The organism is Pseudomonas putida, assembly GCF_028682455.1.
GTDB lineage: Bacteria > Pseudomonadota > Gammaproteobacteria > Pseudomonadales > Pseudomonadaceae > Aquipseudomonas > Aquipseudomonas putida_AA.
This window is the reverse complement of the sequence record NZ_JANHLD010000001.1, coordinates 1877401-1933176: the sequence shown is the minus strand read 5'-3', so window position 1 is coordinate 1933176 and position 55776 is coordinate 1877401. Positions and strand designations below refer to the sequence as shown.

Annotated in this window: 55 protein-coding genes and 1 pseudogene (2 of these 56 cut by a window edge); 34 read left to right on the top strand and 22 right to left on the bottom strand. The window is 61.4% G+C overall.

From position 1 onward, the window contains the following. A protein-coding gene (locus tag NPS58_RS09365) for a WYL domain-containing protein (protein ID WP_042919484.1) crosses the window boundary here: on the bottom strand, positions 1-717 show its 5' portion. 192 nt of this gene lie to the left of the window's left edge; 717 of the gene's 909 nt are visible here — the first part of the coding sequence; it begins with the start codon at positions 715-717; the stop codon falls past the left edge of the window. A gap of 279 nt (positions 718-996) precedes the next feature. Here NPS58_RS09365 and NPS58_RS09360 point away from each other — a divergent pair, with 279 nt between their 5' ends. The 4 genes from NPS58_RS09360 (at position 997) to NPS58_RS09345 (ending at position 5854) form a co-directional block, all read left to right on the top strand. Next, positions 997-1887: a LysR family transcriptional regulator gene (locus NPS58_RS09360; RefSeq protein ID WP_255849427.1), complete on the top strand. Its 891-nt coding sequence runs from the start codon at positions 997-999 to the stop codon at positions 1885-1887. A 134-nt stretch (positions 1888-2021) separates the two neighbouring features. After that, positions 2022-2339 carry a helix-turn-helix domain-containing protein gene (locus NPS58_RS09355; RefSeq protein ID WP_023464296.1) on the top strand — a complete coding sequence of 106 codons (318 nt, stop codon included), beginning with the start codon at positions 2022-2024 and terminating at the stop codon, positions 2337-2339. Continuing rightward, positions 2332-3363: an AAA family ATPase gene (locus NPS58_RS09350; protein ID WP_042919486.1), complete on the top strand. Its 1032-nt coding sequence runs from the start codon at positions 2332-2334 to the stop codon at positions 3361-3363. The genes NPS58_RS09355 and NPS58_RS09350 overlap by 8 nt, the downstream gene beginning before the upstream one ends. Next, positions 3341-5854, top strand: a complete 2514-nt coding sequence (locus NPS58_RS09345) for a S8 family peptidase (protein ID WP_034004688.1) — start codon at positions 3341-3343, stop codon at positions 5852-5854. Before NPS58_RS09350 ends, NPS58_RS09345 begins: the two co-directional genes overlap by 23 nt. A gap of 98 nt (positions 5855-5952) precedes the next feature. On the opposite strand, the gene NPS58_RS09340 is transcribed toward NPS58_RS09345, so the two are convergent. Continuing rightward, the gene (locus NPS58_RS09340; RefSeq protein ID WP_003158903.1) at positions 5953-6258 is read right to left on the bottom strand and encodes a helix-turn-helix domain-containing protein; all 306 of its coding nucleotides are present in this window, start codon (positions 6256-6258) and stop codon (positions 5953-5955) included. 254 nt (positions 6259-6512) lie between these two features. On the opposite strand from NPS58_RS09340, the pseudogene NPS58_RS09335 reads away from it, so the two are divergent. Further along, a pseudogene (locus tag NPS58_RS09335) lies at positions 6513-6678 on the top strand (IS481 family transposase); the annotation flags it as partial. 5 nt (positions 6679-6683) lie between these two features. Here NPS58_RS09335 and NPS58_RS09330 read toward each other — a convergent pair. From NPS58_RS09330 to NPS58_RS09315, 4 genes are all read right to left on the bottom strand, one after another. Then, positions 6684-7304 (bottom strand): LysE family translocator, encoded by a 621-nt coding sequence (locus NPS58_RS09330; protein ID WP_034055845.1) that lies wholly within the window; start codon positions 7302-7304, stop codon positions 6684-6686. Positions 7305-7373: 69 nt separating this feature from the next. Beyond that, on the bottom strand, positions 7374-7898 hold the full coding sequence (locus NPS58_RS09325) for a hypothetical protein (RefSeq protein ID WP_228022254.1): 525 nt from the start codon (positions 7896-7898) through the stop codon (positions 7374-7376). A 13-nt stretch (positions 7899-7911) separates the two neighbouring features. Continuing rightward, positions 7912-8334 carry a DUF2000 domain-containing protein gene (locus NPS58_RS09320; RefSeq protein WP_034055847.1) on the bottom strand — a complete coding sequence of 141 codons (423 nt, stop codon included), beginning with the start codon at positions 8332-8334 and terminating at the stop codon, positions 7912-7914. A gap of 32 nt (positions 8335-8366) precedes the next feature. After that, positions 8367-8729: a Dabb family protein gene (locus tag NPS58_RS09315; protein ID WP_034055849.1), complete on the bottom strand. Its 363-nt coding sequence runs from the start codon at positions 8727-8729 to the stop codon at positions 8367-8369. 224 nt (positions 8730-8953) lie between these two features. Between NPS58_RS09315 and NPS58_RS09310 the strand changes: the two genes are divergently transcribed. Continuing rightward, a complete protein-coding gene (locus tag NPS58_RS09310) occupies positions 8954-9439 on the top strand; it encodes an Lrp/AsnC family transcriptional regulator (protein WP_034055851.1) in 486 nt (161 codons plus the stop codon). A gap of 147 nt (positions 9440-9586) precedes the next feature. On the opposite strand, the gene NPS58_RS09305 is transcribed toward NPS58_RS09310, so the two are convergent. Continuing rightward, entirely contained in the window at positions 9587-10657 is a 1071-nt protein-coding gene (locus NPS58_RS09305) for a hypothetical protein (RefSeq protein ID WP_068585684.1), read from the bottom strand. 113 nt (positions 10658-10770) lie between these two features. Here NPS58_RS09305 and NPS58_RS09300 point away from each other — a divergent pair, with 113 nt between their 5' ends. The 4 genes from NPS58_RS09300 to NPS58_RS09285 all read left to right on the top strand — a co-directional run bounded on the left by NPS58_RS09300 (position 10771) and on the right by NPS58_RS09285 (position 14815). Next, complete coding sequence (locus NPS58_RS09300; RefSeq protein ID WP_068585687.1) at positions 10771-11076, top strand: hypothetical protein; 306 nt, start codon at positions 10771-10773, stop codon at positions 11074-11076. 265 nt (positions 11077-11341) lie between these two features. After that, positions 11342-12886: an IS21 family transposase gene (gene istA, locus NPS58_RS09295; protein ID WP_052169361.1), complete on the top strand. Its 1545-nt coding sequence runs from the start codon at positions 11342-11344 to the stop codon at positions 12884-12886. Beyond that, on the top strand, positions 12883-13623 hold the full coding sequence (gene istB / locus NPS58_RS09290) for an IS21-like element helper ATPase IstB (protein ID WP_034055855.1): 741 nt from the start codon (positions 12883-12885) through the stop codon (positions 13621-13623). Before istA ends, istB begins: the two co-directional genes overlap by 4 nt. Before the next feature lie 163 nt (positions 13624-13786). Continuing rightward, positions 13787-14815, top strand: coding sequence for an IS30-like element ISShes10 family transposase (locus tag NPS58_RS09285; protein ID WP_011711660.1), 1029 nt, complete (start codon positions 13787-13789; stop codon positions 14813-14815). Here the strand turns inward: NPS58_RS09285 and NPS58_RS09280 are convergent. Further along, positions 14733-16079, bottom strand: a complete 1347-nt coding sequence (locus NPS58_RS09280) for an ISL3 family transposase (RefSeq protein WP_425313039.1) — start codon at positions 16077-16079, stop codon at positions 14733-14735. The genes NPS58_RS09285 and NPS58_RS09280 overlap by 83 nt on opposite strands. A 131-nt stretch (positions 16080-16210) precedes the next feature. Here NPS58_RS09280 and dsrO point away from each other — a divergent pair, with 131 nt between their 5' ends. From dsrO to NPS58_RS09240, 8 genes are all read left to right on the top strand, one after another. Then, positions 16211-16981 (top strand): sulfate reduction electron transfer complex DsrMKJOP subunit DsrO, encoded by a 771-nt coding sequence (dsrO, locus tag NPS58_RS09275; RefSeq protein WP_034054928.1) that lies wholly within the window; start codon positions 16211-16213, stop codon positions 16979-16981. 10 nt (positions 16982-16991) lie between these two features. Further along, positions 16992-18029 carry an NrfD/PsrC family molybdoenzyme membrane anchor subunit gene (gene nrfD / locus NPS58_RS09270; RefSeq protein WP_034054929.1) on the top strand — a complete coding sequence of 346 codons (1038 nt, stop codon included), beginning with the start codon at positions 16992-16994 and terminating at the stop codon, positions 18027-18029. A 15-nt stretch (positions 18030-18044) separates the two neighbouring features. After that, complete coding sequence (locus tag NPS58_RS09265; protein WP_034054931.1) at positions 18045-21158, top strand: tetrathionate reductase subunit A; 3114 nt, start codon at positions 18045-18047, stop codon at positions 21156-21158. A 169-nt stretch (positions 21159-21327) separates the two neighbouring features. Continuing rightward, complete coding sequence (locus NPS58_RS09260; protein WP_034054933.1) at positions 21328-21654, top strand: ArsR/SmtB family transcription factor; 327 nt, start codon at positions 21328-21330, stop codon at positions 21652-21654. Beyond that, positions 21651-22085 (top strand): YeeE/YedE family protein, encoded by a 435-nt coding sequence (locus NPS58_RS09255; protein WP_034054934.1) that lies wholly within the window; start codon positions 21651-21653, stop codon positions 22083-22085. The genes NPS58_RS09260 and NPS58_RS09255 overlap by 4 nt, the downstream gene beginning before the upstream one ends. A 1-nt stretch (position 22086) precedes the next feature. Then, complete coding sequence (locus NPS58_RS09250; protein WP_034054935.1) at positions 22087-22503, top strand: YeeE/YedE family protein; 417 nt, start codon at positions 22087-22089, stop codon at positions 22501-22503. A gap of 16 nt (positions 22504-22519) precedes the next feature. Then, entirely contained in the window at positions 22520-22708 is a 189-nt protein-coding gene (locus NPS58_RS09245; RefSeq protein WP_034054936.1) for a YgaP family membrane protein, read from the top strand. Between the two features lie 27 nt (positions 22709-22735). After that, positions 22736-23173, top strand: coding sequence for an OsmC family protein (locus NPS58_RS09240; protein ID WP_034054937.1), 438 nt, complete (start codon positions 22736-22738; stop codon positions 23171-23173). A gap of 73 nt (positions 23174-23246) precedes the next feature. Here NPS58_RS09240 and NPS58_RS09235 read toward each other — a convergent pair whose 3' ends face one another. After that, complete coding sequence (locus tag NPS58_RS09235; RefSeq protein ID WP_034054938.1) at positions 23247-24575, bottom strand: ferredoxin reductase family protein; 1329 nt, start codon at positions 24573-24575, stop codon at positions 23247-23249. 261 nt (positions 24576-24836) lie between these two features. On the opposite strand from NPS58_RS09235, the gene NPS58_RS09230 reads away from it, so the two are divergent. From NPS58_RS09230 to NPS58_RS09220, 3 genes are all read left to right on the top strand, one after another. Beyond that, entirely contained in the window at positions 24837-25478 is a 642-nt protein-coding gene (locus NPS58_RS09230; protein WP_003158902.1) for a substrate-binding domain-containing protein, read from the top strand. Positions 25479-26047: 569 nt separating this feature from the next. Then, positions 26048-26953 carry a hypothetical protein gene (locus NPS58_RS09225; protein WP_274115152.1) on the top strand — a complete coding sequence of 302 codons (906 nt, stop codon included), beginning with the start codon at positions 26048-26050 and terminating at the stop codon, positions 26951-26953. Between the two features lie 185 nt (positions 26954-27138). After that, positions 27139-28839, top strand: a complete 1701-nt coding sequence (locus NPS58_RS09220) for a SulP family inorganic anion transporter (RefSeq protein ID WP_274115151.1) — start codon at positions 27139-27141, stop codon at positions 28837-28839. Positions 28840-28872: 33 nt separating this feature from the next. Here the strand turns inward: NPS58_RS09220 and NPS58_RS09215 are convergent, their stop codons facing one another. Together NPS58_RS09215 and NPS58_RS09210 are read right to left on the bottom strand one after the other, a co-directional pair. Then, on the bottom strand, positions 28873-29508 hold the full coding sequence (locus tag NPS58_RS09215; RefSeq protein ID WP_274115150.1) for a LysE family translocator: 636 nt from the start codon (positions 29506-29508) through the stop codon (positions 28873-28875). A 71-nt stretch (positions 29509-29579) separates the two neighbouring features. Next, positions 29580-30653 (bottom strand): glycerophosphodiester phosphodiesterase, encoded by a 1074-nt coding sequence (locus NPS58_RS09210; protein ID WP_425313038.1) that lies wholly within the window; start codon positions 30651-30653, stop codon positions 29580-29582. A 110-nt stretch (positions 30654-30763) separates the two neighbouring features. Here NPS58_RS09210 and NPS58_RS09205 point away from each other — a divergent pair, with 110 nt between their 5' ends. Both NPS58_RS09205 and NPS58_RS09200 read left to right on the top strand, forming a co-directional pair. Next, positions 30764-31786 carry a DUF4917 family protein gene (locus tag NPS58_RS09205; protein ID WP_274115149.1) on the top strand — a complete coding sequence of 341 codons (1023 nt, stop codon included), beginning with the start codon at positions 30764-30766 and terminating at the stop codon, positions 31784-31786. A 114-nt stretch (positions 31787-31900) separates the two neighbouring features. Further along, the gene (locus NPS58_RS09200) at positions 31901-32791 is read left to right on the top strand and encodes a DMT family transporter (RefSeq protein WP_274115148.1); all 891 of its coding nucleotides are present in this window, start codon (positions 31901-31903) and stop codon (positions 32789-32791) included. 53 nt (positions 32792-32844) lie between these two features. Here NPS58_RS09200 and NPS58_RS09195 read toward each other — a convergent pair whose 3' ends face one another. From NPS58_RS09195 to NPS58_RS09180, 4 genes are all read right to left on the bottom strand, one after another. Next, a complete protein-coding gene (locus NPS58_RS09195; RefSeq protein ID WP_274115147.1) occupies positions 32845-34062 on the bottom strand; it encodes a class I SAM-dependent methyltransferase in 1218 nt (405 codons plus the stop codon). A 106-nt stretch (positions 34063-34168) separates the two neighbouring features. After that, positions 34169-34786: a TPM domain-containing protein gene (locus NPS58_RS09190; protein WP_274115146.1), complete on the bottom strand. Its 618-nt coding sequence runs from the start codon at positions 34784-34786 to the stop codon at positions 34169-34171. Positions 34787-34813: 27 nt separating this feature from the next. After that, complete coding sequence (locus tag NPS58_RS09185; RefSeq protein ID WP_274115145.1) at positions 34814-35557, bottom strand: TPM domain-containing protein; 744 nt, start codon at positions 35555-35557, stop codon at positions 34814-34816. Further along, complete coding sequence (locus NPS58_RS09180; protein WP_274115144.1) at positions 35557-36159, bottom strand: LemA family protein; 603 nt, start codon at positions 36157-36159, stop codon at positions 35557-35559. The genes NPS58_RS09185 and NPS58_RS09180 overlap by 1 nt, the downstream gene beginning before the upstream one ends. 184 nt (positions 36160-36343) lie before the next feature. Between NPS58_RS09180 and bglX the strand changes: the two genes are divergently transcribed. The 6 genes from bglX (at position 36344) to NPS58_RS09150 (ending at position 44539) form a co-directional block, all read left to right on the top strand. Then, on the top strand, positions 36344-38635 hold the full coding sequence (bglX, locus tag NPS58_RS09175) for a beta-glucosidase BglX (RefSeq protein ID WP_274115143.1): 2292 nt from the start codon (positions 36344-36346) through the stop codon (positions 38633-38635). A 60-nt stretch (positions 38636-38695) separates the two neighbouring features. Beyond that, positions 38696-40447, top strand: coding sequence for an ATP-binding protein (locus tag NPS58_RS09170; protein ID WP_274115142.1), 1752 nt, complete (start codon positions 38696-38698; stop codon positions 40445-40447). After that, entirely contained in the window at positions 40447-41781 is a 1335-nt protein-coding gene (locus NPS58_RS09165) for a sigma-54-dependent transcriptional regulator (RefSeq protein ID WP_274115141.1), read from the top strand. Before NPS58_RS09170 ends, NPS58_RS09165 begins: the two co-directional genes overlap by 1 nt. A 173-nt stretch (positions 41782-41954) precedes the next feature. Then, positions 41955-43274: an MFS transporter gene (locus NPS58_RS09160; protein WP_274115140.1), complete on the top strand. Its 1320-nt coding sequence runs from the start codon at positions 41955-41957 to the stop codon at positions 43272-43274. Between the two features lie 213 nt (positions 43275-43487). Next, positions 43488-43814, top strand: a complete 327-nt coding sequence (locus NPS58_RS09155; protein WP_274115139.1) for a hypothetical protein — start codon at positions 43488-43490, stop codon at positions 43812-43814. A gap of 113 nt (positions 43815-43927) precedes the next feature. Then, positions 43928-44539 (top strand): flavin reductase family protein, encoded by a 612-nt coding sequence (locus NPS58_RS09150; protein WP_274115138.1) that lies wholly within the window; start codon positions 43928-43930, stop codon positions 44537-44539. Here NPS58_RS09150 and NPS58_RS09145 read toward each other — a convergent pair whose 3' ends face one another. After that, on the bottom strand, positions 44540-44770 hold the full coding sequence (locus NPS58_RS09145) for a hypothetical protein (protein WP_274115137.1): 231 nt from the start codon (positions 44768-44770) through the stop codon (positions 44540-44542). It lies immediately after the preceding gene. Between the two features lie 38 nt (positions 44771-44808). Further along, positions 44809-45117, bottom strand: a complete 309-nt coding sequence (locus NPS58_RS09140; RefSeq protein WP_274115136.1) for an antibiotic biosynthesis monooxygenase family protein — start codon at positions 45115-45117, stop codon at positions 44809-44811. A 202-nt stretch (positions 45118-45319) separates the two neighbouring features. Here NPS58_RS09140 and NPS58_RS09135 point away from each other — a divergent pair, with 202 nt between their 5' ends. Continuing rightward, the gene (locus NPS58_RS09135; RefSeq protein WP_274115135.1) at positions 45320-46249 is read left to right on the top strand and encodes an AraC family transcriptional regulator; all 930 of its coding nucleotides are present in this window, start codon (positions 45320-45322) and stop codon (positions 46247-46249) included. A 3-nt stretch (positions 46250-46252) separates the two neighbouring features. Here NPS58_RS09135 and NPS58_RS09130 read toward each other — a convergent pair whose 3' ends face one another. Both NPS58_RS09130 and NPS58_RS09125 read right to left on the bottom strand, forming a co-directional pair. Continuing rightward, positions 46253-47692 carry an aldehyde dehydrogenase family protein gene (locus NPS58_RS09130; protein ID WP_274115134.1) on the bottom strand — a complete coding sequence of 480 codons (1440 nt, stop codon included), beginning with the start codon at positions 47690-47692 and terminating at the stop codon, positions 46253-46255. Beyond that, positions 47689-49326, bottom strand: coding sequence for a 5-guanidino-2-oxopentanoate decarboxylase (locus NPS58_RS09125; RefSeq protein ID WP_274115133.1), 1638 nt, complete (start codon positions 49324-49326; stop codon positions 47689-47691). The genes NPS58_RS09130 and NPS58_RS09125 overlap by 4 nt, the downstream gene beginning before the upstream one ends. A 114-nt stretch (positions 49327-49440) precedes the next feature. On the opposite strand from NPS58_RS09125, the gene NPS58_RS09120 reads away from it, so the two are divergent. Continuing rightward, entirely contained in the window at positions 49441-50340 is a 900-nt protein-coding gene (locus tag NPS58_RS09120) for a LysR substrate-binding domain-containing protein (protein ID WP_274115132.1), read from the top strand. A gap of 4 nt (positions 50341-50344) precedes the next feature. Here NPS58_RS09120 and NPS58_RS09115 read toward each other — a convergent pair whose 3' ends face one another. Both NPS58_RS09115 and NPS58_RS09110 read right to left on the bottom strand, forming a co-directional pair. Continuing rightward, the gene (locus tag NPS58_RS09115; protein ID WP_274115131.1) at positions 50345-50962 is read right to left on the bottom strand and encodes an NAD(P)-dependent oxidoreductase; all 618 of its coding nucleotides are present in this window, start codon (positions 50960-50962) and stop codon (positions 50345-50347) included. A gap of 30 nt (positions 50963-50992) precedes the next feature. After that, positions 50993-51877, bottom strand: coding sequence for an MBL fold metallo-hydrolase (locus NPS58_RS09110; RefSeq protein ID WP_425313037.1), 885 nt, complete (start codon positions 51875-51877; stop codon positions 50993-50995). 103 nt (positions 51878-51980) lie between these two features. Between NPS58_RS09110 and NPS58_RS09105 the strand changes: the two genes are divergently transcribed. Both NPS58_RS09105 and NPS58_RS09100 read left to right on the top strand, forming a co-directional pair. Then, entirely contained in the window at positions 51981-52889 is a 909-nt protein-coding gene (locus NPS58_RS09105; protein ID WP_274115130.1) for a LysR family transcriptional regulator, read from the top strand. A 343-nt stretch (positions 52890-53232) separates the two neighbouring features. Further along, positions 53233-54687, top strand: a complete 1455-nt coding sequence (locus NPS58_RS09100) for an MDR family MFS transporter (RefSeq protein ID WP_274115129.1) — start codon at positions 53233-53235, stop codon at positions 54685-54687. 54 nt (positions 54688-54741) lie between these two features. Here the strand turns inward: NPS58_RS09100 and NPS58_RS09095 are convergent, their stop codons facing one another. Next, a complete protein-coding gene (locus NPS58_RS09095) occupies positions 54742-55374 on the bottom strand; it encodes a TetR family transcriptional regulator (RefSeq protein WP_274115128.1) in 633 nt (210 codons plus the stop codon). Positions 55375-55631: 257 nt separating this feature from the next. Between NPS58_RS09095 and NPS58_RS09090 the strand changes: the two genes are divergently transcribed. Further along, positions 55632-55776, top strand: partial view of an efflux RND transporter periplasmic adaptor subunit gene (locus NPS58_RS09090; protein WP_274115127.1) — the beginning only. It continues 1007 nt past the right edge of the window; 145 of the gene's 1152 nt are visible here — the first part of the coding sequence; it begins with the start codon at positions 55632-55634; its stop codon lies beyond the right edge, outside the window.

Sequence of the window (55776 nt, the reverse complement as noted above, 5' to 3'; positions counted from 1 at the left end):
GTGCAGCGCACCACCCTGCATGCCGTAGTCCATTTCGGTGATTTCTGGCCGAGGCTGGTCGGGATGAGGGACCAGCTCCAGCTCGACAATCCGGGTCCACTGGATGTCTTGATCGCTCATCTCGTGGGACTCTACGGGCTGCCCCTTGCGCACCACAGGGCGCTTGATCCGGGTGAGGACGAAATCGCGGAACTCCTGCGATTTGCGGTCGAAGGCGCGCACGTGCCAGCGCAGGCCGTTGTCGATCAGCGCGAACGGGACGATCTCCCGCGCGGTGCGACCGCTGGAGATGGAGTGGTACTCGATGCCGAGCGGGCACTCGTAATGAATGGCCCGAGTGACGCTCGCCAAGATTGCCAGGTCAGGGTGAGTGAGCCGGGACGGGCTCTCGCTGGCCACCCACGCCTTGATGTGCATCGGTTCACCGTCGCCAAACCCCTGGGTCAGCCACGACAACACCCGCTCGGGTGGGAAATCGAAGATCGGCTGGAAGCTCGAACCCAGGACGTAGAACTTGCCTTTGCCGTCGTAGTCGATATTGCCCGGAGCCAAGTCCTTGTACAGCGCCAGATCCCTGGACGCGGCAGCGGACTGGGTACCAAAACGCGCGACCAAGTCCTGGCGGCGCATCTCCCCAATGAAGCGCAGACGCAATTCCACGAACGCGAGGCGGTCACGCTGTGGCTGGGTGAGATCGGCAAGCTGTTGGTGGGGCATCCTGACTGGCTCGTTCGGGTTAGCGAATGCTCGTGTAAATTTCTGCAGAAAGTATATGGTCTGTGTGGAGAGACGTCTATAAATCCAAGTTGATTCACTAGTTAGCTGCATTATGATAACCATTTTTGAGGCGCAAATGAGTGATCCGGCGTGGACTGGCAGGCGCTTCAGTCCAGCGCAGCGCGCCAGGAGTGACGTGGACTGGACGTGCATCCAGCAGGTCACTGCGGACGAGAGCTGGTGCGAATAGATCGCTGATACGGAACAGGAGCACGACCCATGGAACTGCGACACCTTCGCTGCTTTGTGGCTCTCGCAGAAGAGCTGCACTTCACACGGGCCGCAGAGCGCCTGCATATCGAACAGCCACCCTTGTCCCGCGCCATCAAAGAGCTTGAGGATGATCTGGGTGTGGTGCTCTTCGAGCGCAACCGCCGAGGCACGGTACTGACCGAGGCGGGAGCAACGTTCCTGCAAGGTGTGCGCAGAGTGTTCGCCGTCCTCAAACAGGCTCAGGAGAACGTACAGGCGGTCGCTGCGGGCCTGAGCGGAAGCCTTCGCATTGCCGTATCCGACGGTGCAATCGATCCCAGGCTGTCGGCCCTCCTGGCCCGCTGCCGCGAGGAAGAGCCGGAGATCGAGATTCGCCTGTCGGAAGTGCCGTTAGCCGATCAGTTGCGTGGTTTGCGCTCAGGCGACTTCTCGATCGGGTTTGCGCACACGGCGGAGGTCGGCGACGGCATCGTTACCGAGCCACTCTGGCACGATCCGCTGGTGGTTGCCGTGCCCGCCCGGCATCCTTTGCTTTCACACAAGGCTGTTCCGCTGCATCAGCTTGCGATCTACCCACTGGTCTTATGCGATCCGCAGGTATGCGAAGGCTACTATCGTGAACTGGCGCGGCTGCTGCGGCCTTTGGAGCGTCCACCCGACGTCGCCGAGCACGTGTCGTCATTGGACATGATGCTCACCCTGGTCGGTGCCGGCTACGGGGTAGGCTTCATCACCGAAACCAGGATCGCGGCGAGCCTGCGCCCCGACGTGGTGATCCGCCCTCTGGCCATGGATTCCGCAGTCATCACGACCTACTTGCTACGGCCCGCCGGCGAGGACTCGCCGGTGTCGGTGGAGCGATTCATCGCGCGCCTGCGCGCGCACTCGGACGATTGATCCGCAGCGGCCAGGACTGGCTGCCTGAAGCCTGCCAGTGCGGTATCCGGAGGAGAAGTCTCGTCAATAATGTTCACTGGTGGTAAAATTCCAGGGTACTTACGCTCGTCGCAACCCGTGAGAAAGCAAGCGCCATGAATGTTGGACAAGCCATTCGACTGTGCCGAACGCAACGGGGCGTCTCTCAAAGCACCATTGCGAACCGAGCCAATTGCTCCGTGTCGTACTTGTCGATGCTTGAGAACAATAAGCGCGACCCGACACTTTCGACGGTTACAAGAATTGCCGAGGCATTGCATGTGCCTGTCGGCCTGCTGTTCGTTCTGGCTGCCGACCAAAGCGAACTGGGTGCGATAGACGAGCACGTCGCCGATCAGTTAATGCAGTCTGCGCTGGCATCACTGGGAGCATCGGCCAACATGACAGCGCAGGTGGGAGGCCACTATGGCTAATGCCGAACAACTCAAGGCGTTGGTGAAATCCCATATCGAGCGGGATGACCAGCATTTCTATTCTGTTGCCATGCAGGTCGCGGCCCGTGAAGCGAAGGTAGGTCACGGCAAGCTTGCCGAAGAACTCCGCGACATGATCGACGCGGCAAAAGCCCGTGTCTCGCCGAGTGGCCCCGAGGGCAAACTGGTGCCGTTGGCCCGTCCTCGCGGTGAGCTGGCAAACTTGCTGACGGTTTCCTATCCGAAGAATCGTCTGTCGGACATGGTGCTCGATGCGGAGATGGCCGAACAACTTGGTCGCATCATGAAAGAGCAGAGGCATCATTTGCGCATCCGCGAGCATGGCCTGTCGCCGAGACGCAAACTGCTGCTGGTCGGGCCTCCGGGCACCGGCAAGACGATGACCGCCTCTGTGTTGGCCGGTGAACTTGGCATTCCGCTGTTCTCCGTTCGACTGGATGCACTGATCACCAAGTTCATGGGGGAGACCGCCGCCAAGCTGCGTCAAATATTCGATGCCATCAATGATGTGCGAGGCGTCTACTTCTTTGACGAATTCGACGCCATCGGCTCACAAAGAGGGCTGGCCAATGACGTGGGTGAGATTCGGCGGGTACTGAACAGTTTTCTGCAAATGATCGAGAGCGACCAATCTCATAGCTTGATCGTTGCAGCAACGAACCATGTTGAGATCCTTGACTACGCGCTTTTTCGCCGATTTGATGACGTGATCGAGTATCGGCTCCCGAGCGCGCCGCAGGCCACCAAGCTGATCCAGTCGCGGCTTGGGAAGTTCGCGCCCAAGCCCTTTCCGCTCAAGGCCATCACAGCCAAGGCAGAAGGCTTGAGCTACGCGGAGATCAGACGTGCCGTAGATGAATCCATCAAGGAAGCCGTGATGCACGACGAGGAGCGCGTAAAAGCAGATGTGCTGACACGTGCTTTCGATGAGCGCCGCAAATTGAACCTCAGAATGAACAACAAGAAGGTCGCACCGAGCAATGCCGGATCAACTACAAGCTAAGCGCCCACATTTCATTCTTCGAGACACATCTCAAGCCGTCGAGTTCAAAGCGCACTCTGCTGGCGGTGGATCGACACGCAGCGTGCCGACGTTGCCCCGGCAGCAGCACGGTGCATCCCTTCGCGACCAGGTTGAAAACTTGAAGCCCGCTGCAGCAGAGGCGGTGCAAGGTCAGCGAGACCTGCAACTGGAAAGCGGGTTGGGCTTGCAAATCCAGTTTTCCAGCCAACCTGATGTCGAGTTGGCATTCGAGAGCTTGGCGAACGAAACCAGGAACATTGAACTTCTCAGTGTTCGCCGCGAAGGCAACCAGACCTTCGCCAATGTCTTCGTTCCTGATGGAAAGCTGGCGCACTTCGAGAAATACATATCCGACTATCTGGAGGAGAAGAAGGACAGTCGCGGTCAAGCGCGCGATCACCGGAAGCTGTTGGATGCCATCGAATCCATCCGAACTGCAGAAATCAGGGCTCTGTGGACTGACGCTCCCGAACTGCTGCCTGACGATCTTGCGACCGCCTTCTGGTGGGAGGTATGGCTTCCGGTTCGAGGGGCGGGGCAGCGGCAAGTCGTTGTAGAGGACTTCAAGAAGCTTGCTCGATTGGCGGAATGTGTCGTCAGTGACAAGCAGGTCAATTTTCCCGAACGCACGGTGTTGTTGATGTATGGGTCGCAGCAGCAGTTCTCGCGGTCGGTGATGACGCTGAACTGTGTCGCTGAACTTCGCTACGCCAAGGAGACGGCCGAGTTCTTCGACGGCATGGGCATCAGTGAACAACGGGAGTGGGCGGACGACTTGCTGCGTCGCGCCCAGTTGAGGCCATCAGGCGACACCGCTCCGCGAGTCTGCTTATTGGATTCCGGCGTGACGCGCGCGCATCCGCTCTTGGAGCCGTTGATGGATGCGAGCGATTTGCATACCGTGGAGCCGGCCTGGGGCGTGGATGATGAGGCCAATCATGGCACTGGCTTGGCGGGCTTGGCTGCCTATGGCGATCTCACAGACGCCCTGGCGTCTGCGGATTCGATCAACGTCCCTCATCGGCTGGAGTCAGTCAAGCTGATACCGGCGGAAGGTGCGAATGAAGGCGATGCGCGCCACCATGCTTACCTTTTCATGGAAGGCGTTGCGCGGCCTGAAATCTCCGCTCCGAATCGGTCGCGCGTGTTCGCTTCGGCGGTGACAGCCTCGGACTACCGTGATCGTGGTCGTCCTTCCTCGTGGTCTGCTGCCGTCGATAGCCTTGCTGCGGATACCGATGGGGTCGGTGAAAGCCCGCGTCTGTTCGTGCTGTCCGCCGGCAACACGCGCGACCCCAATGCATGGGCGGGGTATCCAGATAGCCTTTCCACCAATCTCGTGCATGACCCTGGCCAGGCATGGAACGCGATCACGGTGGGCGCTTTTACCGACAAGATCGACACGGAAGGTCATCCTTCCTTGAAGCCCGTTGCCGAAGCCGGCGGCCTCAGCCCTTTCACGACAACAACCAGGACGTGGGATCGCGCATGGCCCTTGAAACCCGAAGTGGTGCTGGAAGGAGGCAATGCAGCCAAGGATGAGCTGGGGGCGGTAGGCATGGCCAGCCTGAACTTGTTGACGACCCATAACCAGCCGTTGGATCGCTTGTTCACTACCAGCAATGCCACCAGTGCCGCATCGGCATTGTGCGCGGGAATGGCGGCGCAGATCATGGCGGCCTATCCGCACCTCCGACCTGAAACCGTGCGTGCGTTGCTGGTACATTCGGCGCAATGGAGCGAGGCCATGCGGGGGATGTTCTTGCCCGCAGCGCCCAACAAGGACGACTACGTTCACCTGATTCGCCATTGCGGCTGGGGAACCCCGGACTTGAACCGCGCGCTCTGGAGTGCGGGAGACTCGCTGACCCTACTGGTTGAAGACGTGGTGCATCCTTATGCAAAGGTTCAGGGCAAGGGCATCGTGACGCGCGACATGAATCTGCACTCCTTGCCTTGGCCGAAGGATGAGTTGGAGGCGTTGCAGGACACGCCCGTCGAGATGCGCATCACGCTCTCCTACTTCATCGAACCCAATCCATCAGCGCGTGGTGTTGCATCAAAGTATCACTACCCTTCGCATCGCCTGCGATTTGATGTGCAGCGTCCGCTTGATGCATCCACCGAGAATTTTGTCGCACGGGTGAATGCGGCAGCGCAGCGCGAGGATGAGGGTGACCCTGTGAACCCCTCAGATCCCAATTGGCTGTTGGGCGAACGGCAGCGGCATCGTGGTTCGCTGCATCAGGATGTCTGGAAAGGTACGGCGGCTGACTTGGCCAGCCGTGGCTTCATTGCTGTGTATCCTTCGGCTGGGTGGTGGCGGACACGGCCTGCGCTGGAACGTTATGGCCTGCCGGCGCGATATAGCTTGGTGGTATCCATTCAGACCCAGCAGACGGACGTTGATCTTTACGCTGCTATTTCCCAGAAAATCCCTGTGGCTAATGTTGTGGTTGTCGATACGTAAGAGGCATTCCAGTGTTCCGCTGTCGGGCTAAGCACCCGCCCGGCGCCGTTGGCTGCGACAGCTTGCGCTGCCAATATCCGAAAAGACACTTACGACCGCTATGCCGAATCTTGCGGCTCACTGCCCGCGCTGAGGTTCTTTTCAGTCGCGGCCATCAATTCGCTGGCGCTTATCCCGAGTGCGGCAGCGATTTTCAGTATCAAAGGCAGCGTCGGCACATGCTCCCCGCGTTCGATCTTGCCCATGTGCGAACGCGATATTCCCGCCTGATACGCAAAATCGTCTTGAGCGACCCCCTGCGCGACGCGAGCGGCACGCACGGCCCGCCCGAAAGCTAATGCTGGTTCGGATTCATATGTGGGTGTGCCAGGTGGACGACCTGGCTGAATAGTAAGCTTCTGCATCAACAGAAGCGTCAAACAATCCTCTTAAATTAACCACGTTAAACATATAGACGTTAAACTTCTCTCTTTACTTGCGTAATTGCATCCACTTGACCACCTAATTGCATTCGACTTGGGCAGTCAATTGCAATGCTCCTGATCACCAAATTGCGTTGACGCCGCCCCTGGCGGTTGCAGGAGTTGAGTGCAGCCGCGAGGCGTAGTCCCAACTTGTAGTGGTGCATCATCCCCGAGTCGCCAATAGGAGGATGCCCATGGGAAGTATTCTTCACGGTTGTTCCCGCACGACCCCGCGTGTCCGAGCCGAGTTCCATGGCGTCGATAGAGAGTACCCGAGTCCTTGCCACCCACTACTGACTGAATCCAAAGACGGTGGACAAGTGGAGGAGGCGGATCACAACGGCCGACACTCCGATGGGAACCAATCAGCGAATCAACATTGATGCCGCTGCAGCCACCATGATTGTCGCCGCGCCGCGGAATAACTGCTGTTGAGCACGTTGACCCGACAGCAAGTGCCGGATACGCATGGCAGCGAAAATGAACAACGCTCCGACACTCAGCAACACCAGAATGGTCAGCGGTACCAGCACCAGTGCCCAGGTCTGTAACGAGACCGTCTCCAAATTAATCGCCAGCGGCAGAAGTGCCAGATAAAAAGCGATGGTCTTCGGGTTGCCTAGGGTAATGGTCAGTCCGGATATTGCCGCCGACAGTAGTTCCTTCCTCTTCGCGGGCTTGCCCACTTCTATAGCTTGGTGGTTGGCGAACCAGAACTGCCAAGCCAGATAGCAGAGATACAGTGCTGCTCCCCAGCGAACCAGTTGAAACAGCGCGTTGAAGTGTTCAGCGATCATTGCTAGACCAAAGACTGCGAACGACAGATAGGTCAAGTCACCTAGGATCAATCCAAGCAGCAGGCAAAAGCCCGATAATGTGCCACCGCTAACGCTCCGCGCTACCAGCGCTGCCATACCGGGGCCGGGAATTGCGGCGGCAATACCCAGCGCCACTGAATAGGTAAGTACTTGTGTCAAATCGAGCATGTCACGCTCCTCAAGTAATTTATTGGTGTATGGAGACTCACGACTCCGCACGCAAGACTACCCACGACTTCAACGGGAGGCGGTGGCCCATCGCCTGACGACTTCAAACGTATCGCCGGTAGAGTGCAACTCCGTAGGGCCCATGACGCCGACAATATGTTGCTGACCGTGGGCACGAAACAACTCGCCGTAACGAAGTATCAGTGGCGTGTTATTGAATATCGAATCCTGTTCGTTACGCGGGCAGGGTGTCGCCGCACCAGTAGTACCCGTGGTTTCGTAGTAGACCCAGGATTTCTGCAGTGGCGCGGCGGCTATGTCATGACCCGCTTCGCGCAAATCGTTCTTTGTAGTGAATGGCAGCTTGCGGAATACATCCCAGTCGAGCGAATCTATGGCGCTGGAGGATAGAGAAAGCAGTTTATCTCGATAAAAGGGAGAGCCTGCCTTTACATACCTGAGTGTGTGCTTGAGGCGTTCGAGTTGGATGCCATTCAGCTCTTCTGCTGCAATATCACCACGCTCAAACAAGACATGTTGCTGATAAACGGTGCGAGCCAACTCCAGAAGCTCAGGTTTGAATAAAGCGTACACGACAACCTCCTTGTCATTTGAGCAGCGGAAGATTCCCTGTCAACTTGCTAATTTTTTTCTGCGGTCCGATTAGCCCAATGGCAACTAGTTCGATGCCCGAGCTGTCGGTGCCAGAGATACGGGCCTCATACTCCTGATAAGTTTTGCAGGATTGCGCCAAGGCACTGAATGGCATGGTGTGGATTTCCTCATCCGTCAGCGCCCTCTCTTGGAGAGACTGCAAATGCTCGTTGCTGGTGAGCAGAATCGGCAACGGCGCGTAGATGACGCCTGGGTAATTCACATTGTCACGGCTTTGCATATCCGGCCCGACCAAGCCACTCACCGAACGCCCTAGACTGACGCCGATGACGCTGGCCGCATTGGCGGCATGTCCGACCCCCAATGCGCTGTCGACTACGATTACACACTTGTGAATAGTTGCATCGAAATTCATTGAATTCTCCACGCTCATTAAAAAGTCTTTAACTATTCAAACTGCGTCAGACTTGAGTCGGCCCAGTCATTGATAAGTCCGAAAAATTTAGTAGTGTCACTTTCAATGTCAAGATCGACCACTTGCCAGCTGGCAATTTTCTGCCACTTCGATACACCTTGCTGGTGATTGGGGTGAATCAGAAATGCAGACAGCGCATCCTGATTATCAAATAAACCCATCACCGCAAAGTCCACAGCTCTATTGCGCGGGCTGATATTTCTTCCGCAAGCCCAGCCCAGTATTTCTCTGATATGAAGTGGATGCTGGCGTGTCGACGCCTCAGCATCGATCACTTCATCGTCACACCATTGAAAGGGCTCGTGAAACTTGAAGAAGACAAGATGCAGGATCATTTTTCATCCTTGAATTGACCATGGAAATGGCGACCAATCTAGTTGCCTGGTATAGGCTCAGAATATTGAGTCGCAAAATAATGGCGCCGAGATTAATGCAACTTTTTATGTTCAGAAGTTGGAAAAATGCTACGCCCTTTGATTGGGAAAAAAATTTCTATTTCAATTGCCTGCAAAATCGAAAAGGGTAGAATCTTCCCATTTCTCATGGACGGGTGGAATTTATGACCGAGCAAGCGCTAAATCTGACGGATGTCAGAATCCTTACTGCCCTGCAGCAGGACGGCAGGATCACCAACCAGACCCTGGCCGACCACATTGGTATGTCTGCTTCGCCCTGCTGGCGTAGGGTCAGGCAGTTGGAGGAACATCGCTTCATCCAGGGTTACAGGGCGGTGCTTGACCGGCGCAAGATCGGGCTGGGAGTCATGGTGTTCATACGGATTAACATCGATCGCCACAGTGAAGCCGAGGCAAGGAAATTCGAGCAGGAGGTCATGCAGCTGGAGGATGTTGTGGCGTGCTACAGCATCGGCGGCGACGCCGACTTCCTCCTGCAGGTAGTGGCGCGTGATCTCGATTCGTTTGCTGACTTCGCCATGACCGTTATTCGGCAGTTACCGGGCATCAAGGAAATGCAGAGTATGTTCGTGCTCAAAGAGATCAAACCCTTCTTATCGTTCCCGGTCAAACGCCCCCACACGGGTTAATGTTGACTAGGTAGTGATGAACGCCTGTGCGTTTTAGCTTCGACGACGGAACGGCTCGACTCGCTCGCAATGTAGTCCCATACGCGTAGCCGTCCAAGCTGCGTACTGCCCTTGGACTCATGGCACTATCAATAGCACGCAAGCAGGTCACCCAGGCGAGGTTGATGGGACAGCAGTTGTCTCCCGCCGCGGAATCAAGAGTTCAGGCGGCGGGAAGGGCTCTGGCTGGACGGAGTTAATGCTGCTCCACCCCCATTGTCGCCAGCGCTCATCTTGTTCGAGCCGATGCATTATTTCCGCCGGCACATCGGTTCCCACGGGCATGTACTGGGGCGCCAGGGCATGCACCACATCGAAGCCCGTCATGCCAGCCAGTAACCGGCGCATGATGTGCACCCGCTGCAGCCAGGTCAGGCTGCGACGCCTGCCGTCGGTGGTTTGGTACACAATCAGATTGAGCGCTGCCGAGCATTCAAGCATGTCCTTTCCGCTCATGCAGAACCGCCGATGGGATGGCGAACCCAGCGGCAAAATGCGTTGTGCAAATAGCTTGAGCAGCGGCTCTGCCAGCTCCCTGTTTTGCCACTCGATACCCATGATTAACAGCACTGTATAAATGCTGTTTGCCAGGCGCTCTGCACTCTTATGGCCGCCCTGCGCGATGGCTTCTCGCAGCAGCCAGGTCAATGCCGCCAGAGCATCCAGGCTGGCAATGCGCTCCAGCTTTCTCATCAGCACGACGGTGACTCTGGCCCGCTGCCAGTAAACCTCGATACCACCGACGGGCTCGAACAGCACCGCCTGCACATCCGGCTTCAAGCGCTGCAGAAACGCCTCGCTTAGCGTGGTGCGGGATGGCTGATGTTTCAGGATGGCCCAAAGGGGATGCTGCAGCTCCTGCAATGAGCCTGGTACTTGGGCATCAATACGGGCTGCCAGCTTGGCCTGCGGGGTATGCCGGCCAGCCGCATAGCGCTGCCATTTGCAGCGGTTACTGGTGATCCCGTCCTGCTTGCGAAATGACTCCGGCTCGAAGTGCTGCTCGAGCTTATAGGCCGTAGCCAACCCGGTGCGGTGCCGCAGTCCTTCATACCAATACCGCACGCGCAAAACGTCAGCTTGATCGCGCTTGGCGGGCGGAGCTGCTCGGCGGTTTTTGTTTCGCATGCTCGCGCGAAAACTCACGAGCAGCGCATTGATGCGTTGAAATTCAGTCACTTAGCTTCATCCGGCGCGCACAAATACAGTAAAAGTTGGTTGAAAGGTTACGGCTCGTGCCGCCCCAGCGATTTCTCTACCATGATCCGTAACTACGCGAAACGGCGAGCGTCATGAACGAACAGAACCCTATCCAGCGTCTGGCTAATGAATTGGAGCATGGCTTGACGGCGCGCTATGGGGTGATGCTGGGCAGCAATGCCCTGTGGCGGGAATTGGGTTTTCGCTCGCCGGCCGCATTTCGCGTGGCGCTGTCGAGAGGGATGATCGATGTGCCGTTTTTTATACTGCCCAATCGACGTGGCAGGTTCGCGCTGGCGAAAGACATTGCCGCCTGGATTGCCTGTCAGCGCCACGCTGTGCAGAGCAACGAACCTGATGGTGCGTGCGATCAACCAATGCCATCGAGCGACGTCTGAGCACGTGCCCGACCACTGGATAACCTGAACAGCGAGGAGAAACACCATGAGCCCTGACTGATTCGTAGCGTTACAGGCCATGGAAATGCAAAAGGCCTGGGGATTGCGCCCCCAGGCCTTTCGAGAAACGTCAGGTTGAACCCCAGACGTTCTCATTCTGTGTTTCCCGGTGTCGGGCGTCAACCCGGCTGCCTGCCCATTCATCCATGAATTTGCATTGATCGTGACGGGCGAGGCGTAACCGCGCCTGTCGCGGGGAGAACCTATGAGATTGACCATTGATCAACTCCGGCAGGCCGTGCGCCATGCCTGCAACCCCTCGCTATCGCATCGGGCGGTGGCTCGTCTGGTGGGGATTTCACCCAATACCGTTCGCGGCCTGAGAGATCGGCTGAGCCAGCGGGGTGAGGATTGGGAACAGCTGCGCGACTTAGAAGATTCTGCCTTGCAGGCCCGTTTCAGCGCTGGCACAGAGGGCGGTAGTCGCCGAGCCACACCCAATTGGGCGAATATTCATGAACAACTGCAGCAACGGGACGTTACGCTGGATCTGCTCTGGCAAGAGTTCCGAGTGGGCGAGCCGGATAGCGTGTCCTATGCGCAGTTCACTCGCCTCTACCGGGCCTGGCGCAACCAGCAGAAAATCAGCATGCGGCAAATCCATAAACCCGGCGACAAGCTGTTTGTGGATTTCTGCGGACGCACCATGCCCATCGTCAATCAAGACACCGGGGAGGTCTCCAAAGCGCAAGTTTTCGTCGGCACCCTGGGGGCCTCGGGCTACCTGTTCGCCACGGCCGTGGCCAGCCAAACCGTAGCCGACTGGCTGCACTGCCATCGTCTTGCTCTGGAGCATCTCGCTGGTGTGCCGCGCTATGTAGTGCCGGATAACCTGAAGGCGGCGGTACTCCGAAGTGGCAAAGAGCACATTCAGCTGAACCCTGCCTACCAGGAGTTCGCCGAGCATTATGGATTCAGCATTCATCCCGCTCGGCCCCGGCGCCCGCAGGACAAGTCCTTGGCTGAGATTGGCGTGCAGATCGTGCAACGCTGGGTGTTGGCGCGCCTGCGCAACCACACCTTCTTTTCGCTGGAAGAGCTGAATGAGCGCCTCGACTATTGGATGGCGCGTCTGAATGAGCGCACGACCAGAACCTACCCGAAAAACCGACTGGTTCGCTTTCAGGAGCTGGATGCCCCGGAACTCCAGAGCCTCCCGGCAGAGCCTTATGCCTATAGCCAGTGGCGCTACCAAATCCGGGTGGCCAGCGATTACCACCTGGAGCACAGCGGTCACCACTACTCGGTACCGTTTCAATACATCCACCTGCTGGTGGATATCCGGGTCAACAGTGATCGCTTGATGGTGTTTCATCAGCGGCGCCAGATTGCCAGTCATACCCTGGCTCAAGGAGTTGGCGTTACCACGGTGCCGGAGCACCTGCCGCCCCAGCACCGTCATCAGCGGGACACCCAGCCAGAAGCCTTGCTGGCTTGGGCCGAGTCCATCGGTCCAGCCACGTATGACTATGCACGGCGCAACCTGGAAGAGCGCCCGGACTTTGCCAATGGCTTGAAGGCTGTGATTGCCTTGCAGCGTGATACCCGCAAGGAACAACTGCATGACCGCCTAGAGTCCGCCTGCGCTTACGCGCTGGAGCTGAACTGCCTGGGCTACGGCCGCCTGAGGTCAATCCTGCGCAGCGGCGCAGATCGCACCCGACCAGCAGCAGCGGATAGTCCCGTGATTGAGCACGCCAACCTGCGCGGTGCGGCCTATTACATTACCCAACCTGGAGAAACTGCATGACTGCCGCCAATACCACTCAACGGCTGGTCGAATTGGGATTGCGTGGCATGGCCATGGCCTACGAGCGTCAGCGTGATCAGCCGGCCATCCAGACCCAAGCCTTCGATGTGCGGCTCGGCGATCTGCTGGATTTCGAAGCCGCGGAGCGCGACACCCGTAAGATTGGGCGCTACCTCAAGGCGGCCAAGTTGCGCTTCAGCCAGGCAGCCCTTGAGGATGTTGAATATAGAAGTGATCGTGGGCTGGATCACAGCCAGGTCATGGCGTTGGCGGAAGGCGAGTGGATTCGGCGTAAGCAGAATCTGATCCTTACGGGAGCCACCGGTACTGGCAAGAGCTGGCTCGCCTGCGCCTTCGGCAACCAGGCCTGTCGCCAAGGCTTTACTACCTACTACTGCACCTCCACACGGCTATTTGAAGACATCGCCCGTTCGCATGCCGATGGCTCTCTGCCCAAGTTGCGACGACAGCTGATCAAGACTCAATTGCTGATCATCGATGACCTGGGCATTGGCGGAATCGAGAAGCACCTCGGGCCTGCATTGCTGGAAATTATCGATCAGCAATCAATGAACGGTGCACTGCTGTTGACCAGCCAGTTCCCGACGGAGAAATGGTACGACCTGTTTGGTGACCCAACCATCGCTGATGCCATTCTGGATCGCATCGTTCATCGCGCGCACATGCTGCCACTGAGTGGCGAGTCGATGCGTAAGCGCAAAGGGAAGAAACTCTGACGTCATCCGCCACTTGCAACCCTAAGGGGCTCTTCGCATTTAAGGGTGTAGCTGATTTCTAAACCCTCCTGACTTCAGCAAGCACCTGGCTATGTAATTGGTTAAATTTGGCGGCCGCAAAACTGAGTGCAACACCTGACCTTTCCGGTACGGTGCTGCCACTATGTCCTATCACGAACTCAGTATCCCCGAACGTGCGACCCTTCAACTCGGCCTTGCCCAAGGTTTCAGCCAGCGGCGAATTGCCCGGATGCTCGGCCGCTCCCCCTCGACCATCAGCCGGGAGCTGCGCCGCAACCGGGCCCCTGGCACCCGCTACCAGGCCTGTGCTGCCCAGCAGCAGATGCAGGTCCGCCGCCAGGTCTGCAGGCCTCAGTGCAAGCTGCTGCCGGGCAGTGAGCGCTTCGAGCTGGTCGTCCATATGCTGCGTGAGGGTTTGTCTCCCGAGCAGATTGCCGGCAAGCTGCGCAGCATGAACATACCCAGCCTCAGAGAGGCCTACGTCTGCCGCGAGACGATCTATAACGCGATCTACGCCCTGCCGGTCGGTGGCCTGCGCAAGGAGCTGATCATCTGCCTGCGCCAGGGCAAGACGAGTCGCAGGCCGCGCTCTGGCGGCGTCGATCGGCGCGGCCAGATCCCTGAAATGCTCAGCATCCACGTGCGCCCGCCGGAGGTCGAAGACCGGCTGATGCCAGGCCATTGGGAGGGCGACCTGATCAAGGGCAAGGCCAATGCCTCGGCGGTGGGCACCTTGGTGGAGCGTACCAGCGGCTACCTGATGCTGATCAAGATGGCCGACGCGACGGCGACCTCGGCGCTGGAGGGCTTCAGTGCGGCGCTCAATGGCATGCCGCTGGCGGTGCGCAAGAGCATGACCTACGACCAGGGCCGGGAGATGGCGCGGCACGCCGAGATCACCCAGCGGACCGGGGTGGCGATCTACTTCTGCGACCCGCACAGCCCCTGGCAACGCGGCAGCAATGAGAACATCAATGGACTGATCCGCCAGTACCTGCCCAAGGGCACGGACTTGTCGGTGCATAGTCAGGAAGCCCTGGACGCCATCGCTTTGCAACTGAATATGCGACCGCGCAAACGCTTCGACTTCAAATGCCCGATCGAGGTGATGGGCGAAGTGATGCAAGAAGCCGTGGTGATGCGGCATGATGCTCCCGCTTCAATTCAATAACCGTGTTGCACTCAGATCCTGCAACCGCCTTTCTAAAGCCCAAGGCGGTACCTCGTAAGTGCTCAAGTCGCCCGTTGATAGCTTCTGTTGGACCGTTGCTGGTTCCTGGCCGGTCGAAGTAGGCAAGGATGCTCTCAGCGTATTTTTTCAGCGTTTCCCCCAAGCCTTTCACCTCGATGAGCGCTTTGGGCAAGTCGCTGGCTGTAATGATATTTATGACCTCTTCCATGAGTTTTTTACCACGTTTTCGATCCGGCTCGTTGTAGGCGCTGACCACCCGTTGGTACATGCTCCAGGTGCAATCCACTTCGAGGTGGTGCTCATCTGCAAACAGCTGGAACAGTTGCTTTTTGTTGGCGTCAGACAGGTAGCTGATCCGAGTCAGTAGCGTTCGACGGCTTTTGTAGAGCGGGTCATTTTTACGCCCTCTGCGGCCCAGGATGTCGTGTTGCACACGCCGGCGGCATTCATCCAGCATGTTGCTTGCCCAGCGCACGACATGGAAAGGATCCAGCACGGTTTGGGCTTGAGGCAGGGCTTCTTGCGCTGCAGATTTAAACCCCGTAAAACCGTCCATGGCAATGCTTTCGATCTGGTCACGCCACGATTTGGGGCGACTCTGTAGCCATTGCTTAAAGGCTTGTTTGGAGCGGCCTTCCAGCACATCGAGCAAGCGGGCCGGCCCGTTTTTGTTACGCACGGGCGTAAGGTCAACCACGATGGTGACGTACTTGTCACCACAGCGTGTATGTCGCCAAACATGCTCATCCACGCCCAGCACGGTCACACCGTCAAAACGTGTCGAGTCATTAAAAAGCAGGCGCCGTCCTTCGTTGATAATGGCATTATTAGCGGTGTGCCATGCAACATCAAGCTGGCTCGCAACACGAGATACCGACAGATGATCCAGCACGATGGCAGCTAATGCCCAGCGTATCGCCCCATATGAAAGCTTTGAACGTGGAGGTGCTGCACTGTTTGTATCTTCATGCCAGAAACAGCCGCAAGCACAACGCCAGCGACGGATACGCAGCAGCAATCTGGTTGGTCGTTGTCCGTAAGGTGTGTGAGCAAGATGCCTATCGACAGTACCGCGTGAAACACCAGCAGCCCCGCACTTGGGGCATGGCTCGGGTGCTTTGGTTAAACGACATTCGATGACGGCGCGCTCTGCACAAAGATGTTGTCCAGTGGCAGTCAGGCCGAGGTTATTCAGTTGGCAAAAGCTGGAAAGATCAGGGCTAGAAAAGGTAAGATTGTTCACGTCGGGGGCTTAGTTTTTGTTGGTGTGAGAGCTTACATTTTCTAAGATCCTCGACTCCTTTTCCAGCCGGTCAGATTTTTTCTACACCCTTAAATGCGAAGAGCCCCTTTACTTGCTAACCGAGGGACGCCATGAGCAAGTCACCCTGTGATCAACCTCCATCCGCAGGCCGGCGCGGCCTGCTCAAGGATCTGCTGGGCCTGAGTGCCGCCGTGAGCCTGCTGCCCCTGGCCAGCACCGCCCAGGCCGGCATTGGCGACCAGCCGCCCCGGCGGCCGGGCATTGAGGGCAAGCGCTACGGCATGCTGGTGGACCTGCGCAAGTGCATCGGCTGCCAGGCCTGCACGGTGAGTTGTTCAGTGGAGAACCTGCCGCCGATCGGCCAGTTCCGCACCACAGTACTGCAGTACGAAGTCACCGAAACCCCCGACGCCCCCTCGGCACTGATCAACCTGCCGCGCTTGTGCAACCACTGCGATGAGCCGCCGTGCGTGCCGGTCTGTCCGGTGCAGGCCACCTTCCAGCGCACCGACGGCATCGTGCTGGTGGACAACGAGCGCTGCGTGGGCTGTGGCTACTGCGTGCAGGCTTGTCCTTACGACGCGCGCTTCATCAATCACGAAACCCAGACCGCCGACAAGTGCACCTTCTGCGAGCATCGCCTGGAGGTCGGCCTGCTGCCGGCCTGCGTGGAAAGCTGCGTGGGCGGGGCGCGCGTGATCGGCGACCTGAATGATCCGCAAAGCGAGATTTCCCGCCGGCTGGAAACCCACAAGGACGAGATTCGTGTCCTCAAGCCGGGGATGAACACCGACCCGCACGTGTACTACATCGGCCTGCCCGAGGCCTTCGTCAACGAAGTGGACGGCCAGGCGGGTATCCGTCTGATCGCCAAGCATTAAGGACGTTGCCATGCAGATCGTTGAGCTGCTGACCCCCGAGTACGAGGCTGCCTGGCTGCCCTGGGCGGTGCAATATTTCTTCTTCATCGGCATCGCCGCCACCACGGCGCTCACCGCCGCCGTCCTGGCATTCGGCAAGCCCGGCTCGCCCTCGGCGCGCCTGATGCCGGCGGCCGTGGTGGTGCTGCTGGTCACCGCCATCGCCGCGCCAGTGTCGCTACTGGCCGACCTGCACCAGCCGGGGCGCTTCTGGCACTTCTATGCGCATTTCACGCCCTGGTCGTGGATGTCCATTGGCGCCTACCTGCTGCCGCCGTTCGTGATGCTGGCCCTGGGTTTTTGCCTGCTGTGGTGGCTGCGCTGGGAACGCCCGCTGCGTCTTGTCGGCCTGGCCATGGCGCTGCTGGCGGTGGGCATCCTGGTCTATACCGGCGCCGAAGTGATGGTGGTGCGCGCCCGCCCGCTGTGGAACACGCTGCTGCTGCCGTGGAACTTCGCCGTCACCGGCTGGCTGGCCACGCTGGGCGCCATGCTTTTGGTCGGCCGCTGGCTGCCGGGCGGTCTGGCCGCCATGCCGCTGGAACTGCTGCGTCGCCTCGGCCTCAGTGCGCTGGCGCTGGTGGTGCTGGGCGCGCTGGTCTGGGTGGTGACCGGCAGTCTGGGCCTGGATCCGTCGTTCCCCGTGGCGCTGCGCCTGTTCGAGGACTTCCCGGTATGGCGCCTGAGCCTGCTCGGCGCGGTACTGAGCGGCTTGCTGTTGCTGGCCATGCTGGCCCGCCCCGCTGCGCGACTGGGCGGCGCCGGCTACTCGCTGCTGGTGGCGCTGGCCATGCTGGCTTCGGCCTGGGTGTTCCGCTGGGTGGTGTTCATGAGCGTGCAGGGCGTGCCCAAGTACGGTGCCGGCCTGTACCTGTACAGCATGCCGCTGGGCGGTGACGGACTGCTGGGCATTGCCGGCATGTTCGGCCTGTGTCTGGCGCTGCTGGTTGCCGTGGTATTCGTGCTGGAACGCTTTCCCTCTTTTAACCCGGCCCGGGCCGGTCACTGATCAGGAGTCGATGACATGACCGACAAGTCCAAGCAACAAGAACTGCAGGATGCCGGCCGGCGCAAAGTGATCACCCAGGGCGCCGCCGTCGCCGGTGGTCTGGCGGTGTTCGCCGCAGGCTACAGTGAAACCGTCAGCCGGGCGGTGACCGGGCTGGTGCACGGCACCGCCGGCACGCCCACCGCCGACGCGGTGCGCGGCAATTCCCTGACCCCGGAATTTCGCATTGACCCGCTAACTGGCGCGCTGTCCACCCAGCCGGGGCAGACAGTTAGCCCGTCGGTGTGCCTGGGCTGCTGGACCCAGTGCGGCATTCGCGTACGGGTGGACAACGAGGCCAACCGCATCATTCGTGTGGCCGGCAACCCTTATCACCCGCTGGCCACCACCCAGCCGGCGGACATGCAGACGCCGGTGCGCGATGTGTACGCAGCGCTGGGCGGCGATGCCGGCATCGAAGGCCGCGCCACCGCCTGCGGGCGCGGCTCGGCGATGTTCGAGCAGCTGACCAGCCCCTACCGCGTGCTGCAACCGCTAAAACGGGTGGGCAAGCGCGGCGAGGGCAAGTGGCAAACCATTTCCTTCGATCAGTTGGTCGAGGAAGTCTGCGAGGGTGGCGATCTGTTTGGTGAAGGTCATGTGGACGGCTTGCGCGCGATCTATGACCGCGAGACCCTGATCGATCCGGCCAACCCGGAGTACGGCCCGCTGAGCAACCAGTTGCTGTTCACCGATGCCGGCAACGAAGGCCGCACGCCGTTCGTGCGCCGCTTTACTCAGCAGTCGTTTGGCAGCGTCAACTTTGCCAACCACGGCTCGTACTGCGGCCAGACCTACCGGGTGGGCACCGCTGCCGCGCTCGGCGACCTGGCCGGCACGCCCCACGGCAAGCCGGACTGGGACAACGCCCGTTTCGGCCTGTTCATCGGCACTGCGCCGGCCCAGGCGGGTAACCCTTTCCAGCGCCAGGGCCGGCAACTGGCCGAGGCGCGTACCCGCACCGACAAGCCGGTGTTCGAGTACGTGGTGGTTTCGCCGACACTGCCGGCCACCTCCAACGTGCTCAGCGATGGCAGCGAGTGGCTGGCGGTCAAGCCGGCCGGCGACCTGGCGCTGGTGATGGGCATGATCCGCTGGATCCTCGACAACCGTCGCTACGACGCCGGCATGCTCGCCCAGCCGGGCCAGGCGGCCATGCGGGCGGCGGGCGAAGTGTCCTGGAGCAACGCCACCCATTTGCTGGTCAATGATCCGGAGCATCCGCGCTTCGGCAGTTTCCTGCGCGGCGCCGACCTGGGCTGGAGCGATGTCGATGCCTACGTTGTGCAGCGCGCCGACGGCGAGTTGGCCGCGCACACCCAGGCCGAACCGGCGGAGCTGTTCGTCGAACGCACGGTGACGCTGGACGGTCAGCCGGTGCGGGTCAGCAGCTCGCTGAGCCGCCTGCACGCTGAAGCCCGGCGCATGAGCCTGGAGGAATACGCTCGCGAATCCGGCGTGCCGGTGGAGAAGATCATCGGGCTGGCCGAACGCTTTACCGGCTACGGCAAGCAGGCGGTGGCCAACTCCCACGGCGGCACCATGAGTGGTTCCGGCTTCTACACCGCCTATGCCATCGGCATGCTCAACACGCTGATCGGCAACCTCAACGTCAAGGGCGGCCTGGTGGTGGACGCCGGCCAGTTCCCGCCGTTCGGCCCGGGGCCGCGCTACAACATCGGCGGTTTCGCCGGCAAGGTGGACCCCAAGGGTGTGGCCCTGTCGCGCCACCGTTTCCCCTATGAAAAGAGCAGCGAATACCGCCGCAAGAAAGAGGCCGGCCAGTCCCCGTACCCCGCCAAAGCGCCCTGGTATCCGGCAGTCGGCGGGCTGAGCTCGGAAATGATCGCCGCCGCCCTGGATGGCTACCCGTACCGCGCCAAGGTGTGGATCAACCACATGGGTAATCAGGTGTACGGCATCGCCGGCTGGCGGCACGTCATCGAGGAGCGCCTGCGCGATCCGAAACTGATGCCGCTGAGCATCGCGGTGAACCCGTTCATCAACGAAACCAGCGCGCTGGCCGACTACATCGTGCCGGACACCTTGACCTACGAAAGCTGGGGTGTCTCCGCGCCCTGGAACGGCGTGGTGGCCAAGGCCTCCAGCGTGCGCTGGCCGGTGGTCGAGCCGCGCGTGGCGAAGACCGCCGAAGGTCAGCCGATCAGTCTGGAAAGTTTCCTGATCGCCACCGCCAAGCGCCTCGGCATGCCGGGCTTTGGCGCCGGCGCGATTCGTGACGTCCAGGGCAACCGCCACGACCTGAACAGCGCCGCCGACTTCTACCTGCGTGGCTTTGCCAACATCGCCTACGCCGGCGGCCAGCCGGTGCCGGAAGCCAGCGATGACGACCTGGCGCTCACCGGCGTGATACGTCACGCCGAGCAGTTGCAGCACGGTCTCAAGCCCGAGGAGTGGCGGCGTGTGGCGCTGTTGATGAGCCGTGGCGGACGCTTTGCGCGCGTCGAGGATGCCTGGAACGAGGATGGCCAGCTGCGCCAGGGTTACGCAAATCCGCAGCAGATCTGGTACGAGGACCTGGCCAGGATGCGTCACTCGCTGACCGGCGAGCGTTACAGCGGTTGCCCGACCTGGTATCCGGTGCGCATGGCCGACGGTCGTCCGATGCGCGAGTTGTACGGCGAGGCGCAGTGGCCGCTGCTGATGATCTCCTTCAAGTCGCACCTGATGAGCGCGTTTTCCATCGGCGCCGACCGGCTGCGTCAGGTGCACCCCCATAACCCGGTGTATCTGCATCGCGACGATGCGGCGCGGTTGGGCATCGGTCATGGCGACCGAGTGCGCCTGGTCACTCCAGGTGGCACGCGGGAAGGGGTGGCGCTGGTGCGTGACGGGCTGATGCCGGGCACCGTTGCCGTTGAGCACGGCTACGGACACACCGAGCTGGGCGCTCGCACCCATCAGGTGAATGGCCAGCCCATGCCGCACAACCCGGCGCTGGCGGCGGGGGTCAACCTCAACGACCTCGGCTTCGGCGATCCGACCCGTCCGGACACCAACGTGTGGATCGACTGGGTCTCGGGTGCGGCGGTACGCCAGGCCCTGCCGGTGCGCATCGAACGGGTCTGAGTCGGGCGGCACGTCAGACGCCGGGTCAGGAGCAATCCTGGTCCGGCGTTTTTCTGTCTGGAATTCATGTAGGGCGTGAAAACGATGCCGGCAATTGGCAGGCTTAAAATCTATTGCCTAATAAAATATAAAAACATATATTGTTTCTGTCTTAGATGAGTGAGATTTCATGAATACCCATCCCATTCCCCTGGACATCCAGAAACTGCGCGCCAATGCCGACAGCGCAGGCCAGTTGCTCAAGGCGCTGGCCAATCCCGATCGTTTGCTGCTGCTCTGTCAGCTGTCACAGGGCGAGCGCAACGTGAGTGAGCTCGAAGCGTTGCTGGGCATTCAGCAGCCGACGCTGTCCCAGCAGTTGGGCGTGTTACGCCGTGAAGGTCTGGTGGAGACCCGGCGCGAGGGCAAGCAGATCTATTACCGCATCAGTAGCCCCGAGGCGCTGGCGGTGATTTCCACGCTCTATCAACTGTTTTGCGCAAAGGAGTCGACATGATCATTGATTGGGCTCATTTCACACCCTGGACTTCGCTGGCCGGCGGCATGTTGATCGGCCTGGGCGCCGGCCTGTTTGTGGTCCTCAATGGGCGCATCGCCGGCATCAGCGGGCTGCTGGCCAGCCTGTTGGAGCGGGGTGGCGAGGGGCGCGGCGAAAAAGGTCTGTTTCTGCTCGGGGTGCTGCTCGCGCCACTGTTATGGGTGGTCTTCTCCACGCTGCCAGTGCCGCAATTCCAGACCAACGGGTTGGGCCTGTTGATGGCCGGTCTGCTGGTGGGCGTGGGCACGCGCTATGGCTCCGGGTGCACCAGTGGTCATGGCGTATGTGGCATTTCACGCCTGTCGCCCCGCTCCATGGCTGCAACCGCTGCGTTCATGGCCAGCGGTTTTGTCACGGTTTTCATGCTACGTCATCTGTGGGGAGGCTGATATGCGCAAGGTGACTGCTTTTGCCGCCGGATTGATCTTCGGTATCGGCTTGTTGTTGTCGGGCATGGCCGATCCCGCCAAGGTCATCGGCTTTCTCGATCTGGCCGGCCAGTGGGACCCGTCGCTGGCACTGGTTATGGGTGGCGCTGTCGCCGTGGCCTTTTTACCCTTCACCTGGGCGCGTCGGCAGACCCGTTCGCTGCTGGACGCTCCCATGCGGCTGCCCGAGAAGCGCGAGCTGGATCGTCGCCTGATCGGCGGCAGTTTGCTGTTTGGCATCGGCTGGGGAATTGCCGGGATCTGTCCGGGGCCGGCCGTGGCGCTGGTGCTGACCGGCTACTGGCAAATCCTGCTCTTCGTGTGCGCCATGTTCGCTGGAATGTGGCTGTTCTCCGCGCTGGAACGCCGGCGCCCCTGATGACCTAGAGGTCTGTATGAAAACCAACGTGGGAACCCTTGATCGCGGCCTGCGCATTGTCGTTGGCGTGGTGCTCATCGCTCTTAGCCTGTTCGGCGTGATCGGTTGGTGGGGCTGGCTCGGCGTGCTGCCGCTGGCCACCGGGCTGTTCCGCTTCTGCCCGGCGTATCCGCTGTTGGGCATCAACACCTGCAAACGTTCCTGACGTTTTGTTCCTGACAAGGAGTGGCCTATGAAAACCATCAGTGTGCAAGGCGGCATGGGTAACGGCTTCGCCATCGAAATGGCCTGCGGCAATCATTCGGTGTTCATCGACCAGCCGCGTGCGGCATTCGGCACCGATACCGGCCCGAGCCCGCTGGAGCTGGTCCTGGCGGCGTTGGGTGGCTGCCTCGGCACCATCGCCCGGTTCCTCGCCCACCAGCGAAAGATTGAACTTCGCGGCATGCGCTTCGAGATCGAGGCGGATTACGACCCGGCCGGTCTGCTGGGGCGTGATAACACCGTGCGCCCCGGTTTTGAGGAGGTGCGCTTGCGCGTCGAGATTGATGCGGACCTGAGTCCTGAAGAGAAACTGGCGTTCTTGGAAGAAGTCGAGCGCCGCTGCCCGTTGGTCGACAACCTGCTGAACGGCACCCACTTGCACACCGAGCTGGCTGAGCCGTCCTGAAGTGAAAACTGCCTGGACCAGGGGCGTAGCGACACACTCAAGTCACTACGCCCCTGCCTCTGGGCTGCAAAACTCAGCGCATATCGAACAGTTCCTGATGGAAGTCGGCAGGGCTAAGGCCGTGGGCATTGAAGTCCTCGCTCAGCGCCTGGCCAAAGCCGGCCGGGCCGCAGAACCAGATATTTGCCGCCGACCATTCCGGCACTTCCTGACGGATGCGTTCGCCGTTCAGTCGACCGTCGCGAGCCGTGACCAGCACATGCAGTCGAACCCCGGCGCGTTTGGCGAGCTGGCGAACTCGCTCGATAAAACCCTCGTCAGGCTCGTTGGTGCTGTAGAACAGATCGATGGCCTTGCCATCCGGCTGTTTGATCAGAGCCTGCAGGCGGGCAATGAACGGGGTGATGCCGATACCACCCGCTACCCAGATCTGCCGCGATTTGCCGCAGCTGAAGTCGAAGCGGCCATAGGGACCCTCCACGCTGACCAGATCGCCGACCTTCACCTTGTCAGGCAATGTTTGGGTGTAGTCGCCGAGGCCTTTGACCAGGAAGAACATGCGGCCATCGTCATGCCAGGCCGAGGAGATGGTGTACGGGTGGGCGCCCTCGTGTGGATCGAGGGTCACGAAGGCGAACTGTCCAGCCTGGTGGCCGGGCCAGCGGTCTTTCAGCTTGATGGCAAACTTCAGCACGCGGTTGTCGCGGTGGTGCAGCACTTCCTCGATTTCGCCCACGGCGCGGCGCTTGTAGCCCACGCGGCGGAATAGCGAGACAAAGGCGGCGATCGTGCCGCCGGCCATGAGCGCCAGCATCAACAGGCCGATGGGTGCGCTCCAGAAATCGAACGGCATCAGCACCACCGAATGCACGACCAGCGCCAGATAGACCAGCGCCAGCAACCGGTGAGTCTTGAAAAAATGCCGGTAGGGGAAGCGTTTGAGCAGAGCCAAGACGACCAGCACGACCAGTGCATAGAAGGCCCATTCGCCGATACTCTCGGCCAGGCCGCGCTGGCTGCGAAAAAAGCGGAACAGTTCTACTGTCTGCTCGGGCTGCGGTCCCTTGTGCGGTTTGGTCAGCAAGCCCCAGCCAACCGCCCATTTGGTGCCTTGGGCCCACAACCAGTGGATGATCGAGACCACCAAGCCGGTTATGCCTAGCCACTTGTGCAGCCGGTAGGTCTTGTCCAGACCGCCGAAAAAGGGCTCGATCCGCACCGGGCGCAGCGCCAGCAGCATGCCCACGCTCATCACGCCGATGCCGATGATGCCGGTGTAGGTCACCAGCACATGGCGTACGTCGAAAAATCCATAGTTGGGCGGCAGCAGCGGATCGGCCAGCAGCCACAACGCGCTGAGAATCAGCAGTAGGGCTATATAACCGACTTTGATGGGCTTCATGAGGGTATCTCCGGACTTACTTGCCGGTATTGTCCGTTAAGGCCGGTCACCAGTGACCGGCTTTTTCATTTGAGCGAGGGCTGGCCTTGGTCTGTGTGCAAATCGTGCAATCGCTGTTCAGACTGAATGCAACTGCTGTTCAGTGGCGTTGCAATTGGGTGTTCAGTGCGAATGCAACTCGATGTGCAGGTCACTGCGTTTTCGCATTTACTATGATGCTGGTTTGCCCTTGACCTGCTTCGTCGCTTCTGTAGGTTCTCCGTGGACAACATCACCAGCCAACCCGCCCACCTCAGGCTTGCGATTGCGCCAGGCGTATCGTCATCTCAGCTCTCGGCGCTGCTCGCGCTGCAACGAGCGGAAGAACCCGAGGTCAGCATCACGTTCTTTGAAGTGGCAGGTGACGAGCTGCTTGATGGGCTTCGTGAAGGCCGCTACGACGTGGGAATGTCGCTTCAAGGAGCGAGCGATCCGGCCCTGGAAACCCAGCCCTTGTGGATTGAGCACATGGCCGTTGCGATACCGCTGAGGCTTCCCTTGCTTGAGCAGGCATCGCTCACCATCGCCGACCTCCAGAACTATCCGATCTTTCGCTGGGAGGCTGAGACCTGTTCTTCGCTGGATCGTCGGCTGCTCGCGCGTCTGCCTGCTGACCCGCAGAACCTTCAGTACGTGACTTCCTTCGAGATGATGGCGCTATGGGTTTCTGCCGGCTACGGTGTCGGGGTATCCGCACAATCGCGTATCAAGCACGCCCCTGGATGGGGAGTCAGCATGCGACCACTGGACGACGGCCCCTACGAAATCGTGGCGCACCTGCATAGGCCCCAGGGGCAAGCGAACCCTGTTTCCGAACGGTTCGAGCGCAGGGCACTGCAGATCGCAAAAGCGCTCCCTTCCTGATCGCAGTGGCTGTCGGTAGCTGCCAGCAGAAGGCGGTGGATTTATGCCTTTCGCCAAGAGGGGTGATGTGGTACATTCAGAGGCCACTTCTGGTTTTAATAACCAGAAAAAATCTTTATTAATCAATGGGTTGGCTGCCTTGGGTGATTCCCTTCACCCGCTCCATCCCTCCAAATCCGCTGTGTTTCGTAGCCCATTGCTTCGACCTTCATGCCGGGTTTGCCTCCGTACTTTCCTGGGTGTCTTCGATACCCCTTTGTGAAAGCACAACCCATCAAGACGTATCCGCACCTTGCCTCGCCATGCCGGTCACTGGGCACCCTTGGGCGCAAACTTTTTGCGATAGCCACACGTTTGGCTGCGAAACCAGGGGAAGAATCACTGCCCGAGGAAGTAGCGCCAATTCCTACAAGTAAAGAGGCGCTGACTGACCCACAGATGCACCAGGTTCATGCTTCACTTCGGTCTCACTTTCTGTAGCAACCACGCTGGCCACCTCGGCCACGCCAGGCAAACTCCCTCCCCCGCCATACCCAGGATCGGTGAGTTGTCGCAAGGAATCGAACTTGATGAACCGGTACAAACTATTGACCCTGATAAGTGCACTGTCGTTGACCGGCTGCTCGGAAGACTATATGTCCCTGCACTTCGATAAACCGGTGGGCTCTTGGAACCACAAAATCAATCACAGTATGAACAAATTGCTCACCGATACGCTTCGCTCTCGTGGTGTAGACGTAGACAAGATCGAACTGGCTTTGGATAAAGAAGACACATCAGTGATCCATCTTTCTGTGGACGGTGATTTAAAACCTGAACAGCGTGTCCGCTTGCGGGCCTTGTTTGACGAAATCGTCACGGCCCGGGCAGCCAGCAGCATGACCATCGATCTGGAACTCGAAGCGCAACCCGGAGCTTCCGCCCCGCAGCTTACCCCTTTCGAACTTACCGTCAGCCCGCAGCCAGAACTTACAGCCCAATACAAACTCCTCGACAGAACGCTAGCCGCGTACAACGACACTCAGTTACCCGTTCAGATTTACTGCAATATCAAGGGGGAATTGAATGGCAAACTGCTCTTCAGCTCAGGGACAGTGCAACAAATTCCCGAGCAGTCGCCCGAACATGTGTACCTCCACTACAAGGACAACATCAGACTTAGGAAAGTACGAGCCCGGATGTTAGTCAGGGACGCAGACTTACGCGAGAGCATAAACAAGGGCGAGATTCGCCTGTGGAACGAAGTGCTGACTCTCAACCATCATTTTGAGACGAATCTGCAACTGGCGATTCAAATCGCAAAATTGGGTGACGACCATGCATCAGCCGACGTGCGTGCCGACCAGCGTCTCAGCGACTGGCTTCCCAAATGCACGGATAAAATTCAACAGCTCGGTAGGCCGTTCACCTTTCACATGGGCTCAAGCCTTGACCGCTTAAAAGCGGTCACCTACCAAAACGCCGAATCCAGCTAAGGCAGGACGCCCCATTTCGAGAGCCTATTCCAACGCCATGAAATTTTAACTTTCCCTGCCTGCTCGTCCTGAACGGAACACCCCGTCTTTTGATCTGACGCGCAACGGCGTGGGCCAGGTTGCGCTTTAATGTCCGGTATTGCGCCTCTTCCACCACTTCGCGAAACACTCGAAAGGACCCGTTCATGTTTCTCTCCCGCTGGCTTCCGGGCCTTTCCAATCTGGTGCATTACCGTCGCGAATGGTTTCATGCCGACCTGCAGGCTGGGTTGTCGGTGGCCGCGATCCAGATTCCGATTGCCATTGCCTATGCGCAGATCGTCGGTCTGCCGCCGCAGTACGGCCTGTACGCCTGTATTTTGCCGATGATGGTCTACGCCCTGATCGGCAGCTCGCGACAGTTGATGGTCGGTCCCGATGCGGCCACCTGCGCAATGGTCGCCGGCGCCATTGCGCCGCTTGCAATGGGCGACCCGCAGCGGCTGGCGCAGTTGTCGGTGATCATCACCATACTGGTCGGCCTGATGCTGATTGCTGCCGGGGTGGCGCGGGCGGGGTTTATCGCCAGTTTCTTCTCCCGACCGATCCTGATCGGTTACCTCAACGGCATCGGCTTGAGCCTGCTGGCCGGGCAACTGGGCAAGGTGCTGGGGTTTCGTATCGAGGGCGACGGCTTCATCCTGAGCCTGATCAACCTGCTGCAACGCCTGGGCGAGATCAAGTGGCTGACATTGAGTATCGGCCTTGCCGGGCTGGCGTTGCTGATCTGGTTGCCGCGGCGCTATCCACGCCTGCCGGCCGCACTGGTGGCGGTGGTGCTGGCAACACTGGTAGTCGGTCTGTTCGGCCTGGATCGTTTTGGTGTGGCCGTGCTTGGCCCGGTACCTGCTGGCATCCCGCAACTGGCCTGGCCAGAAACCAACCTGGCGGAAATGAAGAGCCTGCTGCGTGACGCCCTGGGTATCGCCACAGTCAGTTTTTGCAGCGCCATGCTCACGGCCCGCAGTTTCGCCGCCCGCCACGGCTACGCGATCAACGCCAACCATGAATTCCTCGCCCTTGGGGTGACCAACATCGCTGCCGGGGTTTCCCAGGGCTTTGCCATCAGCGGCGCCGATTCGCGCACGGCGGTCAACGACATGGTCGGTGGCAAAAGCCAGCTGGTGGGGATTATCGCCGCCCTGGTGATAGCCGTGATCCTGCTGTTCTTCACCGCGCCCATGGCCTGGATTCCGCAGGCGGCGCTGGGGGCCGTGCTGCTGATGGCCGGCTGGGGCCTGATCGATGTGAAATCCCTGGGGCGGATCTACAAACTCAGCCGCTTCGAGTTCTGGCTGTGCGTGCTGACCACCGTTGGCGTGCTGGGTGTCGGCGTGCTGCCGGGCATCATCATTGCCGTGACCCTGGCTATCCTGCGCCTGCTCTACAGCATCTACCAGCCAACCGATGCGGTGCTGGGCTGGATCCCGGGCATCGAGGGCCAGGTCGACATCCGTCGGCACAAGGAGGCGCGCACGGTGCAAGGGCTGGTGGTGTATCGCTTTGACGACGCGATCCTGTTCTTCAATGCCGACTATTTCAAAATGCGCCTGCTGGAGGCAGTACAGCGCGAGGACGAACCGCGGGCGGTTTTGTTCGACGCCGAGGCGGTCAGCTCCATTGATGTCAGCGGGATTTCGGTATTGCGGGAAGTGCGCGACACCCTGAACGCACGCGGCATCCACTTCGGAATCGCCCGGGCGCAGGGGCGCTTCCTGCGCATGCTGGTGCGCTCGGGCATAGCGCGGGAGATGGAAGACGGCATGCTGTTTGGCTCAGTGCGCTCGGGAATCCGGGCGTATCGGGTGTGGCGCAACCGAATGCACCGAGAGGCAGTGGCGGAGTGATCGCACGGCAAGCCCGCGCCTACACGGTAGCAATCAAGAGCGCGGCATCAGCCCTGGCAAGGCATGCATCAAGGCATTGACGGCAAAGCCAATGAACATCACCCCGCAGGCACGGGTGATCCATAGTTCGTAGCGGGTATACAGCGTGCGTACATGACGGGCACCGACGATGGCGATCAGGATCACATAGGCCAGCAAACCGCCAAGAAAGCTCAGCGCAATCAGCGCCGGCAACATCGACCATTCCAGGGTTTCGGCGCGGCTTGAGATCAGCGCGGTGAAGGTGGCCACCGCCACCGGATAGGCCTTGGGATTGGTCAGACCGAAAACGATGCCATGCCAGAACGGCTTGCGTACCGGCCCCTGTTCGCCACCGCCATTGCCCGGGCGGCTGCGCAGGGCACGAAAGCCCAACCAGAACAGGTACAGGCCGCTGACCAGGCCAAGGATGTCGAATACCGAGCTGCCAATCTGCCGGGCACCGACAATCGCCACCAGCGCGGTGCTGCACCACAGCACATCGCCCAGCAAGTGGCCGCAGAGAAACCCTGCGCCGGCCTTGCGTCCACGGGATGCGCCAATGCCCAGCACCGCAAGCACGCCCGGCCCCGGGGTGATGCCGTAGATAAATCCGGAGGCCAGCACGGCAAGCAGTAGCGAAAAGGTCATGGGCGATTGGATCCTGAACGAGTGCGCAATGCGCGGAGTCTACGGTAGCCGCAGGCGCCCGCGCCAGATCCTCAGTAACCGTTGGCCTCAAGGATCTGCGCTTCGCCGAGCGCTGCCGGACGGGAGAAATAGCGCAGCAACTGGCCACTGCGATTGGTGAAAATGCCATCGACTCCGGCCGCCATGACCTTGTCGAAGTCCACCGTCTCATCGACGGTGTACACATGCACGAGCAAGCCCTTGTCGTGGCTCATCCGGTTCATCCACGGCTGCACCAGGTCGGCGTAACTCTGCGCACCGCCTGCCGTACGTGCCGCGGAGGGCCCGGTGCCGATGGCGCCTGCCGCCCTGGCGTAATCGAGCCAGCGCTCGAACTCGGCCTTGCTGCGGGGTTGCTGGCGGGCATAGAACGCGGCCTTGTCGGTTTCGCCCGACTCGGCAAAGGTCTGGCCCGATGCCGGTTCAATGCTGCCCTTGCCTACCCACAACAGCAGTATCTTGGGCACCTGTGGCAGGTGCCGTTGCAAAAGTGCCAGGCTATTGCGATCAAAGCTCTGCAATACCACCCGGCCGGGCTTGTCCAGCCAGCCACGGGCCTGCAGCTTCGTCGCAAGGTCTGCCTCGATGCCGGGAAACAGGCCCGGCACCTTGGTCTCGATGTACAGCCCGGGGCTGCGCTCCGGATTGCCCTGGGCAATGTCCATCACCTCGTCCAGGGTGAGTATCTGCAGGCCCTCGAAGCGCTCACGGGCGCGTTCGGGATAGGCCTGGTTGAACCAGCTGCCGGCATCCAGCGACTTCAGCTCAGCCAGGGTGAAGGCGCTGACCGGGCTGCTGGTACGTTCCGGAAAGCGCCGGGCCACATTGCTGGTGCGTTGCAGATCGTCGTCATGCACCGCGACCAGCACGCCGTCCCGGGTGCGTTGCAGGTCCAGCTCCAGGTAATCGGCGCCCAGCTCACGGGCCAGCACATAAGCCGGGGCGGTAGACTCCGGCGCATCGAACGAGGCGCCGCGATGAGCGATCACCGCCGGGTGCGCAATCCCTTGCCTGGCCGCCAGTTCCCGGCCCGGCCCGGCGTCCGCCAGCCCGGCCAGTGGCAATAAAGCCAAGCAGAAAAACCTGCGCATTGCCTTGAGCCGCATGACAATTCCTCTTCATTGATCGCGAGTCCAGCATAGTCACCAAGCCTGATGACAGTGCTGTGGCGTGCTAAAGTCGCGCCGATCGAAACACACGCCGAACAGAGAGCCCCATGCCCCACGCCGACCTCGACGCCAGCCTGCACCGCTGGCCAGATCTGAACAGTGCACACCCCAGCACCGGCCTGCTGCTGGGCAACGGTGCCAGTCGTGCATTGTGGCGGCCGTTCACTTACTTCTCGCTGTTCGAAGAAGCCCAGCGGGTACGGCACAAGCCTCTGAACCTGACCGACCAGGCCCTGTTCAAGTCCCTGGGCACAGAACTGTTCGAGCCGGTGCTCAGTGCCCTGAACAGCACGGTACGCATCAACGCCGCCCTGGCGATCAGCTCGTCGGCGCCGCTGAACCGCTACTACACCATCAAGGAAGCGCTGATCCACGCCGTACGCAGCGTGCATGTGCCCTGGCGGCTGCTGCCGATGAGCACCCTGCAGCGCCTCAATGCCGAGCTGCGCAATTACCAGAGCGTCTATTCGAGCAACTACGACCTGCTCTGCCACTGGGCTGCCAGCCAGGCCCCGGAAGGCTTCCAGCCGTTGTTCGATGAAGAGGGCCACTTCGATATCCGCCAGACCCGCCGCCCCGGCACCCGCCTGCTGTACCTGCACGGCGGCCTGCACCTGCTCAAGCAAGCGGACGGCACCACCCGCCAACGCAGCGCCAGCGACGGCCAACTGCTCGATGGTTTTGCGGTGAACACCCCAGGCGAGGTGCCGCTGTTCGTCAACGAAGGCAGCAGCGACGACAAGCTCAAGGCCATTCGCAGCTCCGACTACTTGAGCTGGTGCCTGGGCGAACTGGCCGTGCATCAAGGCGGGCTGTGCCTGTTCGGCCAGCACCTGGACGCTAGCGACCGCCACCTGCTGCAGGCCATCAAGCAGGCGCGCCCCGCGCACCTGGCCATTGCCATCAGGCCATTGAGCGAGGCCTCGATCATCAGCCAGAAGCAGCACTACGCCCAGCGCTTTGCCGACGTGCCGGGGCTGCCCCTGTACTTCTTCGATGCCAGCAGCCACCCCCTGGGTGCAGCCGACCTCGAGATCCCGGTGCCGGTAGTCAAGCGCAAGCACCGCTGAAGGGTTTATGCCAGGCAGCGCGAACTGTACGGATGAACTTGTGACCAACTGTAACAAGATCATCCGCGCCGCCTGTGGCTCAATGGAGCCACTTACCCGCCACAGGCGCTTGCCATGTCCAGCCGCGAAAACACCGGGATGGCCCTAGGGCTTCTCGGCGTCATCATCTTCAGCCTCACCCTGCCCATGACCCGTATCGTCGTGCAGGAACTGCATCCACTGCTCAACGGCCTGGGCCGCGCCCTGCTGGCGGCGATTCCGGCGGCGGCGCTGCTGTTGTGGCGGCGGGAAAAATGGCCGACCTGGCAGCAGATCAAGGGCCTGAGCCTGGTGGCGCTGGGTGTGATCCTGGGCTTTCCGGTGTTCTCGGCCTGGGCGATGCAGAGCGTGCCCGCCTCCCACGGCGCGCTGGTCAACGGGCTACAGCCATTGTGCGTGGCCTTCTACGCCGCCTGGCTTTCCCATGAGCGCCCGTCGAAAGCCTTCTGGGCCTGCGCGGCGCTGGGCAGTGCGCTGGTGCTGGCGTACGCGGTGATCATGGGCGCGGGGCAAATCCAGGCCGGTGACTTGCTGATGCTGGCGGCAATTGCCGTGGGTGGGCTGGGGTATGCCGAAGGCGGCCGGCTGGCGCGGGAGATGGGCGGCTGGCAGGTGATCTGCTGGGCACTGGTATTGTCGGCGCCGCTGTTGCTTGGGCCGGTGGTGTACCTGGCCCTGCAGCATCAGGGGCCGGTGAGTGCCAAGGCCTGGTGGGCGTTTGGCTATGTGTCGCTGTTCTCGCAGTTCATTGGTTTTTTTGCCTGGTATGCGGGGCTGGCACTGGGCGGGATTGCACGGGTGAGCCAGATCCAGTTGCTGCAGATCTTCTTCACCATCGCATTTTCGGCGTTGTTCTTTGGCGAGCAGGTCGAGCCGATTACCTGGGTGTTTGCAGCCGGCGTGATCGCAACCGTGGTGCTGGGCCGCAAGACCCGTGTGCACCCGGCGGTGCAGGCCTTGCGGTAGGGGTTGCCTGATAGGCGTGGGCTGGGCCGGCCTCTAGCGTGGCAAGCCCCCTCCTATGCGTTGATCAGGCCATCGGCCTGCAGCAACGTCTCCAGGCAATGCTCCTTGACCCCATAGAATTCCTTGAGCTGCCGGATCTTCGCCAGCAGCGCCGTCGGTTCCACCGGCGCCTTGCGTTTCACCGCCAAGATCATCTTGTTCTTGTTGGTGTGTTCCAGGGAAATGAACTCGAACACCTTGGTCTCGTAGCCACAGGCCTCCAGGTACAGGGCGCGCAGGCTGTCGGTGAGCATTTCGGCCTGCTGGCCCAGGTGCAGGCCGTATTGCAGCATCGGCTTGAGCAAGCCAGGAGCCTGCAGTTGCGGGCGAACCTGCTTGTGGCAGCACGGCGAGCACATGATGATCGCCGCACCACAGCGAATGCCGGTGTGAATCGCGTAGTCGGTGGCGATATCGCAGGCATGCAGGGCAATCATCACCTCGATGGCGCTGGGTACCACACTGCGGACATCGCCACATTCGAACACCAGCCCCGGATGCTCCAGGCGCGCGGCCGCCGCATTGCACAGCTCGACCATGTCCGGGCGCAATTCGACGCCAGTGACCTGGGCTTCACGCTGCAAGGTATTGCGCAGGTAATCGTGGATGGCGAAGGTCAGGTAACCTTTGCCCGAACCGAAGTCCGCCACGCGCAAGGGCTGGTCAGCCGCCAGCGGCGCCGTAGCCAGGGCATGGGAAAACACTTCGATGAACTTGTTGATCTGCTTCCACTTGCGCGACATCGACGGGATCAGCGCCTGCTGTTTGTCGGTCACGCCCAGGTCGTGGAGAAATGGCCGGCTCAGTTCCAGGTAGCGCTTCTTCTCCCGGTCATGCTCGCCTGCCGGCGCCTGCAGCGTTTGCTGCACGGCCTTGCTGTGGAGCATCGGCTTGCCCTTCTTGCTGAACTCCAGCTGAGCCTCGTCGCTCAGGCTCAACAGGTGGGCATTGCGAAACGAAGCCGGCAACAGTTCGGCCACCAGCGCCAGGGCTTCATCATTGGGCAGGTTGCGAGTGATGTCGCGCGTCGTGTAGCGGTACACCAGCGACAGGCAGGCCTGGCCCTTGACGGTAAGCGGCTTGGCAATGACCCGCTGCAAGGCTTCGTCGCAGCCGACATGACGCGCCAGCACCAGCTTGATCAAGGCATTCTGTTGCAGGCTGGTGGCGAGCAGGCTCAGAAACTGCGCACGCGCATCCGGCGCGGTCTGTGCGGTGGGGGTATCGGACATCGGGGGTGGGTGCCTCGGGGTGCGGAGGGAGCGGCTAGGCGCAATGGCGGGCATTTTACGTGGATGACCGGCCGCCGCCCAGCTTTTGTCGATCAGCGTTCCCGCTTTATCGAAGCACCACCAGGCGATTGGGCAGCTCGTTGCGCTCATGGGTCAGCGGCACGTGTTGGCTGAGCAACTTGCCACAGGCCTCGATGCAGCTGACAAATCCCTGCACGGTCTGGCCCTGGCGCACCTGTTCGGTAAAACGCTGGATGATGCCCTCCCACACCTGGTTGTCCAGGTGCCGGGAAATGCCTTCATCCACCAGGATCTCGACATAGCGCTCGGCCTCGCTGACAAAAATCAGCACTCCGGTGCTGCCCGCGGTGTGGTGCAGGTTTTGCTCAAGAAACTGGCGCCGGGCCAGGTTGGAGGCGCGCCAGTGGCGCACCGAGCGCGGAATAAGCCGGGTGGTCAGGCTCGGGATGCGAAACACCAGGCTCAACGCGAGAAAGGTCAGCCATTGGACGATCAGCAGGCTGTTAACGCTGAACCAGCCGGTGAAGTAGAACAACACGCCCGGCGCCAGCAAGGCCAACAGGCTGGCCCAGAGCAACGGGATATAGGCGTAGTCGTCGGCGCGGCTCGCCAGCACCGTGACCAGCTCCGCGTCGGTGTGGCGCTCGACCTGGGCAATCGCCTCGGCAACCTGGCGCTGTTCGTATTCACTGAGCAAAGTCATGCGCAAGTGTTCTCCTTGATTATTGTTCTACCAGCCACCGGAGGAACCGCCGCCGCCAAAGCCACCACCGCCACCCCCGAACCCACCACCGAATCCGCCACCTCCACGACCGCCGCCAAAGCCCCCATAGCCGCCGCCGAACCCGCCCCCCATGCCACCACGCCCGCCGCCGCCCAGGCCCATGGACTGCGCGGCAAAGACAATCACGATCAGCAGAATGAACAGACCGACGGCCCAGCCTGGCGCTTCCTCTTCGCCACCACCGCCCTGGGCCCGCGACGGCTCGGCCAGCGGATTGCCCCCGAGCACCTGAAGGATCGCCGCCGTGCCCTGGACAATACCCTGGCTGAAATCGCCGCGCCGGAACTCCGGGGTGATGATGCTGTTGATGATGACCGAAGCCTGGGCGTCGGTCAGGCGCTCTTCCAGGCCATAGCCGACTTCGATGCGCAGCTTGCGCGCCTTGGGGGCGACGATCAACAGCGCACCGTTGTCCTTGCCCTTCTGGCCGATGCCCCAATGACGCCCCAGCTGGTAGCCGAAGTCTTCAATGGGCAAGCCTTGCAGATCATCGACCGTCACCACCACGACCTGCTCCGTGGTGGCTTGCTCATGGGCCGTGAGCATGCGCTCGAGCTGACTGCGGCTACCGGCATCGAGCAGGCCTGCGTTGTCCACCACGCGTCCGGTCAGGGCCGGAAAAACCGGCTCGGCCCTGAGCGGCGTGACGATCAACAGCGCCAGCAGCAGCGCCAGGTGCACCAGGCGCATCAGAATTTCACTTCAGGAGCTTTATCGGCGTCGCTGGCGGTGGCCTCGAAATTCTCCCGCAGCGGCAGGTTGCTATACATCACGGTGTGCCAGAGCCGCCCCGGGAAGGTACGGATCTCTGTGTTGTAGCGCTGCACGGCGGCGATGAAATCCTTGCGCGCCACGGCGATACGGTTTTCCGTGCCCTCGAGTTGCGACTGCAGGGCCAGGAAATTCTGGTTCGACTTGAGGTCCGGGTAGCGCTCGGACACCACCATCAAGCGGCTCAGCGCCCCGGTCAGCTGCGACTGGGCCTGCTGGAACTGCTGCAGTTTCTGCGGGTCATCCAGGGTACTGGCATCGACCTGGATCGAGGTCGCCTTGGCCCTCGCCTCAATGACTGCGGTCAGGGTTTCCTGCTCCTGCTTGGCGTAGCCTTTGACCGTTTCGACCAGGTTGGGAATCAGGTCGGCGCGGCGCTGGTACTGGTTCTGTACCTGGGCCCAGGCGGCCTTGACCTGTTCGTCGTAGTTGGGAATGTTGTTGATCCCGCAACCGGACACAAGGCTTGCGAGCATCAGCAACAGCCCCACCCTGATGCCCTTGAACTGGATTACCTGCATAGTTGCCTTGCTCCTTGATCAGCGTGAGTCATCGTACTTGAGGCATAATCCGTCACCGCCGCTGGATCGTAATGGCCCGATCGGCTAAAAGATGCCCCAGCAAACTACAACAATAGCCGCTTCCCCAACTTCGGCTGGGCAGTATCACCGTGAACACTGCCGTAAGCCTCGAGAACTGAATTCAATGAACAAGCTGTGTTTGCTGGGCCTTCTTGTCAGCCTGGCCAGTCAGTCGGCATTTGCCGACACCCCTGCCGAGCCGCTGAAGAACAAACAGGCGTTCATCGCCGATCTCATGCAGCAAATGACCCTGGACGAAAAAATCGGCCAGTTGCGCCTGATCAGCATCGGGCCGGAAATGCCCCGGGAGATGATCCGCAAGGAGATCGCCGCCGGGCGCATCGGCGGTACGTTCAACTCGATCACCCGTGCCGAAAACCGTCCGATGCAGGACGCGGCAGGTCGCAGCCGCCTGAAGATCCCGATGTTCTTCGCCTACGACGTGATCCACGGCCACCGCACCATTTTCCCGATCAGCCTGGCCCTGGCCTCGAGCTGGGACATGGACGCGATTGCCAAGGTTGGCCGCGTGTCGGCCCTTGAAGCGGCCTCCGACGGCATCGACATGACCTTCGCGCCCATGGTCGATATCGCCCGCGACCCGCGCTGGGGCCGCACCAGTGAAGGGTTTGGCGAAGACACCTACCTGGTCTCGCGCATCTCCAAGGTGATGGTCGAGTCGTTCCAGGGCCAGAGCCCGGCAGAGCCGACCAGCCTGATGGCCAGCGTCAAGCACTTCGCCCTGTATGGCGCGGTGGAAGGCGGGCGCGACTACAACACGGTCGACATGAGCCCGACCAAGATGTTCAACGACTACCTGCCCCCCTACCGCGCGGCCATCGACGCCGGCGCCGGTGGCGTGATGGTTGCCTTGAACTCGATCAACGGCGTACCGGCCACGTCCAACACCTGGTTGATGAACGACCTGCTGCGCAAGGACTGGGGCTTCAAGGGCGTGACCGTGAGCGATCACGGCGCGATCACCGAGCTGGTCCGTCATGGTGTCGCCCGCGATGGCCGCGAAGCCGCCAAGCTTGCCATCAAGGCCGGCATCGACCTGAGCATGAACGACTCGCTGTACGGCGAGGAGCTGGCCAGCCTGCTCAAGGCCGGTGAAATCGACCAGGCCGATATCGACAATGCTGTGCGTGAAGTGCTCGGCGCCAAGTACGACATGGGCCTGTTCGCCGACCCGTACCGGCGCATCGGCAAGGCCAGCGACGACCCGGCCGACACCTACGCCGACAGCCGCCTGCACCGCGCCGAAGCCCGTGACGTAGCGCGCCGCAGTTTGGTCCTGCTGGAAAACCGCGAACAGACCCTGCCGCTGAAAAAGGCCGGCACCATCGCCCTGGTCGGCCCTCTGGCCGATGCCCCCATCGACATGATGGGCAGCTGGGCCGCCGCCGGGCGTCCCAACCAGTCGGTGACCGTGCGCGAAGGCATGCGCCAGGTGCTGGGCGACAAGGCCAAGGTGATCTACGCCAAGGGCTCCAACGTCACCCACGACAAGGCCATCCTCGATTACCTGAACTTCCTCAACTTCGACGCCCCGGAAATCGTCGACGATCCACGCCCTGCCGCGGTGTTGATCGACGAAGCGGTCAAGGCCGCCAAGCAGTCGGATGTGGTGGTGGCCGTGGTTGGCGAGTCGCGTGGCATGTCCCACGAATCCTCCAGCCGCACAACCCTGGAAATCCCGGCCGCCCAGCGCGATCTGATCAAGGCCCTGAAAGCCACCGGCAAGCCGCTTGTGCTGGTGCTGATGAATGGCCGGCCGCTGTCGCTGACCTGGGAGCGTGAGCAAGCCGACGCGATCCTCGAGACCTGGTTCAGCGGTACCGAGGGTGGCAATGCCATCGCCGATGTACTGTTCGGCGACTACAACCCCTCGGGCAAGCTGGCGATCACCTTCCCACGCTCGGTCGGGCAGATCCCGATGTACTACAACCACCTGAGCATCGGCCGCCCGTTCACCCCGGGCAAGCCTGGCAACTACACCTCGCAGTACTTCGAAGAGCCCAATGGCCCGCTGTACCCCTTCGGCTACGGCCTGAGCTACAGCGACTTCAGCCTGTCGCCGCTGACCCTGTCGAGCAAGACCCTGAAAAAGGGCCAGACCCTCGAAGCCAGCATCCAGGTGAAGAACACCGGCAAGCGTGACGGCGAAACCGTGGTGCAGTTGTATGTGCAGGACATCGCCGCGTCCATGAGCCGACCGGTCAAGGAGCTCAAGAACTTCCAGAAAGTCATGCTCAAGGCCGGCGAAGAGCGCACCGTGAGCTTCACCCTCAGTGAAGATGACCTGAAGTTCTACAACACCCAGCTGCAATGGGCAGCGGAGCCTGGCGAGTTCAACGTCCAGGTCGGGCTGGACTCTCAGGCCGTGCAGCAACAGCGTTTCGAACTGCTGTAAACCGTTGCCACGCTCCAAGGGAAGGCCAGGAGGCCTTCCCGAATCGCCGGGACTTGCACCATGCCTTATTCCTTTCGCGCCCTGCGTCTGGGGCTGATCGTTTTTTTCATCCTCGCCGGTACCCTGTTCACGGCCGGCTGGGCCATGCACCACGCCAAGCGCCAGTCGATGGTCGAGGAAGCTGGCCGCGCCAACCTGCAACTGGGCCTGTATGCCACCTCGCTGCATACCCTGATCGAGCGCTACCGTGCCCTGCCCGCCGTGCTGGCCCTGGACCCGGAACTGATCAGCGCACTCAAAGGCCCGGTCGACGGCCCGGTACAGGACGCCCTCAACCGCAAGCTCGAGCGTATCAACGGCGCCGCCAACTCCTCGACCCTGGAACTGCTCGACCGCACCGGCCTTGCCGTGGCGGCCAGCAACTGGCGCTTGCCCAGCTCCTATGTCGGCTCGAACTATGGCTTTCGCCCCTACTTCAAGCAGACCCGCAGCCTGGGCAGCGGCCGCTTTTATGCAGTGGGCGTGACCAGCGGCGTGCCCGGCTACTTTCTGTCCAGCGCCGTCCAGGACGAAAACAGCCGCTTTCTCGGCGCCATGGTAGTCAAGCTGGAGTTCCCCGAGCTTGAACGCGAATGGCGCCAGGGCAATGACATCCTGCTGGTCAGCGATGCCCGCGGGATCATCTTCATCGCCAACCAGGACGGCTGGCGCTACCGCGAACTCCAGCCCCTGAGCAGCGCCGACCGTGCCGAGCTGGCCGCCACCCGCCAGTACGACAAGCAGCCGCTGGTGCCCCTGCAGCACCAGGTGCTCAGCCGCTTCGACGATAACAGCCACCTGATGCGCGTGCAGGGGCCTGAAGGCACCACTGAGTACCTGTGGGAGAGCCTGCCACTGGAAGCCGAAGGCTGGACGCTGCACCTGCTGCGCAAACCCCAGGTCAGCGACGACGGGCGCAATGCTGCCCTGGCCGCTGCGGCGGTGTGGCTGAGCCTGGTGTTCGCCCTGCTGTTCATCAGCCAGCGCCTGCGCTTGGCCCGTATGCGCCAACGCAGCCGCGAGGAGCTCAAGCGCCTGGTCGAGGAGCGTACCCGCGACCTGCGCACCGCCCAGGAAGGCCTGGTGCAGTCGGCCAAGCTGGCCGCGCTTGGGCAGATGTCGGCGGCCCTGGCCCATGAAATCAACCAGCCGCTGACGACCCAGCGCATGCAACTGGCGACCTTGCGCCTGCTGCTCGACAACCAGCGCTATGACGAAGCCCGCCTGGCCCTGGAGCCGCTGGAGCAAATGCTCACACGCATGGCGGCGCTCACCGGCCACCTGAAGACCTTCGCCCGCAACAGCCCCAGCGGCCTGCGCGAGCGCCTGGACCTGGCCACCGTGGTCGACCAGTCGCTGCAATTGCTCGATGCACGCATCCGCGCCGAACAGGTGGATGTGGCGTTGTACCTGGCCCGCCCGGCCTGGGTACGTGGTGACGCGATCCGCCTGGAGCAGGTGCTGATCAACCTGTTGCGCAATGCCCTGGATGCCATGGCCGGTAAAAACTTCAAGCGCCTGGAAGTACGCATCGAGGCCCACGCCGATCAATGGCGCCTGAGCGTGCTCGACAGCGGAGGCGGCATTGCCGCCGAGCACTTGGCCAATGTCTTCGACCCGTTCTTCACCACCAAGCCGGTAGGTGAAGGCTTGGGCCTGGGGTTGGCGATATCCTATGGCATCATTCATGAAGCCGGTGGGCGCCTGTCCGTCGAGAACCAACCCGGCGGTGCCTGCTTCAGACTCACCCTGCCCTGCGATCCGGAGCCTTGATGTTCAATTCGGTAATGGTTGTCGATGATGAAGCCAGCATCCGTACTGCCGTGGAGCAGTGGCTGAGCCTGTCGGGCTTCGATGTCCAGCTGTTCAGCCGCGCCGAAGACTGTCTCACGCAACTGCCTGGGCACTTTCCCGGAGTCATCCTGAGCGATGTGCGCATGCCGGGCATGGACGGCCTGCAATTGCTCGAACAGCTTCAGGTCCGCGACCCCGACCTCCCGGTGATTCTGCTGACCGGCCACGGCGACGTGCCGATGGCGGTCGAGGCCATGCGCAACGGCGCCTATGACTTTCTGGAAAAGCCCTTCAGCCCCGACAGCCTGCTGGGCAGCCTGCGCCGCGCCCTGGAGAAGCGCCAACTGATACTGGAGAACCGCCGCCTGCACGAACAGGCCGACCTCAAGGCGCGCCTGGAGCTGAACCTGCTGGGCATGTCCCAGGGCATGCAGCACCTGCGCAGGCAAGTGCTGGACCTGGCCAGCCTGCCGGTCAATGTACTGATCCGTGGCGAGACCGGCAGCGGCAAGGAACAGGTCGCGCGCTGTCTGCACGACTTCGGGCCGCGGGCCGACAAGCCTTTCGTAGCGCTGAACTGCGCCGCGATTCCTGAACAATTGTTCGAGGCCGAACTGTTTGGCCATGAGAGCGGCGCCTTCACCGGCGCCCAGGGCAAACGCATCGGCAAGCTCGAATATGCCAATGGCGGCACAGTGTTTCTCGATGAAATCGAGAGCATGCCCCTGGCCCAGCAGGCCAAGCTGTTGCGGGTGCTGCAGGAACAGAAGCTGGAGCGCCTGGGCGCCAACCAGAGCATCAGCGTCGACCTGCGCATCATCGCCGCGACCAAGCCGGACCTGCTCGAAGAAGCCCGTGCCGGGCGTTTTCGCGAAGACCTGGCCTACCGTTTGAATGTGGCGGAACTGCGCCTGGCGCCGCTGCGCGAACGGCGCGAGGACATTCCCCTGTTGTTCGAGCATTTTGCCCGCAACGCAGCCGAGCGCGCAGGCCGCAGCGCGCCCGTACTCAACGGCCCGCACCTGGGCCGCCTGCTGAGCCACGACTGGCCCGGCAACGTCCGCGAGCTCGCCAACGCCGCCGAGCGCCACGCCCTGGGCCTCGGCGAGCCGGTCGATGCAACGACGGAGTCCGGCCAGTCGCTGGCGGCCCAGCAGGAAGCCTTCGAAGCCCAGTGTCTGAGGGCAGCCTTGACCCGGCACAAGGGCGAGATCAAGGCGGTCATGGAAGAGTTGCAGATCCCCCGGCGCACGCTCAACGAAAAAATGCAGCGCCACGGCCTGCAGCGGGAAGATTTTCTCGGCCCCCTTTGACACCCAATAAGCGGATTATCGCCTATCACCCCTTGGCCGATAGGCGGATTTCCGCTTATCGATCAACGCAAACCCTTCTAGAACGGGCTTTCGGCACCTGGCACAGCTCCTGCTATAGACCTGCCAGGCTGCGTTTCGGCGCGCTCCACAAAAACAACTAGAAGGTTCCGTCAATGGATAACTCCTCTACCCTGCCTGCTGGGGCGGCTGTAGCGCCTGCCGCAGAAAAAACCACCCGTAGCCGCCTCAAGTCGATCTTCAGCGGTTCGATCGGCAACATGGTCGAATGGTACGACTGGTACGTCTACGCCGCGTTTTCCCTGTACTTCGCCAAGGCCTTCTTCCCGGCCGGCGACACCACCGCACAACTGTTGAACACTGCCGCCATCTTCGCCGTGGGCTTCCTGATGCGTCCAATCGGCGGCTGGCTGATGGGCATCTATGCCGACCGCAAAGGCCGCAAGGCCGCTTTGATGGCATCGGTGCTGCTGATGTGCGCAGGCTCGCTGGTCATTGCCCTGACTCCAGGCTATGAAACCATCGGCGTTGCCGCCCCTGTCCTGCTGGTGATCGCCCGCCTGATGCAGGGCTTGTCGGTTGGCGGCGAATACGGCACCTCGGCCACCTACCTCAGCGAGATGGCCACCAAGGAACGTCGCGGCTTCTTCTCCAGCTTCCAGTACGTGACGCTGATCTCCGGCCAGCTCATCGCCCTGGCGGTGTTGATCATCCTCCAGCAGACCCTGACCACCGAGCAGCTGTATGCCTGGGGCTGGCGCGTACCGTTCGTGATCGGCGCCCTGTGCGCGGTCGTGGCCCTGTACCTGCGTCGTGGCATGGAAGAAACCGCCTCCTTCACCAAGAAGGAAAAGTCCAAGGAAAGCCTGATGCGCACCCTGATGCGTCATCCGAAGGAACTGGCAACCGTGGTCGGCCTGACCATGGGCGGTACCCTGGCGTTCTACACCTACACCACTTACATGCAGAAGTACCTGGTGAACACGGTGGGCATGAGCATCAGCGACTCGACCACCATTTCGGCGGCGACGCTGTTCCTGTTCATGTGTTTGCAGCCAGTCATCGGCACCCTGTCCGACAAGATCGGTCGTCGCCCGATCCTGATCGCCTTCGGTGTACTGGGTACCCTTTTCACCGTGCCGATCCTGACCACCCTGCACACCATCCAGAGCTGGTGGGGCGCGTTCTTCCTGATCATGGCAGCGCTGATCATCGTCAGCGGCTATACCTCGATCAACGCCGTGGTCAAGGCCGAGCTCTTCCCGACCGAGATCCGCGCCCTGGGCGTGGGCCTGCCATACGCACTGACCGTGTCGATCTTCGGCGGTACCGCTGAGTACGTGGCACTGTGGTTCAAGAGCATCGGCATGGAAACCGGCTTCTACTGGTACGTGACTGCCTGTATCGCCTGTTCGCTGCTGGTGTACCTGTTCATGAAGGACACCCAGAAACATTCGCGAATCACCACCGACTGAAGCATCGGCCAAGGCCAGCCAAAAGGGGCGTCCAGCAATGGACGCCCCTTTTTTCGTTCAACGGGTAATCAATCCTGTGGGAGGCGGCTTGCCTCGCAAAAATACATCTAATAATACGATTGTTATGCCTAATTTTTTGCGCTTTTTAATCAAATTAATCGGCGTAGCATTGAACCCATAGAAACAAACAACCCCACCCCCGGAGCAACGACCATGAAAACCAAACTGATCCTGACCCTGGCCTTCTCGGTACTGGCTGCCAACGCTTTCGCCGAAGACGGCTTCGACCGCACCAACGCCCACAGCTTCAGCGCCATCCAGAGCCAGTCGGCCACGTATGCAGAAGATGGCTTCGATCGCACCGGCGCCGCCAAGTTTGCCGAAGACGGTTTCGATCGCACCGGCGCTGCCAAGTTTGCCGAAGACGGTTTCGATCGCACTGGCGCTGCCAAGTTTGCCGAAGACGGTTTCGATCGCACTGGCGCCGCCAAGTTTGCCGAAGATGGCTTCGATCGCACCCAGGCCCACCGCATCAGCTGATCCCTGATGACATGCAGTCAGCCCGGCCTCGGCCGGGCTTAATCGTTTTCAGGCGGGCAAAGCCTTGGCACACTAGGCGCTTTCTCACAGGGAAGGCCTCTCGGCCAGCGCAGATGTACTACTACGAACCCGCAAAAGGCCACGGCCTGCCCCACGACCCTTTCAATGCCATCGTCGGCCCACGCCCCATCGGCTGGATTTCGTCCCAGGATGCCGAAGGCCGCTTGAACCTTGCGCCCTACAGCTTTTTCAATGCCTTCAACTACATTCCACCGATCATCGGCTTCTCCAGCGTCGGCCGCAAAGACAGCCTGAACAACATCGAGAAGACCGGCGAATTCGCCTGGAACCTGGCCACCCGCCCGTTGGCCGAGGCCATGAACCAGAGCTGCGCCGCCGTTTCACCCGAGGTCGATGAATTCGCCTTGAGTGGCCTGACCCCAGTGGCGTCCAAAGTCATTGCCGTGCCAAGGGTTCAGGAAAGCCCGGTGTCGTTCGAATGCAAGGTCACCCAGATCATCCAACTGCAACGGGCAGACCAGGTGCTGGTGCCGAGCTGGTTGATCCTGGGAGAAGTGGTGGCGGTGCATATCGCCGAGCACCTGCTCAAGGACGGCATCTACGATACCGCTGCGGCACAGCCGATCCTGCGCGGGGGTGGTCCTGCGGACTACTTCGAGCTGGGCAATCTGTTCAAGATGGCCCGCCCGCAGGTCAACGGTTGATTACCAGATCAGTTCGGCGTCGTCGCTGACGCCCTGCAGGCGCTCAAGTTCGGCGCAGGCCGCTTCGTCGGCGGCCAATGCGGTCTTGAAGGTCTGCCCCTCGAGCACCTTGTGAAAACGCGGTGCGCCGGTGGCGCCAAGGCCTTTGACGGCAATTGCCGCGTTGTAGCCTTCCTCACCACGGACAGCTGCCGAAACGGCTTCAAACTGCAAAAACTCTTTACGTGCCATGCGCCTCAAATCCACATCGATTGCCTGAAACCGCCATTCTAACCCGCAGACGGCTCGCCGAAGGTATGCAGGTCAAGGCTCGCGACTACCTGGGCCTGCACCAGCTCACCGAACAGATCCAGCGTGGGTGAGGCAAAGTAGCCGCTCATTGCCTGGTGATCGCTCCAGAATCCGCTGAGCAGCCATAGATCGGCATCGGCCTGGGACTGTTGCAGGTTGAAGTGCAGGCAACCCGGTGCCTGTCTCGATGGCTCGAGCAGTTGGCGCAAGCGTTCGCCCAGTTCCACTGAACGACCGCTGCTGGCCCGGATGAAAGCAAGGTGGGTGACCGAATGCGACAAGGTCATGAGCATCTCTCCTAGAGCAGCCAGTTGTTATTGCCAGGCTGCACAGGTTAGGCCACGCCTCGCGCGTACCGTTAGGCCATTCCTGTCATGCACTTGCCTGATCCTGCGCGCGGCAGGATCAGGCAAGCAGACGACAGCATCCGGCTAGCGCCACTGCTTGCACAAACCTATGCTGCACAGGTCCCTCTCCGGAAACACCGCGATGACTACTCCCGCCTCCGACCGCCAGGTCCTCGACCCTGAACTGGAACAGCAGCGCCAGGAGCTGGCTGACCTGGTACGTCGCCATGCACCGTGCGCCACCATCGCCGAATCGGCCATCGAAGACCTGTTCCTGGTGCAGTACACCGAAAGCGTGCGCTCCATGCCGGCGCTGGCACAGCCCGCGCTGTGCATCCTCGCCCACGGCAGCAAGGAGATCTGCCTGGGCGACGAGCGCTACGTCTATGACCCGCTGCACTACATGGTGCTGTCGGTGGCGTTGCCCATCAGTAGCGTATTGCTGGAGGCGAGCCCGGCGAACCCAAGCCTTGGCGTGCGGATGAACATTGACCCGGCACAGATCAACAACCTGATCGCCGAGGCCGGGCCCATGGGCGTCCCGGCCCTGCCGTCGGGTCGAGGCCTGTATGTGGAGCGCACCGATCCGCAGTTGCTCGACGCCTTGCTACGGTTGATTCGCCTGCTGGATACACCCAAGGACATCGCGGTGCTGGCACCGCTGATCCGCCGCGAAATACTCTACCGCCTGCTGCGCGGGCCCCAGGGTTATCGGCTGTATGAGATCGCCATGTCCAGCAGCCAGACCCACCGGGTATGCCAGGCCATCGAATGGCTGAACCAGCATTTTCATCGGCCGCTGCGCATCGAGGAGCTGGCTCGGGAGGTGAACCTGAGCAGCTCGACCCTGCACCACCGCTTCAAGGCCGTCACCTCCATGAGCCCGCTGCAGTATCAGAAACAACTGCGCCTGCAGGAGGCTCGGCGGTTGATGCTCAACGACGGCCTGGAGGCGGCGGTGGCCGGGTATCGGGTGGGCTACGAGAGCCCGTCGCAGTTCAGCCGTGAATACAGCCGGCTGTACGGGGCACCGCCGGTGCGCGACCTGGCGCGGTTGCGCAGCACTTTCTGAAGCCTAAACCGCCCTCACCACATGCTTGATCTCCTGGAACGCACTCAACCCCCAGGGCCCGAGTTCGCGACCCATACTGCTCTGCTTGTACCCGCCCCACGCCGTCTGCGGGAAGATCACCTGCGGCGCATTGATCCACACCAGGCCGGCCTGCAAGGCATTGGCCACCCGCTCGACGGCGTCCAGGTCCTGGCCAACCACGCTGGCCACCAGGCCAAACTCGCTGTCATTGGCCAAGGCAATCGCCTCGCCTTCGCTGGCGACTGGCCTGACGCAAAGCACTGGGCCAAAAATCTCCTCGCGCCACAGTGCGCTGTCCAGCGGTACATCGGTGAACACCGTGGGGCTGATGAAGTAACCACAGGATAGATCCGCCGGGCGCGCCCCACCGCACAGCAACCGGGCACCGGACGCCAGGCCCGCTGCGATATGCCCCTGCACTCGCTGGTACTGCAATGCGTTCACCAGGGGGCCCATTTCCTTGTCGCCCGTGAACGGTTCGCCCACCTGGATCGCCTCGGCGCGCGCCTTGAGTCGGGCGATAAAGTCCGGATACAGGGTTTCGGCCACCAGCACCCGACTGGTCGCCGAACACATCTGCCCGGCGTTGAAAAAACCGCCCAGGCAGGCCAGTTCGACTGCCAGCTCAAGATCGGCATCCTCCAGCACCAGCAACGAGGATTTGCCGCCCAGCTCCAGGCTCACCCCCTTGATGGTTTCTGCGGCGCGCTGCATGACCTGCACGCCCACCGCATTGCTGCCGGTAAACGAGACCTTGGCGATACGCGGGTCGGCTGCGAGCGCCGCGCCCACCGCGATCCCGGTACCACAGACCAGATTGAACACGCCCGCCGGCAAGCCGGCCTCGGCAATGATGGACGCCAGCTCAAGCTCCGCCAGTGGGGTGACCTCCGACGGCTTGAGCACTACGCAACACCCGGCCGCCAGGGCCGGGGCCAACTTCCAGGCGGTGGTGACCATGGGGAAGTTCCACGGCACGATCAAGCCGACCACGCCACAGGGCTCACGCCGCACGCGAGCGACAAAATCCTCGCTGGGCAGGCTCACCGGGCGGTCTTGTGCCGCATCGAGGCCGTCGGCCAGGTCGGCGTAGTAACGGAAGGTGGCGATCACATCGTCGACGTCCATCTGGGCTTCGGCCTGCGGCTTGCCATTGTTACTGGCTTGCAGGAACACCAGGCGTTCGCGACGCTGCTCGACACCCTCGGCAATCGCCCGCAGGACCACCGCGCGCTCGGCGGCGGTGCTGCTCGACCAACCGGCCAACGCCGCCTGGGCAGCCAGGCTGGCGCGCTCGACAGCAGCGCCGTCGCCCCCTGCCACTTCGGCCAGGGCCTGCTCGGTACTCGGGTTGATGACTGTCAGTGTTTGCGGACCCTGATGCCAGGCGCCGTCGATGTATACACCGGCAAGCTTCATCATGCTGGCACCGCCTGTTGCCATTGGCGCTGGTCGATCTCGATCAGGCTCGGGCCCTTGCGGTCGCAGGCCTGGCGCAGCGCGTCACGCAACTGCTCGACGCCCGCCACGGCCTGGGCGGCGCAGCCCAGCGCCTTGGCGACACCGATGAAGTCCGGAGTGTGGATGTCCACACCCACCGGCTCGATGGCGCGGTTGACCATGTATTTCTTGATTTCCTCGTAGCCCTGGTTGTTCCACAACAGCACGATCAGCGGTACCTGCGCCTCGGTGGCGCTGGCCAGTTCCGGCAAGGTGAACTGCAGGCCGCCGTCGCCGATCAGGCAGATCACCGGTGCGCGGTCTTCGATTGCTTCGGCACTGCCCAACCAGGCGCCCATGGCCGCTGGCAAGGCATACCCCAGGGTGCCGTAGCCGGTCGAGGCATTGAACCAGCGCCGCGGCTGATCCATGTCCAGGGTCAGGTTGCCGGTGTAGACCGGCTGCGTCGAGTCGCCGACCAGAATCGCGCCAGGTAGGGTATCGAGCAGCGTCTTGAGCATCCGCGTCTGGCTGTGCATCGGCAGGTCCCAGTCGGCCAGCAGCGTTGCACGCAGGCGCTCGGCACGACTGGCACCCCAATCGCTGCCGCGCACCGGTGCCGGCAGTTCGGCCAGGGCCACCAGCAAGGCCTGGGTGGCCACGGTGGCATCGGCCACCAGGGCAATTTCCGGCGGGTAGTTGCGCACGGTCTGGTCGGGGTCGATATCGATACGCAGCAATCGGCCCGGGATCTCGAAGCCACCTTTGAAGGTGACGTCGTAGTCGGTTTCGGCAAGCTCGGTGCCGATCGCCAGCACCACGTCCGCCTCGGCCACCAGTGCGCGGGTGGCTACCAGCGACTGGGTCGAACCGATTTGCAGCGGATGATCGGCAGGCAGCACACCCTTGGCGTTGATGGTCAAGGCCACGGGTGCCTGCAGGTACTCGGCCAGCCGGGTCAGTGCAGCGCTGGCATCGATAGCGCCGCCACCGGCCAGAATCAGCGGTCGACGCGCGCCGGACAGCAAGGCCGCCATCTGCGCCACCGGAGCCGGTGCGGCGCCGGCGCGGGCTATGCGTACCGGTGCGCTTGCCAGCAGATGGTCAGCGTCTTCAACCAGCACATCCAGCGGAATCTCGATGTGTACCGGACGCGGCCGGGCCCCGTCGAATACCGCGAAGGCGCGGGCCAGTACCATCGGCAGGTCGTCGGCGCTCATCAACGTATGCGAGAAGGCGGCGACGCCGGCGACCAGGCTGCCCTGGGCCGGCAGCTCGTGGAGCTTGCCGCGTCCGCCCCCTAGCGCATTACGCGACTGCACGCTGGAAATCACCAGCATCGGAATCGAGTCGGCATAGGCCTGGCCCATGGCCGTGGTGATGTTGGTCATGCCGGGGCCGGTAATGATGAAGCACACGCCAGGCTTGCCCCGGGTACGCGCATAACCGTCAGCCATGAAACCTGCGCCTTGCTCGTGACGAGGCGTGATGTGCCGAATGGAAGATCGCGCCAGCCCCCGATAGAGCTCGACGGTATGCACGCCAGGAATTCCGAAGACATGGTCCACGCCATAGCCTTCAAGGAGTTTGACCAGTACTTCGCCGCAAGTCGCCATGTTCGTGTGCCTGTTGTTGTGCTGAAAACAGGCTTTATTGGACCGCCGGCCCGCTACCGGCACAATGCATAAAAGCTCATACTAGCCATGTCCACAGATCATGGCTGACTCTCAATGAAACGCCTGCCGCCGCTGCCCGCCCTGCACACATTTCTGGTCACAGCCCAGTGCTGCAACTTCACCCGCGCCGCACAACTGCTGCATATCACCCAGGGCGCCGTCAGCCGCCAGATCGCCGGGCTCGAGGAGCACCTGGGCTATGCACTGTTCCTGCGCCAGGCCCGCGGCTTGAGCCTGACCCGTGAAGGCCAGGACTGGCTGCCACGAATACAGCAAGTATTCGCACTGATCGAGGAAGGCGTGCAGCATGTCGGTGCGCGCAGTGCCATCTTGCAGCTCAAGGCGCCCACCTGTGTGATGCGCTGGCTGTTGCCACGGTTGATGGAGTGGCAGGCCTTGCGCCCGGATGTGCCGGTGGAACTGACCACCACGGTGCAACATGGCGTGGACTTTCGGCGAGAAGTGTTCGATGCGGCCGTGGTGTATGGCGCGGCGCCCAACCATGGCTTGCACAAAATGAAGCTGTTCGATGAGCAACTGACCCCGGTGTGTGCGCCGCAATTGCTCACCGGTCCGCTACCCTTGCGGCAACTGGCGGACCTGGAGCAACACATGCTGCTGCACCCGACCCGCGACCAGCACGACTGGAATGTATGGCTCGGTGCAGCCGGAGCCCATCTGCCCGGGCATGGCAAGAACCAGCATTTCGAGACCCTGGACATGGCCATGTCCATGGCGTCGCAGGGAACCGGGGTGGCAATTGGCGACTGGTCGCTGATTGGCGATGACCTGCGTTGCGGGCGTCTGGTGACGCCCTTCCCGCTCAAGGTGTGCACGGGACAGGCCTATTACCTGGTCCGCCCGCAAGGCTCGGCGTCGCCGGCCCTGCAGGAACTGCTCGACTGGTTGCATGACCAGGCGGTAGGAGCGGGATTGCCCCGCGATAGCGTTTAGCCTGTCAAACCGCGCCTACGGTGAAGCGCTGGCGCGAATGGGCAGGCTTTTCCACTTCATCGAGCATGGCAATGGCGTAGTCGGCAAAGCTGATCCAACTCTTGCCATCGGCGCCGATCAACAAGTGATCCTTGCCGGTTTGGTAGGTCCCGGTACGTGGCCCCTCAATGAACTCGGCCGAAGGTGACAGGAAAGTCCAGTCCAGCTCCTTTTCCTGGCGCAGGGTGTCGAGGTAATGTCCGCCAGCAGAGGCCTCAGCCTTGTAGGCCTCTGGAAAATCCGGGCTATCGATGACCTTGTGCCCCGACGGCAGCAGCAGGCTGCCGGCCCCGCCGACCACCAGCAAGCGCTTGACCCCGGCCTTTTTCACCGGCTCGATGATCGCCTGAGGCTTGATACTGGAAAAATGCGCAGCGCTGAGCACCACGTCATGCCCGACCAACGCCTGCTCCAGTGCCGCGCCATCGCTGACGTCCAGCGCCACGGTTTTCACGCCTTCGCGGCCCTGCAACTGCGACGGATTGCGCGCGATGGCGGTGACGCGGTGACCACGACGCAGCGCCTCTTCCAGCAATTGGCTGCCGGCACGACCGGTAGCCCCGATGATTGCAATGTTGCTCATGAAACACCTCCTGTCAGGATTGAACGTTGCCTACCACTTCATTTCGCCCTTGGCGACCTTGGCACTGAGCTCCAGCGAGCTCGCTTCGCCCAGGTCCGGGTAGCGGTTGTGCATGGCCGCGATCAGCGCGGCGGCATTGCCGGCCTTGGCGGTTTCTTCATCGAAAGCGCGGATGTAGCCGGCGGTAAAGTGCACGGCTTCAAGCGACTCGCCGGGATGCCCCAGGTAATGCCCGGGTACCACGACCTGCGGCTTGAGCTGCTCGATGCGCTCGAGTGTCGCCAGCCAGTCCGAGTGCGACTGCGCCGTCTGGGTGTCGGCCATCCACACATGAATGTTCTGCGCGACCACTACGCCACCAACGATAGCCTTGATCGAGGGAATCCAGACGAAACTGCGATCCGGTTGCGGACCGTCGAGGCCGACCACTTCCAGTGTTTGCCCTTCGAGCACCAGTCGGTTGCCTTCAAGCGCGTTCGGCACGACCAGCCTGACCGGCTTGTCAGCGCCCATCTGCGGCCCCCAGTACACAAGCTTGGCGTCCATGGTCTGCTTGATGTGCGCAACCGTGGCCGCGGAAGCCACGACCCTGGCATGAGGATAGGCGTCGGCCAGGGTCTGCAGGCCGAAGTAATAGTCCGGATCGCCATGGCTGATGTAGATAGTGGTCAACCGTTTGCCGCTGGCACGCAGCCTGGCCAGTACCTGCTCCGCCTGGCCTTTGCCAAACTGGGCATCGATCAGAATGGCGTCATGCTTGCCACTGACAATGACCGAGCTGACCGGGAACAAGGCATCGGCGCCCGGGTTGAAGACATCCAGTTGCAGCGGCTGCTCGGCAGCATTGACCTGGACCATCGCCCCGAGGGCGGCGAACACCAGCAGCAAACCGCGAAGGGAAAACGAACGACGCATCTGGTATTTCCTGTAGATGGGCAATGAGCAACAGCTTAGTTGCACGAACCAATACAAAAAATGCGATGCTTAGACATAGTTTGTTTCTGAAATCGGTCAAATCATGGATCGTCTGACTGCAATGCGGGTCTTCGTCAGCGTGGTCGACCTGGGTAGCCAGTCGGCCGCTGCCGATCATCTCAACCTCTCGCGTCCGGTGGTATCACGCTACCTGGCAGAGCTCGAAGACTGGGTCGGAGCCCGGCTGATGCAACGCACCACTCGCCGTCTGAGCTTGACCGCCGCCGGCCAGGAAACCCTGCCGCGCTGCCGGCAGATGCTGGAACTGGCCGGCGACCTGCAAGCTGCGGTAAGCGCCCCCAACGACGCGCCTCGAGGCGAGTTGCGTATCAGTGTCAGCACCTCGTTTGGCCAGGCGCAGTTGATGGATGCGCTGGCCGACTACGTCAAGCGCTACCCCGGGGTGAAAATCGATCTGCAGATGCTCGATCGCACGGTCAACCTTGTGGATGAACGCATCGACCTGGCCATTCGTACCAGCAACGAGCTGGACCCCAACCTGATCGCCCGCCGCCTGACGGTGTGCCGCTCGGTGATTTGCGCCTCCCCGGCCTACCTGCGCGAGCACCCTGCCCCCGAACAGGTCCAGGACCTTGTCCGGCACAATTGCCTGACCCACTCCTACTTCGGCCGCAGCCTCTGGCATTTCAACGTCGAAGGCGAAGCGGTGTCGGTGCCGGTGCAGGGCAACATCAGTGCCAACGAGGCCATGACCCTGCAACGAGCGGCCCTGGCCGGTGCAGGCATTGCCATGCTGCCGACCTACCAGACCGCCGCCGCCCTGCGCAGTGGCGAACTGATACGCCTGCTGCCCCGGGCCCGCCCACAGGAACTGAACCTGAACGCCGTCTACACCTCGCGCAAGCACATGCCGGCCACCTTGCGCAGCATGCTCGACTTTCTTGCCGAGCGCTTTACCAACGAGCCTGAATGGGACCGCGACCTGCTCTAGCCCGGGCAGCCTTGGCAAAGCTGGCCTATGCTTTCAATAGCACCTGTGTGCTGTTGAAAAGAGGTGAGCATCATGGGCCTCAAATCCAGAAAATGCGCCGTAGTCTTCGCCATCGCCTCAGTGATCGGGCTCTACGCCGCAGCCGCCTATCGAGTCGAACAGGCTCGCCATCAGCCGTATTCAGCAGCCAGTTGCAGCCTTGCCCATTGCGTCCCGCACACCGCTACCCTGAGCGCCCTGAGGTAATTCCGGGGCAGACGCTTAGCAAGCTATCGAGTACACTGGCCAGCACTCACTTTCGCAGCGTAAGCCTGCGGAACAACCCTGCCTTTCGAGCTGGCCTGTGACGCAACTCAATACTCCGCAACCCGTCTTGCGCAGCGTGCTGGTCGCCTTGATGCTGGCGATTTTCCTTGGCGCGCTGGACCAGACCATCGTCGCTGTGTCGATGCCGGCGATTTCCGCGCAATTCAATGATGTCGGCCTGCTGGCCTGGGTGATTTCCGGCTATATGGTCGCCATGACCGTGGCCGTGCCGATCTACGGCAAACTCGGTGACCTGTATGGCCGGCGGCGGATGATCCTCACCGGCACTGCGCTGTTCACCCTGGCGTCGCTGTTCTGCGCGCTGGCCCAGAACATGGAACAACTGGTGCTCGCGAGAGTGCTGCAGGGGATTGGCGCTGGTGGCATGGTCTCGGTCAGCCAGGCGATCATCGGCGACTTCGTGCCACCACGGGAGCGCGGTCGCTACCAGGGGTATTTCAGCAGCATGTACGCCCTAGCCAGTGTCACCGGGCCGGTATTGGGCGGATATCTGACCGAGTATCTGTCGTGGCGCTGGGTGTTCTGGCTGAACCTGCCGCTGGGGCTGACGGCCTGGTGGGTCACTCGCCGGGCGCTGAAAACGCTGGTGGTACCGCAGGGCCGTGCGCGAGTCGACTACGTCGGCGCTGCCCTGTTGATCTTCGGCTTGAGCAGCTTGTTGCTGGGCATCACCCTGATCGGCCAGGGCCACCCCTGGTATTCGTCACAAGTCGCGAGCCTGCTGCTCTGCGCCCTGGTCGGCCTGTTTGTGTTCGTGCTTCACGAACGCCGGGCAGCGGAGCCTCTGCTGCCTCTCAAACTCTTCTCCAACCCCGTGGCCACCCTGTGCTGGTGCACCATCTTCTTCACCAGTTTCCAGGCCATCTCCCTGACCATGCTGATGCCGCTGCGCTACCAGAGCATTACCGGCGCGGGCGCCGACAGCGCGGCCCTGCACCTGCTGCCACTGGCCATCGGTTTGCCTATCGGTGCCTATTGCGGCGGACGCCTGACGACGTTGACCGGTCGTTTCAAACCGCAGATTCTGGGCGGTGCCTTGATGATGCCGTTTGCCATTGTCGGCATGGCATTCACGCCACCCCAGGCGGCCTGGCTCAGCGGGCTGTTCATGATTCTCACCGGCATCGCCTCGGGCCTGCAGTTCCCCACCTCGCTGGTGGCGACCCAGAGTGCGGTGGAGCCTCGGGACATCGGCGTGGCCACCAGCACCACCAACCTGTTCCGCTCACTGGGCGGCGCCATGGGCGTGGCATGCATGTCGGCTTTGTTGCTGGCGATGTTGCAGGACGGCGGCCTGAGCCTGGCCGGGGATGCATTGCTCGGCAGCCTCAAGGCAGGCGAACCGAGCGTGCAGATGCAGGAAGTATTGACGATGACTTTCCGCCATCTATTGCTGGGCAGCGCGATGGTGTCGCTGCTCGGGCTGGCAGCCGCACTGGCGTTGCCAGACAGGCAATTGCGCGGTCGGTAACAGGACTACGAGTGAAGGCTGTGGAAACAAATCATCACAAACCTTCACAAAGTGTCATTTGCGCAAGGACGGACTCAAGCGCAGCATGTCCAGCCCGGTATCGACCCAGTGCTCGGCTTCACCCAACAGGTCGAAGCTTTCTGGCAGGAGCAGCCAGCGGCGAATCAGGCCATCGATGTAAAAGTAGATCGCCAGCGCCGCACGTTCAGGGTCCACATCCGCGGGCAATTGCCCACGTTTGACTGCATTGCCCAGCGACAACGCGATATGGGCATGACATTCCACCGTCGAGGTCTGCCGCTGCTGGCGGATCTCGCACATATCGTCGGTGAACTCGCACTTGTGATGCAGAATTTCATTGATTCGCCGGGTTTTCGGGTCAAGTACCATCTGGTGCATCAACTGGACCAGCAGCTTGCGCATGCAGCCAAGTGGATCGAGCTCCTCTTCGCTTTCACTGGCCCGGGCCAGGGCATCGAGCGGCTCGTGCAGGCTGTCGAGCATGGCTTCGACCAGCTCGGCCTTGTCATTGAAATGCCAATAGATGGCACCACGGGTAACGCCGGCAAGCTTGGCGATATCCGCCAATGTGGTTCGCGCTACTCCGCGCTTGTAGAAGGCCTTTTCCGCCGCTTCAAGAATCTGGGCGCGGGTTTCCTGGGCTTCTTCTTTGGTTCGACGGACCATGGCAGTACGACCTCATCAAAACCCGGGTGCATGCACGGGCACCTGGGGGCTGAGCCGGATCAACCTTTTAATGGTTGTTACCGGTTAAATTCTGGGCTTGCAGCGACGTGGGGCATCGTCGGCAAGGTATTTACAAACAACCATGAATGTAAGTATATTCCTTAGCAAGCTATTTATCCACTCGACAACTTTTTTTCTATTCGCACCCTTTCCATTTATTCTTGAGCGTCTTCAGCTCTTGCGACCCGAGGATCTTCATGCAATTCAAGCCAGCTGTTACCGCTCTGGTATCCGCCGTCGCCCTGGCAACACTGCTCAGCGGCTGTAAAAAGGAAGAGGCCGCGCCAGAAGCGCACACTCCTCAGGTCGGCGTCGTCACCCTGCAAACCCAAGCCTATACCC

Coding starts and splice junctions, on each gene's coding strand:
- NPS58_RS09360 (WP_255849427.1), top strand. CDS start 997: ATGGAACTGCGACACCTTCGCTGCTTTGTGGCTCTCGCAGAAGAGCTG.
- NPS58_RS09355 (WP_023464296.1), top strand. CDS start 2,022: ATGAATGTTGGACAAGCCATTCGACTGTGCCGAACGCAACGGGGCGTC.
- NPS58_RS09350 (WP_042919486.1), top strand. CDS start 2,332: ATGGCTAATGCCGAACAACTCAAGGCGTTGGTGAAATCCCATATCGAG.
- NPS58_RS09345 (WP_034004688.1), top strand. CDS start 3,341: ATGCCGGATCAACTACAAGCTAAGCGCCCACATTTCATTCTTCGAGAC.
- NPS58_RS09340 (WP_003158903.1), bottom strand. CDS start 6,258: ATGCAGAAGCTTACTATTCAGCCAGGTCGTCCACCTGGCACACCCACA.
- NPS58_RS09330 (WP_034055845.1), bottom strand. CDS start 7,304: ATGCTCGATTTGACACAAGTACTTACCTATTCAGTGGCGCTGGGTATT.
- NPS58_RS09320 (WP_034055847.1), bottom strand. CDS start 8,334: ATGAATTTCGATGCAACTATTCACAAGTGTGTAATCGTAGTCGACAGC.
- NPS58_RS09315 (WP_034055849.1), bottom strand. CDS start 8,729: ATGATCCTGCATCTTGTCTTCTTCAAGTTTCACGAGCCCTTTCAATGG.
- NPS58_RS09310 (WP_034055851.1), top strand. CDS start 8,954: ATGACCGAGCAAGCGCTAAATCTGACGGATGTCAGAATCCTTACTGCC.
- NPS58_RS09300 (WP_068585687.1), top strand. CDS start 10,771: ATGAACGAACAGAACCCTATCCAGCGTCTGGCTAATGAATTGGAGCAT.
- istA (WP_052169361.1), top strand. CDS start 11,342: ATGAGATTGACCATTGATCAACTCCGGCAGGCCGTGCGCCATGCCTGC.
- istB (WP_034055855.1), top strand. CDS start 12,883: ATGACTGCCGCCAATACCACTCAACGGCTGGTCGAATTGGGATTGCGT.
- NPS58_RS09285 (WP_011711660.1), top strand. CDS start 13,787: ATGTCCTATCACGAACTCAGTATCCCCGAACGTGCGACCCTTCAACTC.
- dsrO (WP_034054928.1), top strand. CDS start 16,211: ATGAGCAAGTCACCCTGTGATCAACCTCCATCCGCAGGCCGGCGCGGC.
- nrfD (WP_034054929.1), top strand. CDS start 16,992: ATGCAGATCGTTGAGCTGCTGACCCCCGAGTACGAGGCTGCCTGGCTG.
- NPS58_RS09265 (WP_034054931.1), top strand. CDS start 18,045: ATGACCGACAAGTCCAAGCAACAAGAACTGCAGGATGCCGGCCGGCGC.
- NPS58_RS09260 (WP_034054933.1), top strand. CDS start 21,328: ATGAATACCCATCCCATTCCCCTGGACATCCAGAAACTGCGCGCCAAT.
- NPS58_RS09255 (WP_034054934.1), top strand. CDS start 21,651: ATGATCATTGATTGGGCTCATTTCACACCCTGGACTTCGCTGGCCGGC.
- NPS58_RS09250 (WP_034054935.1), top strand. CDS start 22,087: ATGCGCAAGGTGACTGCTTTTGCCGCCGGATTGATCTTCGGTATCGGC.
- NPS58_RS09245 (WP_034054936.1), top strand. CDS start 22,520: ATGAAAACCAACGTGGGAACCCTTGATCGCGGCCTGCGCATTGTCGTT.
- NPS58_RS09240 (WP_034054937.1), top strand. CDS start 22,736: ATGAAAACCATCAGTGTGCAAGGCGGCATGGGTAACGGCTTCGCCATC.
- NPS58_RS09235 (WP_034054938.1), bottom strand. CDS start 24,575: ATGAAGCCCATCAAAGTCGGTTATATAGCCCTACTGCTGATTCTCAGC.
- NPS58_RS09225 (WP_274115152.1), top strand. CDS start 26,048: ATGAACCGGTACAAACTATTGACCCTGATAAGTGCACTGTCGTTGACC.
- NPS58_RS09220 (WP_274115151.1), top strand. CDS start 27,139: ATGTTTCTCTCCCGCTGGCTTCCGGGCCTTTCCAATCTGGTGCATTAC.
- NPS58_RS09215 (WP_274115150.1), bottom strand. CDS start 29,508: ATGACCTTTTCGCTACTGCTTGCCGTGCTGGCCTCCGGATTTATCTAC.
- NPS58_RS09210 (WP_425313038.1), bottom strand. CDS start 30,653: ATGCGGCTCAAGGCAATGCGCAGGTTTTTCTGCTTGGCTTTATTGCCA.
- NPS58_RS09205 (WP_274115149.1), top strand. CDS start 30,764: ATGCCCCACGCCGACCTCGACGCCAGCCTGCACCGCTGGCCAGATCTG.
- NPS58_RS09200 (WP_274115148.1), top strand. CDS start 31,901: ATGTCCAGCCGCGAAAACACCGGGATGGCCCTAGGGCTTCTCGGCGTC.
- NPS58_RS09195 (WP_274115147.1), bottom strand. CDS start 34,062: ATGTCCGATACCCCCACCGCACAGACCGCGCCGGATGCGCGTGCGCAG.
- NPS58_RS09190 (WP_274115146.1), bottom strand. CDS start 34,786: ATGACTTTGCTCAGTGAATACGAACAGCGCCAGGTTGCCGAGGCGATT.
- NPS58_RS09185 (WP_274115145.1), bottom strand. CDS start 35,557: ATGCGCCTGGTGCACCTGGCGCTGCTGCTGGCGCTGTTGATCGTCACG.
- NPS58_RS09180 (WP_274115144.1), bottom strand. CDS start 36,159: ATGCAGGTAATCCAGTTCAAGGGCATCAGGGTGGGGCTGTTGCTGATG.
- bglX (WP_274115143.1), top strand. CDS start 36,344: ATGAACAAGCTGTGTTTGCTGGGCCTTCTTGTCAGCCTGGCCAGTCAG.
- NPS58_RS09170 (WP_274115142.1), top strand. CDS start 38,696: ATGCCTTATTCCTTTCGCGCCCTGCGTCTGGGGCTGATCGTTTTTTTC.
- NPS58_RS09165 (WP_274115141.1), top strand. CDS start 40,447: ATGTTCAATTCGGTAATGGTTGTCGATGATGAAGCCAGCATCCGTACT.
- NPS58_RS09160 (WP_274115140.1), top strand. CDS start 41,955: ATGGATAACTCCTCTACCCTGCCTGCTGGGGCGGCTGTAGCGCCTGCC.
- NPS58_RS09155 (WP_274115139.1), top strand. CDS start 43,488: ATGAAAACCAAACTGATCCTGACCCTGGCCTTCTCGGTACTGGCTGCC.
- NPS58_RS09150 (WP_274115138.1), top strand. CDS start 43,928: ATGTACTACTACGAACCCGCAAAAGGCCACGGCCTGCCCCACGACCCT.
- NPS58_RS09145 (WP_274115137.1), bottom strand. CDS start 44,770: ATGGCACGTAAAGAGTTTTTGCAGTTTGAAGCCGTTTCGGCAGCTGTC.
- NPS58_RS09140 (WP_274115136.1), bottom strand. CDS start 45,117: ATGACCTTGTCGCATTCGGTCACCCACCTTGCTTTCATCCGGGCCAGC.
- NPS58_RS09135 (WP_274115135.1), top strand. CDS start 45,320: ATGACTACTCCCGCCTCCGACCGCCAGGTCCTCGACCCTGAACTGGAA.
- NPS58_RS09130 (WP_274115134.1), bottom strand. CDS start 47,692: ATGATGAAGCTTGCCGGTGTATACATCGACGGCGCCTGGCATCAGGGT.
- NPS58_RS09125 (WP_274115133.1), bottom strand. CDS start 49,326: ATGGCGACTTGCGGCGAAGTACTGGTCAAACTCCTTGAAGGCTATGGC.
- NPS58_RS09120 (WP_274115132.1), top strand. CDS start 49,441: ATGAAACGCCTGCCGCCGCTGCCCGCCCTGCACACATTTCTGGTCACA.
- NPS58_RS09115 (WP_274115131.1), bottom strand. CDS start 50,962: ATGAGCAACATTGCAATCATCGGGGCTACCGGTCGTGCCGGCAGCCAA.
- NPS58_RS09110 (WP_425313037.1), bottom strand. CDS start 51,877: ATGCGTCGTTCGTTTTCCCTTCGCGGTTTGCTGCTGGTGTTCGCCGCC.
- NPS58_RS09105 (WP_274115130.1), top strand. CDS start 51,981: ATGGATCGTCTGACTGCAATGCGGGTCTTCGTCAGCGTGGTCGACCTG.
- NPS58_RS09095 (WP_274115128.1), bottom strand. CDS start 55,374: ATGGTCCGTCGAACCAAAGAAGAAGCCCAGGAAACCCGCGCCCAGATT.